This is a genomic window from Butyricimonas sp. (assembly GCF_019423355.1).
Lineage (GTDB): Bacteria > Bacteroidota > Bacteroidia > Bacteroidales > Marinifilaceae > Butyricimonas > Butyricimonas faecihominis.
Map to the genome: position 1 here is coordinate 173015 of NZ_JAHZBP010000003.1, position 57671 is coordinate 230685.

The 57671-nt window shown below is 43.0% G+C and carries 45 protein-coding genes and 1 tRNA gene (2 of these 46 running past the window's edge); 30 read left to right on the forward strand and 16 right to left on the reverse strand.

Features of this window, described 5'->3' with window-relative positions; all coding sequences use genetic code 11:
- Both QVC79_RS05735 and QVC79_RS05740 read right to left on the reverse strand, forming a co-directional pair.
- Nucleotides 1–445: the 5' portion of a GIN domain-containing protein gene (locus QVC79_RS05735; protein ID WP_270594332.1), read on the reverse strand. It extends 374 nt beyond the left edge of the window; only the first 445 of its 819 coding nucleotides appear in the window; it begins with the start codon at nucleotides 443–445; its stop codon lies beyond the left edge, outside the window.
- 75 nt (nucleotides 446–520) lie between these two features.
- Nucleotides 521–1114 (reverse strand): MarC family protein, encoded by a 594-nt coding sequence (locus QVC79_RS05740; protein WP_270594331.1) that lies wholly within the window; start codon nucleotides 1112–1114, stop codon nucleotides 521–523.
- Nucleotides 1115–1230: 116 nt separating this feature from the next.
- Between QVC79_RS05740 and QVC79_RS05745 the strand changes: the two genes are divergently transcribed.
- The 14 genes from QVC79_RS05745 to QVC79_RS05810 all read left to right on the forward strand — a co-directional run bounded on the left by QVC79_RS05745 (nucleotide 1231) and on the right by QVC79_RS05810 (nucleotide 21498).
- Nucleotides 1231–1788 carry an RNA polymerase sigma-70 factor gene (locus QVC79_RS05745; protein WP_270594330.1) on the forward strand — a complete coding sequence of 186 codons (558 nt, stop codon included), beginning with the start codon at nucleotides 1231–1233 and terminating at the stop codon, nucleotides 1786–1788.
- 58 nt (nucleotides 1789–1846) lie between these two features.
- A complete protein-coding gene (locus tag QVC79_RS05750) occupies nucleotides 1847–3007 on the forward strand; it encodes a FecR family protein (RefSeq protein WP_270594329.1) in 1161 nt (386 codons plus the stop codon).
- A 142-nt stretch (nucleotides 3008–3149) separates the two neighbouring features.
- Nucleotides 3150–6776, forward strand: a complete 3627-nt coding sequence (locus QVC79_RS05755) for a SusC/RagA family TonB-linked outer membrane protein (RefSeq protein ID WP_270594327.1) — start codon at nucleotides 3150–3152, stop codon at nucleotides 6774–6776.
- Nucleotides 6777–6787: 11 nt separating this feature from the next.
- Nucleotides 6788–8515: a RagB/SusD family nutrient uptake outer membrane protein gene (locus tag QVC79_RS05760; protein WP_270594326.1), complete on the forward strand. Its 1728-nt coding sequence runs from the start codon at nucleotides 6788–6790 to the stop codon at nucleotides 8513–8515.
- Nucleotides 8512–9678 carry a hypothetical protein gene (locus QVC79_RS05765; RefSeq protein ID WP_270594325.1) on the forward strand — a complete coding sequence of 389 codons (1167 nt, stop codon included), beginning with the start codon at nucleotides 8512–8514 and terminating at the stop codon, nucleotides 9676–9678. Before QVC79_RS05760 ends, QVC79_RS05765 begins: the two co-directional genes overlap by 4 nt.
- A gap of 20 nt (nucleotides 9679–9698) precedes the next feature.
- Nucleotides 9699–11060, forward strand: coding sequence for a TlpA family protein disulfide reductase (locus QVC79_RS05770; protein WP_270594323.1), 1362 nt, complete (start codon nucleotides 9699–9701; stop codon nucleotides 11058–11060).
- A 37-nt stretch (nucleotides 11061–11097) separates the two neighbouring features.
- A complete protein-coding gene (locus QVC79_RS05775) occupies nucleotides 11098–12534 on the forward strand; it encodes a TlpA family protein disulfide reductase (RefSeq protein WP_270594321.1) in 1437 nt (478 codons plus the stop codon).
- A gap of 16 nt (nucleotides 12535–12550) precedes the next feature.
- A complete protein-coding gene (locus QVC79_RS05780) occupies nucleotides 12551–13636 on the forward strand; it encodes a thioredoxin family protein (RefSeq protein WP_270594319.1) in 1086 nt (361 codons plus the stop codon).
- A 7-nt stretch (nucleotides 13637–13643) separates the two neighbouring features.
- Nucleotides 13644–15002 carry a TlpA family protein disulfide reductase gene (locus QVC79_RS05785; protein WP_270594318.1) on the forward strand — a complete coding sequence of 453 codons (1359 nt, stop codon included), beginning with the start codon at nucleotides 13644–13646 and terminating at the stop codon, nucleotides 15000–15002.
- 128 nt (nucleotides 15003–15130) lie between these two features.
- On the forward strand, nucleotides 15131–16966 hold the full coding sequence (locus QVC79_RS05790; RefSeq protein WP_270594317.1) for a hypothetical protein: 1836 nt from the start codon (nucleotides 15131–15133) through the stop codon (nucleotides 16964–16966).
- A gap of 1 nt (nucleotide 16967) precedes the next feature.
- Nucleotides 16968–18680 (forward strand): O-antigen ligase family protein, encoded by a 1713-nt coding sequence (locus QVC79_RS05795; RefSeq protein ID WP_270594315.1) that lies wholly within the window; start codon nucleotides 16968–16970, stop codon nucleotides 18678–18680.
- Nucleotides 18681–18694: 14 nt separating this feature from the next.
- Nucleotides 18695–20470: a hypothetical protein gene (locus QVC79_RS05800; RefSeq protein WP_270594313.1), complete on the forward strand. Its 1776-nt coding sequence runs from the start codon at nucleotides 18695–18697 to the stop codon at nucleotides 20468–20470.
- Between the two features lie 10 nt (nucleotides 20471–20480).
- Nucleotides 20481–20960 (forward strand): hypothetical protein, encoded by a 480-nt coding sequence (locus tag QVC79_RS05805; RefSeq protein WP_287642447.1) that lies wholly within the window; start codon nucleotides 20481–20483, stop codon nucleotides 20958–20960.
- Between the two features lie 58 nt (nucleotides 20961–21018).
- Nucleotides 21019–21498 carry a hypothetical protein gene (locus tag QVC79_RS05810; protein WP_287642448.1) on the forward strand — a complete coding sequence of 160 codons (480 nt, stop codon included), beginning with the start codon at nucleotides 21019–21021 and terminating at the stop codon, nucleotides 21496–21498.
- Between the two features lie 413 nt (nucleotides 21499–21911).
- On the opposite strand, the gene QVC79_RS05815 is transcribed toward QVC79_RS05810, so the two are convergent.
- The gene (locus QVC79_RS05815; protein WP_270594309.1) at nucleotides 21912–23105 is read right to left on the reverse strand and encodes a phosphoglycerate kinase; all 1194 of its coding nucleotides are present in this window, start codon (nucleotides 23103–23105) and stop codon (nucleotides 21912–21914) included.
- A 228-nt stretch (nucleotides 23106–23333) separates the two neighbouring features.
- Here QVC79_RS05815 and QVC79_RS05820 point away from each other — a divergent pair, with 228 nt between their 5' ends.
- From QVC79_RS05820 to rpiB, 6 genes are all read left to right on the forward strand, one after another.
- On the forward strand, nucleotides 23334–24785 hold the full coding sequence (locus tag QVC79_RS05820; protein WP_124315723.1) for a tetratricopeptide repeat protein: 1452 nt from the start codon (nucleotides 23334–23336) through the stop codon (nucleotides 24783–24785).
- Nucleotides 24786–24790: 5 nt separating this feature from the next.
- Entirely contained in the window at nucleotides 24791–25225 is a 435-nt protein-coding gene (locus tag QVC79_RS05825) for a nucleoside deaminase (RefSeq protein ID WP_270594307.1), read from the forward strand.
- A gap of 89 nt (nucleotides 25226–25314) precedes the next feature.
- Nucleotides 25315–26340: a Holliday junction branch migration DNA helicase RuvB gene (gene ruvB, locus QVC79_RS05830; protein ID WP_124315721.1), complete on the forward strand. Its 1026-nt coding sequence runs from the start codon at nucleotides 25315–25317 to the stop codon at nucleotides 26338–26340.
- Nucleotides 26341–26548: 208 nt separating this feature from the next.
- On the forward strand, nucleotides 26549–28093 hold the full coding sequence (locus QVC79_RS05835) for a sensor histidine kinase (protein ID WP_151412074.1): 1545 nt from the start codon (nucleotides 26549–26551) through the stop codon (nucleotides 28091–28093).
- Between the two features lie 56 nt (nucleotides 28094–28149).
- Nucleotides 28150–28839 (forward strand): response regulator transcription factor RprY, encoded by a 690-nt coding sequence (gene rprY / locus QVC79_RS05840; RefSeq protein WP_124316462.1) that lies wholly within the window; start codon nucleotides 28150–28152, stop codon nucleotides 28837–28839.
- Between the two features lie 143 nt (nucleotides 28840–28982).
- Nucleotides 28983–29414 carry a ribose 5-phosphate isomerase B gene (gene rpiB / locus QVC79_RS05845; protein ID WP_087419608.1) on the forward strand — a complete coding sequence of 144 codons (432 nt, stop codon included), beginning with the start codon at nucleotides 28983–28985 and terminating at the stop codon, nucleotides 29412–29414.
- Between the two features lie 74 nt (nucleotides 29415–29488).
- Here the strand turns inward: rpiB and QVC79_RS05850 are convergent, their stop codons facing one another.
- Nucleotides 29489–31771: an NADP-dependent malic enzyme gene (locus QVC79_RS05850; RefSeq protein WP_124316464.1), complete on the reverse strand. Its 2283-nt coding sequence runs from the start codon at nucleotides 31769–31771 to the stop codon at nucleotides 29489–29491.
- A 153-nt stretch (nucleotides 31772–31924) separates the two neighbouring features.
- Between QVC79_RS05850 and QVC79_RS05855 the strand changes: the two genes are divergently transcribed.
- Nucleotides 31925–33271, forward strand: coding sequence for a TlpA family protein disulfide reductase (locus QVC79_RS05855; RefSeq protein WP_124316465.1), 1347 nt, complete (start codon nucleotides 31925–31927; stop codon nucleotides 33269–33271).
- Nucleotides 33272–33275: 4 nt separating this feature from the next.
- Here QVC79_RS05855 and mutL read toward each other — a convergent pair whose 3' ends face one another.
- From mutL to QVC79_RS05880, 5 genes are all read right to left on the reverse strand, one after another.
- The gene (mutL, locus tag QVC79_RS05860) at nucleotides 33276–35141 is read right to left on the reverse strand and encodes a DNA mismatch repair endonuclease MutL (RefSeq protein ID WP_270594304.1); all 1866 of its coding nucleotides are present in this window, start codon (nucleotides 35139–35141) and stop codon (nucleotides 33276–33278) included.
- Between the two features lie 10 nt (nucleotides 35142–35151).
- Complete coding sequence (locus QVC79_RS05865) at nucleotides 35152–35460, reverse strand: hypothetical protein (protein WP_124316467.1); 309 nt, start codon at nucleotides 35458–35460, stop codon at nucleotides 35152–35154.
- Nucleotides 35461–35488: 28 nt separating this feature from the next.
- Nucleotides 35489–36583, reverse strand: coding sequence for a lysylphosphatidylglycerol synthase transmembrane domain-containing protein (locus tag QVC79_RS05870; RefSeq protein WP_270594302.1), 1095 nt, complete (start codon nucleotides 36581–36583; stop codon nucleotides 35489–35491).
- Nucleotides 36584–36671: 88 nt separating this feature from the next.
- Nucleotides 36672–37382 carry a hypothetical protein gene (locus QVC79_RS05875; RefSeq protein WP_270594301.1) on the reverse strand — a complete coding sequence of 237 codons (711 nt, stop codon included), beginning with the start codon at nucleotides 37380–37382 and terminating at the stop codon, nucleotides 36672–36674.
- A 428-nt stretch (nucleotides 37383–37810) separates the two neighbouring features.
- Nucleotides 37811–37884 (reverse strand) — tRNA-Ala (locus tag QVC79_RS05880).
- Nucleotides 37885–37983: 99 nt separating this feature from the next.
- Between QVC79_RS05880 and QVC79_RS05885 the strand changes: the two genes are divergently transcribed.
- The 7 genes from QVC79_RS05885 to QVC79_RS05915 all read left to right on the forward strand — a co-directional run bounded on the left by QVC79_RS05885 (nucleotide 37984) and on the right by QVC79_RS05915 (nucleotide 47873).
- On the forward strand, nucleotides 37984–38565 hold the full coding sequence (locus QVC79_RS05885; protein WP_124316470.1) for an RNA polymerase sigma factor: 582 nt from the start codon (nucleotides 37984–37986) through the stop codon (nucleotides 38563–38565).
- Between the two features lie 109 nt (nucleotides 38566–38674).
- Nucleotides 38675–39835 carry a FecR family protein gene (locus QVC79_RS05890; RefSeq protein WP_270594299.1) on the forward strand — a complete coding sequence of 387 codons (1161 nt, stop codon included), beginning with the start codon at nucleotides 38675–38677 and terminating at the stop codon, nucleotides 39833–39835.
- A gap of 96 nt (nucleotides 39836–39931) precedes the next feature.
- Complete coding sequence (locus QVC79_RS05895; protein ID WP_270594298.1) at nucleotides 39932–43498, forward strand: SusC/RagA family TonB-linked outer membrane protein; 3567 nt, start codon at nucleotides 39932–39934, stop codon at nucleotides 43496–43498.
- A gap of 12 nt (nucleotides 43499–43510) precedes the next feature.
- Nucleotides 43511–45097: a RagB/SusD family nutrient uptake outer membrane protein gene (locus tag QVC79_RS05900; RefSeq protein ID WP_270594297.1), complete on the forward strand. Its 1587-nt coding sequence runs from the start codon at nucleotides 43511–43513 to the stop codon at nucleotides 45095–45097.
- Nucleotides 45082–45732 (forward strand): hypothetical protein, encoded by a 651-nt coding sequence (locus QVC79_RS05905; protein WP_270594296.1) that lies wholly within the window; start codon nucleotides 45082–45084, stop codon nucleotides 45730–45732. Before QVC79_RS05900 ends, QVC79_RS05905 begins: the two co-directional genes overlap by 16 nt.
- A 12-nt stretch (nucleotides 45733–45744) precedes the next feature.
- Entirely contained in the window at nucleotides 45745–46515 is a 771-nt protein-coding gene (locus QVC79_RS05910) for a hypothetical protein (RefSeq protein WP_270594295.1), read from the forward strand.
- Nucleotides 46516–46601: 86 nt separating this feature from the next.
- On the forward strand, nucleotides 46602–47873 hold the full coding sequence (locus QVC79_RS05915; RefSeq protein WP_124317903.1) for a thioredoxin family protein: 1272 nt from the start codon (nucleotides 46602–46604) through the stop codon (nucleotides 47871–47873).
- Between the two features lie 7 nt (nucleotides 47874–47880).
- Here the strand turns inward: QVC79_RS05915 and QVC79_RS05920 are convergent, their stop codons facing one another.
- From QVC79_RS05920 to aspS, 7 genes are all read right to left on the reverse strand, one after another.
- On the reverse strand, nucleotides 47881–48903 hold the full coding sequence (locus QVC79_RS05920; protein WP_270594292.1) for an endonuclease/exonuclease/phosphatase family protein: 1023 nt from the start codon (nucleotides 48901–48903) through the stop codon (nucleotides 47881–47883).
- On the reverse strand, nucleotides 48887–49087 hold the full coding sequence (locus QVC79_RS05925; protein WP_270594291.1) for a hypothetical protein: 201 nt from the start codon (nucleotides 49085–49087) through the stop codon (nucleotides 48887–48889). The genes QVC79_RS05920 and QVC79_RS05925 overlap by 17 nt, the downstream gene beginning before the upstream one ends.
- 2 nt (nucleotides 49088–49089) lie before the next feature.
- The gene (locus QVC79_RS05930; protein ID WP_270594290.1) at nucleotides 49090–50016 is read right to left on the reverse strand and encodes a rhomboid family protein; all 927 of its coding nucleotides are present in this window, start codon (nucleotides 50014–50016) and stop codon (nucleotides 49090–49092) included.
- A 13-nt stretch (nucleotides 50017–50029) separates the two neighbouring features.
- Entirely contained in the window at nucleotides 50030–50854 is an 825-nt protein-coding gene (locus tag QVC79_RS05935; protein ID WP_087419625.1) for a rhomboid family intramembrane serine protease, read from the reverse strand.
- The gene (locus QVC79_RS05940) at nucleotides 50851–52284 is read right to left on the reverse strand and encodes a PSP1 domain-containing protein (protein WP_087419626.1); all 1434 of its coding nucleotides are present in this window, start codon (nucleotides 52282–52284) and stop codon (nucleotides 50851–50853) included. The genes QVC79_RS05935 and QVC79_RS05940 overlap by 4 nt, the downstream gene beginning before the upstream one ends.
- Before the next feature lie 108 nt (nucleotides 52285–52392).
- Complete coding sequence (locus QVC79_RS05945) at nucleotides 52393–53520, reverse strand: DNA polymerase III subunit (protein ID WP_270594289.1); 1128 nt, start codon at nucleotides 53518–53520, stop codon at nucleotides 52393–52395.
- 100 nt (nucleotides 53521–53620) lie between these two features.
- Nucleotides 53621–55372 (reverse strand): aspartate--tRNA ligase, encoded by a 1752-nt coding sequence (gene aspS / locus QVC79_RS05950; RefSeq protein ID WP_124316904.1) that lies wholly within the window; start codon nucleotides 55370–55372, stop codon nucleotides 53621–53623.
- Between the two features lie 432 nt (nucleotides 55373–55804).
- Between aspS and QVC79_RS05955 the strand changes: the two genes are divergently transcribed.
- Nucleotides 55805–56302, forward strand: coding sequence for a CvpA family protein (locus QVC79_RS05955; RefSeq protein ID WP_124316905.1), 498 nt, complete (start codon nucleotides 55805–55807; stop codon nucleotides 56300–56302).
- Between the two features lie 99 nt (nucleotides 56303–56401).
- Nucleotides 56402–57671, forward strand: partial view of a tyrosine--tRNA ligase gene (gene tyrS, locus QVC79_RS05960; RefSeq protein ID WP_270594288.1) — the 5' portion only. It continues 23 nt past the right edge of the window; 1270 of the gene's 1293 nt are visible here — the first part of the coding sequence; the start codon lies at nucleotides 56402–56404; the stop codon falls past the right edge of the window.

Consider the following 57671-nt stretch of genomic DNA (forward strand, 5'->3'; position numbering starts at 1 on the left):
CTTTTACTAGGAAGTCTCCATTCATAAGCATTTTACTGGCTCCGGAGAGGTCCACTTTTAGCTTGGTTGTCGTGAAATCCCCGATGGTTTCCATTTTACAGACTCCGGTTAACTCCACGTTGTCAAGGCTGGTAAAGGTAATCTCTGCCGTGAAACGATCGTCGTCGTTGTTTCTTTTGTTTTTGGTGGTGATTTTCCCATCAATGTAAATATGTAATTTTCCTGCGGGATCCAGTTTCAGGACGAGTTGTTTTTCAAGTCGAGCCGGAATGTTTACCGTGACTCCGGTTGCATTACCTTGTTTAGCCGTTATACTGAAGATTCCGTGTGCCTCGATTCCGGTAATCTTTTGTCCTTGAAAGCGGGAGATGCTGATTTGTTCCTGTGCGAATGCTCCGGTTATTGTGAGGCAGAGCATGAAAATGACAAACGATATTTTTTTCATAATGATCTGTTTTATGATGGGACGCTTAAAGGTAACGAAAAGTTACAGGACTCGGTAGGAAAGGTGGGAATTTTATTATATCAATGATTCCAGCAAGGCATTTAGGTTGGAAGTGAAGATTTTTACCGACATGGCAAGCAGGATGATCCCGAAGAATTTCCGTAAAATGTAGACACCGCCTTTTCCTAGTACTCGTTCCACGAGATAGACGTTACGTAAGACGACGTACACGACAATCATGTTGAGGAGGATGGCGATGATGATGCTGAACACGCTGCATTCCGCTTTGAGGGTTAAGGTCGTGGCCAAGGCTCCGGCTCCGGCAATCAGCGGGAAGATAACCGGGACGATTGTCGCCGATCCTTCCGGACCGTCGTTTCGAAAGATTTCGATATTGAATGTCATCTCGACGGCCAGTACGAAAAGAACGAGCGCACCCGCGAGGGCAAAGGAGGAGATGTCGATGTTGAATAGTTTCAAGAGTCCATCTCCGGCAAACAGAAACGTGATGAATATAACAAGAGATATTCCCGCGGCTTTTCCTGCATTAACTTTTTTACCTGCACTGTTGAGCCCGATAATAATGGGGGTTGATCCCGTGATGTCGATCACGGCAAAAAGAACCATAAAGGCGGTGAATATTTCTTTTATATTAATGCTAAAGTCCATGTTTCTATTTTCTGCTTGCAAAGATAAAGATAAAAACTGAAATTAGGAGAAAGGAAGGGATTTTGAAAAAAGTCGTATATTTGTGATGCTCGGGTGTAAAATTTTATTTGGTGTCAATGGATGATTTGAATAGTATATTTATCCGTCAAATAAACGAAAAACAGGAAAAAGCTTTTCATGAGTTGTTTCTACGTTTTTTTAATTATCTCGTTGTGTATGCCATGAGGCGAGTACAGCGACGGGATGTGGCGGAGGATATTGTGCAGGAGGTTTTCGTGAATGTGTGGGAGGGAGATAAGGAGTTTAACTCGTATGTCGGTTTCAGGGCTTTTCTTTATAATGCCGTGGCGAATAGGTGTATGGATTATTTAAAACATCAAGTTGTAGAAGATCGATATGCTACGGCGGTCATGAAAGAGGAACATGAATGGGATGAGTTGGATATGGCAGAAGAGGAGATGTACCGGGAGTTGCATCTCGTGGTGCAGGAATTGCCGGAGCGAAGTCGTGCGGTGTTTGAGTTACACTTGGAAGGGAAGAAGAACGAGGAGATTGCTCAACTGCTTGCTTTATCAGTACTTACCGTGAAGTCCTATAAGAAAAATGCCATGCAATATTTAAGAAAGCGCTTGGGTGATGCACATTTTTTATTATTAGTCGGTAAATTTTTTTAAATCGGATACCCTCTTTTTGTTTTCGTGGTCGTATTAGGAGTAAAATATGATCATAGATATGGATTATAAAAATGAAATAGGTCATTTGCTTCAAAAGTATTTCTCTGGAACGATCATGCCGGACGAACAGCGTTTGTTGGATAGTTGGATGAAGGAGAAGGAAGAGCATAAACAGTTGTTCGAGAGATTGCGGAAAGATACTCGTTTCGCGGAGGAATACGGGATATTTCGAGAGGTGGATACGACTCGGGCTTGGGAGGCTTTCCGTGTGAAAAACGGGCTTGGGCGACAACGACGGATGACTACATGGATCAAGTATGCGGCTGTAATTGCATTACCTTTGCTTGTTGCTGGGGTATGGCTGTTGTTTCCTCGTGGAGGTGAGCAATCAATACCGGTGGCTCAAAATACGAAAATCGTGAAACGGGAGGTGAGTCCTGTTTTGGAGGTTGTTGGTGGAGGTAAAGTGATACTGGAGAAGGAAAAGGATAAAATGATCGAGGCCGGTAGGGGTGTTGAAGTTCAACAAAGTTCCGGAATGCTGGTGTATTCGGATTCGGTTGTGTCAGAGTATGTGGATACGAATGTGTTGAGGATTCCCAAGGGTGGTGAGTTTAAGTTACAATTAGCAGATGGGACACAGGTGTATTTGAATTCAGCGACGGATTTAAGGTATCCGGTGGCTTTTACCGGGTCGGAACGACGGGTGTACTTGAAAGGAGAGGCTTATTTCGAGGTGGCAAAAGATGCGGAACATCCGTTTATCGTGGTTACGGATGACGTACAGGTACGGGTGTACGGGACTTCATTTAACGTGAATACGCTTGGTGCTGATGGGGTTCGTACCGTGCTGGTGGAAGGAAAAGTAGGGATTCGAGGTCAGGATTCGGACCGGGAGTTCGTGTTGAAACCGAACGAGCTTGCGTTTTATGACCGGAATTCCCGTGATATGAAAATTGAAACGGTCGATCCCGATTTATATACTCTTTGGCGAAAAGGAATTTTCGTGTTCGAGCGGGAGACACTGGAAAATATCATGAATACTCTTTCTTTATGGTATGACATGGAGGTGTTTTTCCAGTCGGAGAGTGCCAAGAAGTTGCATTTTTCGGGACACATGAAACGTTATGAACAGATTGAAGATATTTTACACGCAATAACGGATGCTACGGGGGTCGTGTTTACGATAAACGATAGAACCGTATGTGTATCAAGATAAAACGGAAGGTCGGCAAACCCTCCGTCTTTATTTCAAGAAGACAATAAACCTCGCATTGGAACCGTGAGGGTTTATTGAATGTTGAATTTATTACCACAAATGTATGAAAAAAAAACGATTATGTTTTCGATTGCCACGGGGCATGAGAGAAAAAATTGAAAAAGTGATGAAACTTTTCTGGATTTTAATGTGTGTGTTCACCTTTTCTGTTTCGGCGGAATCGCTTGCTCAACAGGAAAGAGTCAGTCTGAATCTGAAAGACGTGGCGGTACGGGCCTTGTTTGACGAGATTCAGAAGCAAACGAATCTGTATTTTGTTTTTAACACGGAGTTGACGGATCGTTTGGGGCAGTTGTCCGTGAACGTGAAAAACGAGACGGTGGAAAACGTGTTGCAACAGATTCTGAAAGGAACGGGATTGACGTACAAGTTCCGGGGAGACTTGATCGTGATTCAACAGGAGGATAAGAAAGAGGATGTAAAAAAAGGCAAGAGAATAGTCGGAATAGTTATTGATGAGAACTCGGGTGATGTTTTACCGGGTGTAACCGTAAAATTATGCTCGGAATCTTCCGTGGCTTTAGGGACGGCGACGGATTATCAGGGGCGTTTTGTATTGACATTGCCCGTGGTTAAGGGGGCATTGGAGTTCTCTTTCGTGGGTTATGAGACTCAGAAAATGAATTTTACGGAGAGGACGGATAGCTTGAGAGTGGTGTTGAGAGAGAAAATGAACGAGTTGGAGGATGTCGTGGTGACCGGTTATCAGCAAATTGATCGGCGACATTTGACTGCAGCTGTTACAACTGTTAAAATGAGTGATATTGATGTCCCGGGCGTGAATCGTATTGATCAGATGCTGGAAGGACGTATTCCCGGTATGACTTTTATGCAGAATAGCGGTCAGGTGGGAGCTACTCCGAAATTGAGAATACGGGGAACTTCTTCTATTTTGGGTAATCAGGAACCGTTGTGGGTAGTGGATGGAATTATTCAGCAAGATCCGGTGAATATCGATCCTCAACAGTTGAATGATTTGGATTTCGTGAATTTGTTGGGGAACGCTATTGCCGGGTTGAATCCGGATGACGTGGAGCAGATTGACGTGTTGAAGGATGCGGCCGCCACGGCGTTGTATGGGGTGCGGGCTGCCAATGGAGTTATCGTCATCACCACGAAAAAAGGGAAGGTGGGTCCCCCGAAGTTATCATATTCGTTGACAGGTACGTTTTCCACTCGTCCCCGGTATTCGGATAGAGGGGTGAATTTGATGAATTCCAAAGAAAGAGTGGATGTTTCTCGGGAATTGATGGAACGGGGAGTCCGTTATACTGGTATGTACAATAGTTTTACGGATTGGACCGGGTACGAGAAGGCATATCTGGATTATTTTAAATATGGTTCTATCAGTTTCAATGATTTTAAAGAGCGTTCCGCTTATTACGAGACGTTGAATACGGACTGGCTTGATCTTTTATGTCGGGATGTGTTCTCGCATAATCATTCGTTGAGTATCAGCGGGGGAAATGAGAGTGCTAAATATTATGCTTCTTTTGGATATGCAAATGAAGAGGGGAATATTAAAGGGGAGAAGAATGAGCGTTACACGGCGAGTGTACGAGTAACAGTGCAACATAAGAGATTGCAAATGCAATTCGGTGTTTCCGGTAATGTTCAGGATAAAACCTATAACCCCAGTGAACTTGGTATTATGAATTATGCTTATAATATGACCCGGGCGATTCCACTCTACGGTGAGGACGGGGAGTTGTACACGTATAAAAAGGGGAATTATCCATTTAATATCATTCGGGAAATGGAGGAGTCTGATTATACAATTAATCAGAGGAATGCGAGTGCGAATGCACAAGTCCAGTATCGTTTTACAGATGCATTCAAGTTAATAGGTACGGCTTCTTATTCCATGGGAACTTCCGATGATGAAACGTGGTATGGCGAGAACTCGAATTATATCCTTAAATTGAAAGATGCGAATTCGTCCATGACTAGGAGTGAATGTCCTTTTGGTGGGGAGTTGAAAACAAATTCTAATCGTAGTAGTTCTTATACATTCCGGGTACAAGCGGATTACAGCAAGTTTTGGGATAAAAATAAGGACCATTTTACGAATGCTTCTATCGGTTGGGAATTGTCATCTTCTAAATATAATACTACGGCAAACACGGAGCGGGGGTATCTGAAAGATCGGGGAATGACTTTCGCCGCGTTAAAAGGGGAGGATTATTCCAAGTATCCGAAATATTTTGATTGGGTGATTCGGAATTATCCGAAATATAGTAAATCATTGACGAATACAACGTCGTTTTATCTTACGCTAACGTATAGTTACAAGGATCGGTATATTTTTAACGTGAATTCCCGAGCCGATTGGTCTAACGCATTCGGGAGTCGTAGTAACGAGAAACTTTTCCCTGTATGGTCTTTTTCCGGGCGTTGGAATATGACGAATGATGTCGTGAAGAATGTGAGTTGGATTAATAATCTGGCTTTACGCGTGTCTTATGGTATTCAGGGAAATATGCAAAATAATCAACCGACTCAATTGATTATCAATAAAGGTGGGTATAATTCTTCAAAAGGAGGATATACTTCGACTGTGGAGAAGTTCCCTAATCCTGATTTAAAATGGGAAAAGACGTATTCTTTTAATGCCGGGATAGATTTCAGTTTCCTTAAAGATAAAATTCAGGGGTCTATTTCCGGTTATTATAAAAAGACCGTGGATGCCTTTTTGTCCAAGACCGTGTGTGATGTGAATGGGGTGACAACTTATGTCGTGAATTCCGGTAATGTTGAAAACAAAGGTATAGAGTTGTCTTTGAACTTTAATCCGATTAACCGAGCTGTCTCGGCTAATGGGAAAAGAGGTTTTGTCTGGCGTTTTGATCCACAGATCGGGCAGACATTGAATAAGTTGTTAAACGATCGTATCAAACGGAAAGATAAAACGTTACAGGATGAATTGACTCTGTCGCAGTTTTTGAATGGTTCTGTTCAATTATCCGGAACCCCGCTGAACACTTTCTTTTCATTCAAGTATGCCGGGTTGGATAATCAAGGGAAACCGACATTTAAGGATTTGGAGGCAGATCGGGCGGAGGAATTACATGAAAAGTACAAGAATTTGTCTAAAAAGGATGTGTGGTTGGCCGTGCTGGATGAGTCCGGAACTCGGGTGCCTGTTCTTCAAGGTGGTTTTAATAATTATTTTGGTTACCGAAGTTTTAGTTTAACGGTTAATTTTTCTTATAGCATCGGTAATAAAATTAGATTGTTACGAATTGCTTCCGGAGAATATAGTGCGGTGTCTCCCAAACCGATGCAAAATTTGCGCCGGGAGTTTGTGAATCGTTGGAGAAATCCGGGAGATGAAAAAATAACCGATATTCCGGCTCTGGATATAGAAGGTGGTCAGGATAAAGGATGGTGGAATGCTAATAAATATAAAGTTGAATGGGAGCCAAGTGGTAGTGCTACGATATATTCCATGTATGATGATTCAGACTTGAGGGTCGCGAGCGGGAATTATTTGCGTTTGCAATCTTTGTCCTTACGTTATTTGTTCCCAAGGGCGTTGGCTAAGAAGTTAGGTTTTTCTTCCGGTTATTTATCCTTGTCCGGTTCGAATTTGTTTACTTGGTGTAGTAAGGACCTGAAGGGGCAATCTCCGGAACAATCTGGAACTTCCAGCGTGGTTAATATATCTGTCCGTCCGAAGTATTCGCTTAATTTGAATGTTGTTTTTTAAAACGGTATACGATGAAAAAATATAGTATATTATGGTTTGTAGTTTTATTTTGTGGATTATCTACCTCATGTAAAGATTTTTTGAACGAGTATTCACAAAATTTGGCTTATATTGAAACCGCTTCGGATTTGGAGGAGTTGTTGTTGGGAAGTGGTTACCAAGACCCCGCCATGACGATTTGTCCGGGAGCGGCAATAGCTACATTTGGAAATAAGACACAGAATCGAGATTTTATGACGTGTATCCATTTGATGGATGATGATATAAAAGAAGCTCCAGCTCCGGTTGCAAAGGAATATAAAACAAGATCGTGGCAAATCGTGGCAGGATATTACCGATGGGCGGATGATCCCGCTATCGGTTTGACGGGGATAGCGGTGCAAGATTATATATGGGCGGACTTTTATAGACGTATCGCTGTTTTGAACTCGATCATTTCAGCCATACCGGAACAACGGTCAAAGCATAAGTCCGGCGAGGAGGAGACGTTGAATCAAGTGGGGGGAGAGACTTATTTTTTGAGAGCTTGGTATTATTTTATGTTGACAAATATATACGGGGCTCCATACGATAAGAGTAATCCGAATGCTACTTGGGGTGTTCCTTTAAAATTGTCGGAAGAAGTGATCGATATTTATTATTCACGAAATACGGTAGGTGAGGTTTACGCGTCTATCGAGTCAGATTTGAAAAAAGCAATCGAATTCTTTAAGTTGTTGTCTTCGCCTAGGAAAAATGCCCAACATGGAAGTATCGATGCTTGTTACGCTTTGTTGAGTCGGGTTTATCTATACATGGAAAGATATGAAGATTGTATCGAGGTTGCGAATAAGATAGAGGGATACGGGGTGAAGAGTTTGAGTTCTTTGCCTGTCACCGAATCTTTTGCAACTTTGGAATCCGTGGAGACGATATTTTCCCATGGGCCACACGAGGCGTATTGGATTTTTGGGGACGATGCAGAGTTAGAGGTATCTAGTCGAATAGATATAGATCATTTATTAGCCACTGGTGAAATCATTATGATAACGACTCGTACGGTGAAACAGAACGGCTGGTCGTATGCTTGTTCACCCGAATTCGAGGGATTGTTTGATGAGAATGACTATCGTTTAAACCGTTTCTTCAGTCGGACGCGTTATGCGAAGAATTTGGTTCCCCGAAAGTATAAGTCAGAAATATCTATTTCCGAGTATGATCCGGTAAGTATGGATACGGTTGTTTATGCAAATACCGGAACCCCCGCATCAACTGGAGGGTGGTTACGATATCCCGAGATCCTTTTGAATAAGGCCGAGGCACAGGCTTGTTTGGGACAATCGGAAGCTGTAAATACGTTAAGGAGTTTGATGCAATATCGTTATAAAAAGATGCCAACGATTCCTTCTGGAGGAAAGGAACTTGTTGATTTTGTACGATTAGAACGGCGGAAAGAGTTATGTTATGAGGGACATCGCTGGTTTGATCTTCGTCGTTATGCTGTGAATAATACTTATCCATGTAAACGAGCCATAGAACATGTATGTTATCAAATTGCAACGGATGCAGGTGGGAGCGTAATAGCCGAGAAGGTGGGAGAGACAACGTTGGAAGAATATAATGATAATAGTTTTGGTTCATGGATGATCCCTATCCCGCAAAGTGTCATCGAATTTTGCGATGGTAATATGAAAAACCCTGTGAGAGGCGGAGTTACGGCAAATTTTGTAATTGAAAAAGAAGAGGAGGAAACGCTATGAGAAAATTAATTTATATTTTGTTAATAGGAGTATTTATAGCATGTTCCGAGGAGGAAACGTTGACTCCGATGGAAGTGAAAAACTGGTATGTTATTACTCCTACGGAAAATATGGACGAAGTGGATGATATGATTTATCGCCTATATGAGAAATATGATCTTGCAGTTTTTTACAAGGATACGATCGGGATGGAGGATCGGGGATGGAAAGATGAAAACGGAGATCCGAAGTTTTATTATGAAGTGCTTCGTTTGGATTACGATATGACAGAAATTGCCAATATCCAGACTAAGATCACGTTTAATAAGGTTGATGTTACTAATCCGGAAAGTAAGGCTGCAATGATGCCGCTATTGAAGTTGCTGAACGAGAAGTTACTGGCTTGGCTTGATGGGGTTGACGTATTTATCCCGGCAATCTTGATCGTGCAGGATATGGAAAAGGGAACGAAGCCCATGTATGTTTATCGCGGGTTTGGGGTTTTAGGTTTCGCTTTGAATGGATACGAGCAATCAAATCCGGATTCTCTCTTCCAACGGGCATTTTTACATGAAATTTGTTATGGTGCTTTGCAAGATTCTTTGTCCAGTTTTCAATCTGTTGTAACTAAGGCATTCGAAAATACATCGGCTTCACCGGCTATAATAAAAGAATGTTGGGGGGTAAATTATGAAACGTTCGTGCCTTCTTATGCGGATCGGTTGTTGAAAGTAAATAATATGCAATCCTATTATGATATGAAAGTTCTTTACATGGGAAAAAAGGAAGAGGCCTTAGCTCAACTGGAAAGAGATGATTTAACGGAAACAGAACGAAAAAAATGGGAGAGCGAGGTAAACCTTGCTAATAATGTGATTGCGGCTATGGATAAACAGTTGGACAGTTATGACGAGTATAAAGCTTACGTGGAGCAAAATTGTCCGGAGAATTTTGGATTATTGGCATTGGCTACATATAAATCCGATGGAAAAACTTATTATAATGTCCCGACAGCAGAAAATGATTTTGCTGCTTATCTGGATGCCGTTCTGGATTACGATAAGGAGGAGTTTATGAAGAAATATGAAGCTTATCCTTACGTGCAAGCGCGTTATACATTGATGGAGTATGTGCTTAAAGGGGCAGGTTTTGATTTGGAACGAATTAGAGCGGATATAAAATAAAAAGATAAATCATTTATTGTATGAAAAAGGTATTATTATTGATCACGGCAGTTTGCTGTGTTGTAGCAGTGTGTGCTCAGGATTTCACGGCAATCAAAGGAAAAGTGAAGGATCAATGGTTGTCACAGGTTAAATTATTTAAGACCGTGGATGGGACTCCGGTGGTGTGTGCGGTAAGTCGGGTGGAGGCGGATGGTAGTTTCGGTTTTCTAGTTAAGCCCGAGAAACCCGGGTTTTACGTGATAGGGGAGGATGAGCGGATGAATTTCCCCGTGTACGTGAAAGGGGGGGAAGAAATAAATATCGAGTTACAGGAAAACAAGGCTAACTTGATAGGCAAGAACACGAGGGAGAACGTGCAATTGTATAAATGGGTGGAATATGCTTATCATGTATGGCTGAAGAGTGTGTTTTTTGATAGAGTATTCAGCACGTATGAGGATTTCTTTCCTGATTTTGAAAAGTTTGTTGCCGGGTTGTCGGAGTTGAAGGCTGGTTTGAAGAGTGGTAACAAGGAGTTCGATGCATTGCTGAGAGAGTGGATTGATTATGCCACGGATTATTATGCTGTTGTTTTTTTACAAACCCCTCGATCGAAACATCCGAAGGTGTCTGATCGACCTGAGTATTACAAGCAGATTATTAATTCGAAGAAATTTGCGGATGAACGAGTGTTGGATTTTCCGAATGGAATTACGATGCTGAGATTGTACTCTATTTTTGCCGTGAACGAGAAGGATGTAAATCCGGCGGATAAGGCCCTGTACGAGCAGACTTGTTTGGAGGCGATCCCAAGTGATCGGCTGAGAGGAGAGTTTGTTGTAAGTCGTTTTTTCTCTGAGTATCGCACGTACGAGGAGTATTTGGATGGGATGAAGAAGTTCGAGAAATATTGGTTATCTCCCTCTTTAAAAGCCCGAGCGGAAGCGGTGGGAACTAAGTTGTACAAGACCCGTGCAGGTGGTGTCGCTGCTGATTTTACTTATCCGGATGTGAACGGTAAACAAGTGTCACTTTCTGATTTTAAGGGTAAGGTGGTGTTGATTGATGTCTGGGCAACTTGGTGCGCTCCTTGCCGGGGAGAGATCCCGCATTTGAAAAAGTTGGAGGAGGAGATGAAGGGTATGGATGTCGTTTTCTTGGGAGTGTCCGTGGATGAGGCTAGAAATAAACAAAAATGGTTAGATTTTATAGAGCAGGAGAAGTTAGGGGGTATTCAAGTTTTTGCTAGTGGTTGGAGTAAAATTACAAAGGATTACAAGATTAACGGGATCCCGCGTTTTATCGTGATCGACCGGAAGGGGAACGTGGTTTCTTTTGATGCTCCTCGTCCTTCGAATCCAGCTTTGAAAAAGATGTTGGAGGGAGCGTTAGGCAAGTAATGCTTTTAATGAACATGGATGAGAAAAATGTAACAATATGAAATTGAATGTTTTTATTGTAATCAAGGAGATCTTTGTTCTTTGTATTGCGTTGCTTTTTGCCGCTTGTGGTAGTGGGAATAAGTTACATGAACATGATAATGAGTTGGCTAAACTGTCATTGGACGCCTTTGCCGAAGTGAAGGGACAGGTGCATCGGGAAAAAATGGACGAGGTTGGGTTGTATGAAGTGGTGGATGGGGCCGAGACGTTGATTAGTAAAACCCGGGTGGGGAAGAACGGGTGGTACGGGTTTGCGATAGAGCCTGCTCGTCCCGGATTCTACACGGTTGGGGGTGAAAAAACGAGTGAACGAATCCGAGTTTATTTGGAGGCAGGAGACTGGGCAGAGGTGAATATATTGGAAGATACGTTGGTTATAACGAATCGTAATACTCCCGAGAATTTATTGCTAGCCCGGTGGGAGAGCATATTTGAACCAGTGCGTCGGAGAGTGGATCATAAGGATTTTATCTTTTTCACGTATAAAGAGTTATTCCCGTATTACATGGATTTTTTGCCGAAAGCAGGGGTGTTTAAAAGGGAGATTCGTTCTGAGAATCCGTTTTTTGAAGAGTTGCTGAGGCAAACCGTGGAGTATGACGTGGAGTATTTTGCATTGAGGATATTGTCGGCTGTCAAGGTGGATCGGGCTGTGATGAGAGGATGTCGTCCTGAGCCGGGGGATTATCCTGATTATTATTCTACGTTAGTGTCGAAAGATAAATTGAACGACAGCAGCTTGTTGCGGCAGCCTTACGGGGTAGATTATTTGATGAGCTACACGAATCTCGCATTGCAAAAGCTTAACCGGAAGCAAACCATTGTTGATCAATTGGAATGGGTTCCGTGTGATCTACTGAAGGCGGAGATCGTGTTAAAGCATGCCGGGTGGGCGAAAACGTACGAGAAATATGATGAGATCGTAACTTATTTTTCTAAGTATTTGACAACAGGAAGTCATCATCGGAGGATGGATGAACTGAGTGCTAAATTATACGTGGGGAATAAGGGAGCAAAAGCAGCGGATTTTACTTATCCAGATCGGAACGGGAAATTAGTTTCTCTTTCGGATTTCAAGGGGAAAGTGGTCGTGGTGGATATTTGGGCAACTTGGTGTGGTCCTTGTCGGAAAGAGATACCGTATTTAATTAAGCTAGAAGAAGAGATGCGGGGTAAAGATGTTGTTTTTATAGGAGTGTCCGTGGATGAAAAGAAAGATCATCAGGCTTGGTTGGATGTGTTGGATAAAGAGGGACTGGAAGGCATACAATTGTTTGCCAGTGGCTGGAGCCAGATCGTCAAAGATTATAAAATTAAGGGGATTCCTCGTTTTATGGTGTTTGATCGCCAAGGAAAGGTGGTTACGATTGATTCTCCTCGTCCTTCTGATCCGAGGTTAAAGGCATTACTGGATGCGGAATTAGAAAAATAATTTAAGAAATAGGGTTATGATGAAAAAAATTCTGATATTTTGTTTGATAGTATGTAGCCTCTCACGGCTTGAAGCTCAAGAACAGGGAGTCCAATTTCAAGAGTTAACTTTTCAGGAAGCACTAAATAAAGCAAAGGCTGAAAACAAACTTGTTTTTGTAGATTGCTACACCAGTTGGTGCGGTCCCTGTAAATATATGCTGAATAATGTCTTTGTTCTTCCGGAGGTGGGTGAGTTTTTCAACGAGCATTTCGTGAATGTGAAATATGATATGGAGAAAGGAGAGGGGAGATATTTAAACGGGCGTTTTCATGTTAGATCTTACCCGACATTCCTGATGATTCGTCCCGATGGAACCGTGCAACACCGGATCGTGGGTTCCCGGAAAACAGAAAACTTCATGGCATGTGTTAAACGGGGAGCTGAAGAAAAGACTTCCCGTTATTATCTGGAAAAGCTCTATAAAGAGGGAAAATTAGATGTGGAACAACGTACTTTGTATCGTAAAAGTTTGGAGGACGCTGGAGACCGGGATGAGGTGAAGGCATTAACAGGGGAAGAGTTCAAACAGCTTTCCGATCAAGAAAAATGTTTACCGGAGAATTGGTATCTGTATGATCAAGATGAAGTTGGTCCTCAAGACGAGCGATTTGCTTATATACTAGCTCATAAAGCAGATTTCGATAAGCAAATCGGTAAGAAGGTGGTGGATAAAAGATTGTATGATAATTATTATGGTTTACTTACGGGATTGAAATCCAGTGCTCTGATGGATGATCTGTTTGCTTTTTTGAGTAAGCAGTTAGAGACGGTTGATTTTATCGGTAAGGAAGGCATCCTTTTATCTCTTCACTTTGTGAAAGCTCAGAATAGCCAGAATATAGACGATATGCTTTGTCTGTTAGAAAAAGATGTGCAGAATTTGCCGCATGCTTTTTTGTGGAAAGCTCCTTTCCTTGATTTTATCATAGAAAAAGGAAGTGAAGAACAGATCGCACGTTATGTCGCTTTGGAAGAAAGAATGATAAATGCATTGGATAATGATAAGATGAAGAATATTACGAAAGAGTTTTTTGCGAAATATCGTTCTAAATTAAATTGAGGGAGACATGAAAAAGGTATTTTTAATATTACTTGTTTTGGTTTTGTCCTTTTGTGCGATAGCTCAAAAACAGGATACGGTTGTGACGATAACAGGACGAGTAGCGTCTGGAAAACCGATGCACCTTTTGGTTGAACGGCAAGTTGGGATGACACAACGGTTGGTGGAGGCTGATGTCAGCGGAGAATATAGTATTACTTTTCCAGTCAAAGAACCTATGTTTTTATCGATAAGTATCGGTCGGCAAGTTTTTTCGGGTAATTTGTTTGTGGCTCCGGGAGCGAAGATTAATCTTGATTTGACTCAAGATGAGAAATTTCAAGGCTCTTATGCTGGGGTAAATAATTTATTACGACGTGTGTTAGCGGAAGAGTTTAAGCCGAAAACAGACGGGATAAAAACGTTTACAAAACCTTATGCCGAGGCGTTGTATCGTGGGTATCAAGAGCGGGAAAAAGTGATTGAAACTTCTGGTTTATCAATGAAAGATCAACAGATAGTCAAGGGATATATGCAATTCCGGTTACTGGAAAATCTGTATATGATGATACTGCGTTCGAAGGCTTTCGGGAAAGTTTTTAATCCTCCCGATGTGGCTCCTGATTACAGTGATCCCGTGTTGAACGTGAAATGGGTCAGAGAATTGACGTTTACCGGAGATTGGTTTGCTTTGTTTCAAGAGTGGTTGTACGCCCAGGTACGAAATGAAAAAATTAAGATAGGTTCTCGTGTAACTTACTTAAATGATATGGCGAGTGTGATTGAGGATCCTGTGTTAAAGGAGGCTTATTTGTTACGAGCGATAAAGTTAGAATTGTTACAAGGAAACGTGAAGGGTTTGGAGGGACGACTTCAAAAAGCAAAGTGTATCGTGAAATCCAAAGCGGGAAAAAACGAATTGGCTGTATGCGCTCAAGAATTGAAAAAAAGTGTGTATCGGGATATGTCAGGACTTGATTTTAGTAAATATAGTTTCCCGAATATTCATGGAGATACTATTTGTTTATCTGAATTCAAAGGGAAATACGTGTTTGTTGATCTTTGGTCCACGGGGTGTAATCCGTGTGTTGCTGAGATTAATTATGCCAAGAGGTTGGAAGATCGGTTGAAAGATTTACCGTTAGTATGGGTTTCGATCTCGTTGGATACACATGTTGATACTTGGAAAAAGTTTGTAAAGCAAAAGGATATGGATGGAGAACAGTTGTTATGTTCCCGGGCATATAAACATCCTTTGATGCAACAAATGGCTGTTCATGGGATTCCGCGTTTTATTATCTTGGACCCGACAGGAAAAGTATGGGATGCCTCTTCTCGTAGACCTTCCGATCCGGTGTTGGGGGAGCTGTTGCAGAAGGAGTTATAGAATAGCCTAACTTACAACCACGCAAGAGATGTAAATGTGAAACAAGCATACTACATTTCTTCATAAAAACAAAAGTACTACCCCCCTTTGATTTCAAAGGGGGGGGGAGCCTTCATCTGTGTAAATTTATGAAATTATTATATTGTATTTATATATTTTGCGTGTTGTTTTCATGCAAACCGGAAAATAAAGCATTGGAAGTAGCCCTACGATTTGCAGGTGATAATCGTGGGGAGTTAGAAAAGGTGCTTCAACATTATTCCAAAAATTCTGCGGATTCGCTAAAATTACGAGCAGCCATATTTCTGATTGAAAATATGCCTGGGCATTACACATTGGAAGGAGATGTCATTAACCGATATCGAGAAAAAATATATGAAGATACAACCTCGTCTTACTTCAATAAAAAAATTCTAGAGATATCCCTGTGCAGCATGGAGTGGATACGGGATGTGTCTTGTAAAGTAGAAGATTTGAAAACGGTGAAAGCTGATTTTCTCATTCGTCATATTGATCGTTCATTTGAGTGTATGAGCGAATGTCCTTGGCTGCAAAATTTGCCGTTCTATATTTTTTTGGAACATCTACTTCCTTATCGTTTCGAAAGTGAACGATTGGATTTGTGGAGGGATTCATTGAAACTAGATTCGTTGGCTTTAAAGGGACTTGATGACATGGGGAATGTGAAGTATAATATATCTAGTTTAGGAAATAACTTTGCCCTTCCGAATGCTCAGAATCATTTGAGCCATCAATTATCGCGGAAAATATTGAAACAAAACCTATACTCCGAATGTTTATATAATGCGTTACAAGAGAATTTTAAATCAAGGGTTTCGTGTATACCTTCTTCAATGCATATCATGCCTTTTTATGCCAACCGGAATGGTTTCCATTGTTGGAATAAAGTGGTGAATGGCGAATTCAAATACATTGATCTCATTGGTAGAGAAGATCGTAAAGCTGCAAAAGTGTATCAAAAAACATTTTCTCGAAATCAAACACCTGTTCCCGTACGAGGTGAGTATATACCTGAATTCTTTCAAAATCCTTTTTACAAAGATGTAAGTAATGATTATATGCATACAGCTAATGTCTCTCTTTCTTTCCGACGGGAAAAAACTATTCCTGTGTTCCATGCTTATCTGTGCGTGTTTAATGATTTGATCTGGCAACCTGTCGTTTTGGGAGAGGTTCAATCTTCACGTGTAAAATTTGAAAACATGGGGAAGAAAATAGTCTATTTGCCTGTGTATTATCAGAAAGAAGAAATGGTGCCGTTCGATTACCCGTTTATTTTACATCTTGATGGAAGTATACAACATTTGGTTCCAGACACGAATATCCGGCGTGAATTACGTATTGAGAGAAAATATCCTTTTAATAACAATTTACTCCGCTATTCAAAACAGGCTCGGGGGATCATTATCGAGGCTTCTGATAGGAGTGATTTTTTTCTAGCGGATACGATTGCTTACAATGTGGTTGATAGTGTCGTTTATATTCAAAATGAATTAAAATTTACCCAAAATTATCGATATTGGAGAATCTCCCATCCCACACATGCCGATATTGCAGAATTTGCATTTGTGGATAGACAGGGGAACACCATTCAAGGTGAAGTTGATCTTTGTTATGCTGCTGGTTTTGATAAAGATCCCCTGACGAATATTTCCGTTAATCGTAAAAATAGAATCGAGATAGATTTTTTGAAATCGGTGAATTTAGCAACAATCACTTGCCTGCCTCGGGGAGATGGAAATGGTATCTATCAAGGAAATGAATATGAGCTATTTTATTATGGCTTTAATGGTTGGGTTTCCTTGGGTATGAAATCTCCATCGTCGTGCAATATAGAGTATGATAATGTCCCGGTAAATGCGTTACTATGGTTACATAATCATACAAGTGGTAAGGAAGAGCGAATCTTTACGATTGAAAATAATAAGATAAGATTTTGGTAAAGTGAAAAAATTGTTTGTATTATTTTTCTTATTTATTCTGGCTTACCTTTTCTCCCCTTGGGTAAGTACGGGAAATACGGCTTTTTTTCAAGGTATCAAATCTTTTGACTTAATTCTAGTACAAGGGATTTATTTGGTGATGATGTTCATTTATCGTTACCGGGTGGATGGGAATGTGCGGTTTATGTTGTCAAGGGTGGATGTGCTTGTTTTGCTTTATAGTTGTTATCAGACAGTACTGATCGCCCTGTCTTGGGAATGCCTTGATAGGGAGGTTTTGTTAATGCACGTGGCATGTGGATTATTATATGTGACAGTGAGAAATTCTAGCCGGGAACACATACGAGTAATATTGGGAATTTTTCCGTTTTTATTGCTGTGGCAGTTGTGTTATGGAATTGTGAAACAGACTAATTGTTTCTATCCGGGGATGGGAATGAGTCTGGTGAGTGGTAGTTTGGGGAATACGGGATTGTGGTGCTGTTTCGTGGCTTGTGTAGCAGTGCTGTCCTGCGGACAGATTGGAATGTATCGTTCTAAGTGGATAAAAGGGGTGCTTGTGATGGGAGTTATCCTGTCGCTAGGCCTCTTGTATGTTGGAAATTCTCGTTCTGCATGGTTGGGCTTTACCGTGGGAAACGGGTATTTGTTGTATCAATACACAAAGCAATCGTGCAGGTTATCCTGTTGGGTATGGAGTGTTGCTTTAATAGTCGTTTTGTTGCTAGCGGGATGGAGTACTCGCAATAAAGGAGAGTCAGCATCGGGGAGATTGCTGATTTGGAAAATTACTGGGCAGATGTTGGTAGAAAAACCTTTCGGGCGGGGAATTAATGGGTTCCAGAAGGATTATATGGATTACCAACGACGTTATTTCGAGCAAGGGGGAACCTCGGCAGAGAAAAGGCTGGCGGACGAGAATCGGTATGCTTTTAACGATTTCCTGCGAGTTTTCGTTGAACAAGGGGTGCAAGGTGGGGTCCTATTGCTTATATTGATGTATTTTTTATTTAAGAAGAAAAAGTTTGAAGCTCCGAGAGATGCCCTTACGCAAGCGTTAAAAGGAGTAGCACTTGCTTGGTTTGTCTTCTCTTTATTTTCTTATCCTGGCTCTCAATTGCAATTGAGAGGGATGATCGTGATAATTGTGGCATTGCTTTCTTCGTCTCGTGAACAAGTCTGGAGTTTTGACGGTAAGTGGTTGATTATTTTTGAAGTAGTACTTTATGGGTGGTTGTACGCATCAGAACTTTGCTCTTATCATCGAGCGACAAGAGTATGGCAGGAGTGTTGGAAACAACAGGAGATCCCCGTTGAATATCCTCATACGAAGTTATTGTCGTTGATGAATACCCCGAGAGTGTTACCTAATTGTGCTTTGTTGCTGAATAAGCAAGGGTGTTTGGAAATGGCGGAGGAGGTTGCCCGAAGAGGTATGCAGTTGTACAATTCATACGGTTGTTATATCGAGTGGGGAATTGTGCAGGAGAAACAAGGAAAATTGTGTTTGGCAGAGGAGGCATGGCAACGGGCGAGATATTTGATTCCTAATCGTTTTAAACCCATTTATTTGCAAATGATGATGTGGGAAAAAGCAGGTAATCGAGAGCGTGCCATGGTATTGGCTAACAAATTGTTAAACAAAGAGATAAAAGTGTTGTCCCCCGAGTTATATAGTTACTTGGGGAGTGCAAAACATATCATGTCAAATTAAAAAATTGAATGCCTATGAAAAAAAATCGATTAATTATGTTATTACTTGTGTTATTTGCGGGAGGGTTGATATTTTGGGCTTGTCAGCGGGAAGAAGTGGATATACCTCTTGATAATACGGGAAATAGCGAACTAAGTAGTATGTTGAAAGGGATATATCTCCCGAATGTGAGGAAAGCCATTCAATGGTATAGTGAACATTGGCAGTATACCCCGTTAGGTCGAGGAATGACGGGAGAACATCCGTTATTCAAGAACATGGTCCCTATGTGGCATTGCGCTTGTGCTTATCGAAAAGGTGATCGGGAGGTGGTTGAGGTGCCATTGCGAGCGGAATCTTATCGTGTTTTCACGTTGCCGGAGAATGCGATCGCTTACGATGAAACCAAAGATAATCGTTACATTAATTCTTTGACACGTTTAGTTATATTAACGGATAAGAAGACGGGTAAAACAAAAGGTTTCTTTATGACGCAGACCCCGACGAAAGAGTATATGGACGCTAAAAAATTTGACGTGTATCGTTCAGTGTATTTGTATCGTCAAGAAGATTTTGACGGTTATATTTATTTCCATTATCTTGACGGAACTTTTGCTAATGGTTGGCGTTATTCGGATGGGCGAATTACGCATATGGTCCGGTCTGCGACTCCAGAAGAAAAAGCAAGTGTATTATCTAGTCGTGCTGAAGGATATTATGATGTGAAGATTAATTGCTATCCTATTTACAATGTAGTCGTTTCCGGATACTATGAAACAAATGAACATGGGGAACAAGTTTTTGTCGAAGTATACCGTTATGAAGAGTACGTAGGGGAACATTGTGAAACGGAGGTAATCTGGATTCCGGGCGAACCAGGGGAATCTGATCCGGGAGATCCGGGTTCCGGTGGGATTGTTGATCCGGAAGATAAATGTCCTTATGGAACTCGCGGATGTCCGGGAGGAAATAATTGTACTTGTTGTCGGATTTGTGAAGGTCCTTGTATCGTGGTACCTTGCCCGATATGTGGAATGCGACATTGTACGGCCGTGCATATCGATTGTGATAAGGCAGACGACCAGTGTAAAGCGACAACAAACGAGTTGTTGGATGATATAAATTTTGCAACACCTTTTGGAGAGGGAACGATAACGTATAAAGATTTTTTGTCCAGATTTGCTGCGGAGCCGACGTTGGAACATAGTGTATCTTTGAATAAGGAGTGGGATGTTAATCAAAATAAGCAAGTGAGCACGCTTGCATTTTACCACCAAGGAACTCCCGAAAATGTGCCTATGGAATATTCTAATTTGACACATGCTGTAATTCATACACATCCAATCTCCACGAATCCTGGATATATAAATATCCTTCCCCCGTCCGCAAAAGATGTGTGTAATTTGCTGGAAGTGGTGGTAAAAGAAGAAGTGAAATCGGATGGTACAAGGGGGTATGCATTTCCTAATTTGAAAACCTCCTATGTTGTTGCAAAAGATTATACATTTGCCATAACCGTAACGGATCGTAAAAAAGCAGCTGTATTTTTGGAAAATAACCCTAATTTTGTGGGGAGTGATGCGGGTTTTGTGAGAGGTACGGATGTGGGAAAGAGATATTATGATGGTCAAGTGAAATTAGGAAAAATGTATAGTGGGGTAGAGGTGGATATCTACTCATTGGCTTACGCTCTGCAGAGAGCTGATGCAGGCGTACAGCTTTTATACAAAAAGAATGGAGAGCAAGTGTTTACTCTCGTAAAAACTATGGATGCGAGTTCGGAAATTATAGCGGTGTTTCATTGTAAATAAATAGAAAGTTATGAAAAAAATATTATTGTTTTTTGGAATATTATTGTTTGCTTTTGTTAGTCAGGGGCAAAATGAGAGTAACGGTCGTCACGTGAGTTTAGCGGATTGCGGGGGAGATACGTTACGGTATATAAAGATGAATCTTTTGCAAAATAAGGAGCGCTATATCGGCTTGAAAGTGGATTCCTTATTTAAAGATCTTGAAATTCCAATAAAGTTTTTTGGGCCAACAAGTACACGATTTCATAAGGTTGATGGGATGCTATGGACATATTTATCCGGAAGTGAACGGGAAGATTTCGAGAAAAAGGGGAAAACGTATTATTGTATATATATAATCTTTGAAGAACCTTACACGGTTGAACGTGATGATTTTTTTAAACTTGGAGGAGCCTATTGGCGTGAGAAACATCGTAATTTTTTCAAAGATTTCGTGATCAAGGATTTTCTAATTTGGGTAGAACCTGAAAGAAAGGAATTGGTAAAGTAACAAATTGTTGGAGAAAGGGGATTATATCTTTTCTCCAACTTACGAGTAATATTTGATTATGAGGAAATTATTATTGTTTTTTGGAATATTATTGTTTGCTTTTGTTAGTCAGGGGCAAAATGAGAGTAACGGTCGTCACGTGAGTTTAGCGGATTGCGGGGGAGATACGTTACGGTATATAAAGATGAATCTTTTGCAAAATAAGGAGCGCTATATCGGCTTGAAAGTGGATTCCTTATTTAAAGATCTTGAAATTCCAATAAAGTTTTTTGGGCCAACAAGTACACGATTTCATAAGGTTGATGGGATGCTATGGACATATTTATCCGGAAGTGAACGGGAAGATTTCGAGAAAAAGGGGAAAACGTATTATTGTATATATATAATCTTTGAAGAACCTTACACGGTTGAACGTGATGATTTTTTTAAACTTGGAGGAGCCTATTGGCGTGAGAAACATCGTAATTTTTTCAAAGATTTCGTGATCAAGGATTTTTTGATTTTTGTACGACCTAAAGGCTATAAATTAGAAAAGTAACAAGAGATATTCCTAAAAATCGAAAATATTATCCAGTCAATTTGTTGCAAATTAGTTGACCTTTTGAATTTTTTTAAGTTATTTTCCGCTATAATAGGTTTGACGGCCCAAACGGGGGTAACCAAATCCAAGGGAAAGGTATGCCCCAATTAGTAATTTCACCGAATATTTTGAAGATTAGCGATGAATTAAGTGTAATAAAATAGCTGTAGACTTAAAAAAATTTACTGCTATTTTAGTGCATTTACTGAATATCCCGAACAAATTGTTGGAGAAGGAGGTGTTATCTAGAACAGAATGTTCGGGAGGGGTTCTTTGGAAGAGTGCAACGTTTGAGTAGAGAAATACAAAATGAAGGCTGTTTAAAATGAATTAACAGCCCCATTTGGTTTTCTTTGATATTTTACTTGGGATTATTCCCTTCGAATAGCCGTGATCCCCGGCAACTCTTTCCCCTCGATGTATTCTAGCAGGGCACCACCTCCGGTGGATACGTAGCTAACCTTGTCGGCCAAGCCGAATTGGTTGATGGCGGCAACAGAGTCGCCACCCCCGATTAAGGAGAAGGCGCCGTTTGCAGTGGCTTTCACGATGGCATCAGCGATGGCTTTGGTTCCCACGGCAAATTTAGGCATTTCGAATACTCCCACGGGGCCATTCCAAAGGATTGTTTTGGATTGCTCGATGACCTTGGTGAAGGAAGCAATACTTTCCGGGCCTACATCCAATCCTTCCCATCCATCGGGAATTTCCATGGAAGGAACGATCCGGGTGTTGGCGTTATTGTCGAAAGCGTCGGCAGCGACAGTGTCGGTTGCCAATACAAGATTTACACCTTTTTCTTTGGCTAGTTTCATGATTTCAAGAGCAAGGTCGAGCTTATCTTCCTCGCAGATGGAATTGCCGACATGACCGCCCAGTGCTTTTTTGAACGTGTAAGTCATTCCACCGCCCAAGATGAGGTTATCCACCTTATCCATGAGGTTCATGATAATATCGATTTTGGATGAAACTTTGGAGCCTCCCATGATGGCCGTGAACGGGCGGGTGGGGTTGTGCATTACTTTATCCACGCTTTCCAATTCTCCTTGCATGACGTAGCCGAATAGTTTGTCATTCGGGAAAAATTTGGCGATAACAGCGGTGGATGCGTGAGCCCGGTGGGCTGTCCCGAAGGCATCGTTGATCCAAACGTCGGCTAAAGAAGCCAGTTTTTGAGCGAAATTCTCGTCTCCTTTTTCTTCTTCTTTGTAAAATCGAAGGTTTTCCAACAGGAGAACTTCTCCCGGTTTCAGGTCTGCTGCAGTTTTTACTGCGCTTTCCCCGATGCAGTCATCGGCGAACTTCACGGGTACACCTAGCAGTTCTTCCAAGTGTTTCTGGATATGTTTTAATGAAAATTTGTCTTCCGGTCCGTTTTTCGGGCGTCCGAGATGAGACATCAATATTACGGAACCTCCTCCCGCCAACACTTTCTTGATCGTGGGAACGGCTGCCCGCATACGGGTGTCGTCCGTGATCTCGAACTTTTCATTTAAAGGTACGTTGAAGTCTACGCGGATAAGCGCCTTCTTGTTTTTAAAGTTGTAATTATCAATTGTCTGCATAGCAATTGTTATTTTAATGAGTAAATTACTTAATCGAAAGATAAAGGTAAGGATAAAATTATTTAAACCAAAAAATATGCAGGAAGGAATTTAGTGGATGTACAGGATGAAAAAATGTGGGTGAAAATTTGTATCACTCACGGAAAATTTGGATTTTTACCTTCAATAAAAATGTGCATGGTAGTGAATAGACTATTAGCTTGGTGAGAGAAGACAAAATTAGCAAGAATGAGACAAGTTGGAATCATAATGTGCTTGGGGATAACAATTTTGTTTTTGTTGTCTTCTTGTCGGAAAAATGAGAAAGCGAAAACAGCAGAATTGTGCAGGGAGTTGGAGAACTCTGTGATGTTGTCGCCTGCGTTTGATTCTTTGGTAAAGGTGTCCGCAGAGTTACCTAATTTTTTTCGTTCGAAAGTATTGTTGGCAGCGGGAAGCTGTTATTCCACTAGGGTGGAGCAGATGCAACAGGCTCGGATTTACTTACGGGAGGCCTACCGGATTGCTCCGCGGGACGTGAAGAATCTGGTGGCGCTGGAATTAACCCGGCTTTACGGTTCTTTGATTTTGCGGGATAGCTGTGCGGAAGAGGCCATTCGTTTTATCAGCCGGGTACCTTCTAAGGTGGTGTTTACCCGGGAGGAGGAGGCTAAATTCTATTACTTGGGAGCTTGTTTTTTTAAATCGATCGATATAGACCGGGCTTTTAGAGCCGTGGATCAGGCATTGTCGTTGTATCGGGGACTTTCGGATACGGAGGGGGAGATCGAGGCTTATCGCTTGAAAGCAACTTTATACGGGGTTTTGCAGGAATATGAAGAACAATATGCTTGTTACGAGGAGGCCTATCGCCTTTTACGACGCTCAAGATTCCGGGGTAAGGTAAAGCCTTTTTACGAGCAGATGGCGGCAAGCCTAAAAAAGCTGGGAAGGCATGAGGAGGCATTACTCTGGTATGAAGAGGTTTTAAAGGAGTTGCCGGATTCAAGCGGGTTTGGACGTTATGGGATACAGGTGGCCGAGGCTTATTCCGGGTTGGGGTATCACGAAAAGGCTCGGGAGATATTGCGGGTTGGACTGGCGAATGAGAAACGAGGTGGGATGCGTAACGTGTTGCTTGCTCGTGTAGCCGAATCTTTTATCCATGAGGGACTTCGGGACTCGGCTTTGATGGCGTTAAAAAGTGCGATTGACTCCTACGAGATATATGCTCGTGAAAATCAATTGAAGGTTCCCGGTGTGATGTTCATGAATTATTTAAGGTATGGGCGTTGTTTGTGGGAGATGGGGGAAAAGGATAAGGCTGTTGCGTATCTGGAAAGTATTAGTTATAAAAAAGCAGAATCCCCGGAGAGTCAATTGGCTCAGGCTCGGGTGTTGGAATTGCTGAGCGAATATCACGAGGATATGGAGAACCGGCAGGCGTTTTGTGACGTCTTGCATCGACGGGATTCGGTTTTGGAGTTGTACGATTCCTTTTATGATAACGGGCGTTATCGTCAAGTGTTGAAAAAATACAAGAATCAAAAATTCTTGCGGGAGATCGAAGAGATGAACCGGAAACAGGAGTCTGCCAACTGGTGGTTGGTGCTGGCATTGCTTGTGACCGTGGGATTGATCGTTTCGGCCTTGATATATACATGGGTTTCGTGGAGAAAAGAAAGAGAATATAAAAAATAGTATTTATGGATAAGCACGAAATGTTCATGCGGAAAGCGTTGGAAGAAGCCCGCTTGGCTGAAGAAGAAGGGGAAATCCCGGTTGGGGCAGTAGTCGTTTGTAAAGGTCGGGTAATCGCCCGGGCCCATAATCAAACCGAGCGTTTGAATGATGTGACGGCACATGCGGAGATGCTTGCCATCACGTCCGCGACTTCTTTATTGGGAGGAAAATATTTAAATGATTGTACCCTGTATGTCACGTTAGAACCGTGCGTCATGTGTGGCGGTGCGCTTGCTTGGGCTCAATTGGGAGAACTGGTGTACGGAGCTGTCGATCCGCATCGGGGGTATGCCCGGCTTTCCCCGTCCGTGTTACACCCGAAGACAAACGTGGTTACCGGAGTTTTAGAGGATGAATGTGGAGAATTGGTAAAAAATTTCTTTGCCAGAAAAAGATAATTAATTTATTCTCCATTTTCCATTTTCCGTTTTCAATTGTTTTGTTGTACATTTACGAATTGAATAGATTGTTATTAATAAAATAGTACATGGGTAATTTTGATATAAGGACCGGGAATGTGCCAGATAGTGAGAAAGAACTGGAGAAGGCTTTGCGTCCGTTGAGTTTTAGTGATTTCCGGGGGCAAAAGAAGATCGTGGATAATCTGGAAGTCTTCGTGGAGGCGGCGAAGATGCGGGGTGAATCTCTGGATCACGTTTTGTTGCACGGCCCTCCCGGATTGGGAAAGACAACTTTGTCGGCTATTATTGCTAACGAGTTGGGAGTCGGGATTAAGATTACTTCGGGTCCGGTGTTGGATAAACCGGGTGATTTAGCGGGGTTGTTAACTAATCTGGAGCCGAATGATGTGTTGTTTATTGACGAGATTCACCGGTTAAGCCCGATCGTAGAAGAGTATCTTTACTCGGCGATGGAGGATTTCAAGATTGATATTATGATAGATAAAGGGCCGGCTGCCCGATCCGTGCAGATCCAATTGAGTCCTTTCACTCTGATCGGGGCAACCACGCGTAGCGGCTTACTGACAGCCCCGTTGAGGGCGCGTTTCGGTATCAATAGCCATTTGGAGTATTATGATCTCGACGTGCTGACGGGGATCGTGGAGCGCTCGGCAGCTATTTTAAGAACAAAGATTACGAGTCAGGCCTCGAAAGAGATCGCATCCAGAAGTCGCGGGACTCCTCGTATCGCTAATGCCTTGTTGCGTCGGGTACGGGATTTTGCCATGGTGAAGGGAAACGGGGTGGTTGATCTTGAGATCACGACCTTCGCGCTGGAGGCTTTGAATATTGATAAGTTCGGACTGGATGATATGGATAATAAAATTCTGTTGACGATTATTGATAAGTTCAAAGGGGGGCCTGTCGGTTTGACCACGATTGCAACCGCGGTCAGCGAGGACCCGGGAACCTTGGAAGAGGTTTACGAGCCGTTCTTGATTAAGGAAGGTTTTCTGAAAAGAACTCCCCGGGGACGTGAAGTGACGGATTTGGCCTACAAGCATCTGCGGAAGAATCGACGAACGGATGACTGGCAAGCCACGTTATTCTAGCTAATTCCGGAGGGTTGGGAAAGCGGGAAGTGTTGGATAAAATAATAAATTCAAAAGTTTTATTAACGTTAAAAGTGGGTGAAAGCGGAGTTTTGACTTGTTTAATTTGCGGATTGGATAAAATTTTGAAGAGGATCAACGAGTTATATTTTTGTTAAATAGTATTAAGCCTGTCAATTGTTAAAATGGATTTGTTAAATTTGCGTGTATGAGAAAGCAACAGATAATCATATTAGGAATTGTGTTTGGTATATCCTTGCTGGGATTGATTATTCTCCAGACCAGTTATTTCCAAACGGCTTACGAGGTGAAGAAGGAGCAATTCTTCTACTCGGCTAACCGGGCCATGGATGATATGGTCGATTATATCCGCAAGCAGGAAGAGGCGGGAAGGCTTTCTGAGAACAGGAATCTGTCTGAGGCCAGAAGTCGGGGAGTGGAGATTGATGCCCCGATTTATATTGACCCGAAACGTCCGATTGCCGTGAAAAATGACCCGTCAGCAGTTGCCAATTCTATGCTTAATTTGATTGATGATGATTCGGAGGTGAAGGATGTCAGTGAATTTGTGGGAAGTAAGTTCAAGGAGGATAATTTGGCCACTTCTATCTCCAAGTTGCAACAAGCCATGAAGGAACGGACCGGGGAAAACTACAGGTTTGTACCGGAAGGGAAAGAGGATAAACACGTGATCGAGGGGCGGGTGGATTTGAATAATCTATATGGTTTTATCGGTAACACGCTGACAGACGCTGGAATCCGTTCCCGTTTTGAATTCGGTATCAAGGAAAATGGTAAATTTATTTTGACCTCCAAGAATTTTTTAAGTCATGTCTCGGATGATGTGACGCTTAGCCGGAAGATATTCCCGGGTGAAAGCTCATCGGCTATCCTGTATCTGAAGTTCCCGGATGCATCGTCCGATACGGCAGGTTCCGTGTGGATGGTTCTGCCCGGGGTGCTGATCACGATTGCTATCGTGTTTTGTGCCGTGTTCTGTTTGATCGTTATCGTCCGGCAAAAAAAGTTGTCGGTGATCAAGAATGACTTTATTAATAATATGACGCACGAGTTCAAAACCCCGATTGCGACAATTTCTTTGGCATCGCAGATGTTGAAAGACGGGGCGGTGACGAATACCCCGGAAACCATTGACCGGGTGGCTACGATTATCCGGGATGAGAGTAAGCGTTTAACTTTCCAAGTGGAGCGGGTGTTGCAAACGGCTTTGTTCACGGAGACTCGGATGAAATTAAAGCTAAAGAATATAAATATTAATCAGTTGATTGAAGATTTATTACCTAAATTTAGCTTACGTGTGGAGGATAAAGGAGGTAAGTTCTCTGCTTATCTTGAGGCGGATCAAGATGAAGTGCTTGCGGATGAGGTGCATGTGACAAACGTGATTTCCAATCTCGTGGATAATGCGATAAAATATTGTGTAAAACCACCAGAAATTACCATTTATACTCGTAATAAAGATAAAGAAATTATAATAAGTGTCATTGATAATGGCATAGGAATTGCTAAGAAAGATCAGAAGTTGATCTTCGAAAGATTCTATCGTGTGTCCACGGGGAATTTGCATGACGTGAAGGGATTCGGCTTGGGACTATCATATGTGAAGAAAATCGTTGAGGCTCATGGTGGAAGGATTGACGTGGAAAGCTCCCTTGAAAAAGGTAGCTGTTTTGACATCATTTTACCTTTAACCGTAAAAAAGCAAAAAATAAAGAGAACCTTATTTTTCTAAATTCGTATATTTTTACAGAGAATTAAAAAATGAGAATTATTTAAAACAACATAGCTATGGATGAGAAAATTAAAATTTTATTGGCAGAGGATGATACCAACTTGGGTATGCTTCTTAAAGAATATTTGAGAGCTAAAGGTTTTGACACCGTTTTGTGTGAGGATGGAGAGATTGCATACGAAAGGTTTTTGAACGAACCGTTTGACATTTGCATTTTTGACGTGATGATGCCTAAAAAAGATGGTTTTACGCTTGCGAAAGAAGTTAGACAGATCAATAGCGAAATTCCAATTATTTTCTTGACAGCTAAGTCGATGAAAGAAGATGTGTTGGAAGGATTCAAGTTAGGAGCCGATGATTATATGAGCAAACCTTTCAGTATGGAAGAGTTGTTGCTGCGTATCGAGGCTGTCTTGAGAAGATCAACCGGGTTAAAGCCGGAAGATGAACAAGAGATCTTCAAAATTGGTAAGTTAACATTCAATTCTAAGAAACAGACCTTGTTTGACGGGGAAGAAGAACAAAAATTGACCACGAAAGAGTCTGAGTTACTTCGTCTGTTGTGCTTGAATGTAAACAAGGTATTGGAGAGAAACTACGCATTGAAGAATATCTGGGCTGACGACAATTACTTTAATGCCAGAAGTATGGATGTTTATATCACGAAGTTACGTAAACATTTGAAGAAAGATCCATCGGTGGAAATTATCAATGTCCACGGAAAAGGATATAAATTGATTCTTTGATGATAAAAAGGGGATTCGGAAGAGTCCCTTTTTTGTTAGAAGTTGACAGGTTTCAAGTTGCAAGTTAAAAAGTTTCTATGTAAACTTGCAGACAATAACAAGTCAACTTTTGTTTTGTAGTTAAGGACAATAATTTTAAAGAGATGAAAATAGCGATAGCATGTGACCATGCCGGTTACGAGTACAAGGAACGGTTGGTAAAATATCTTCGGGAGAAAGGTCATGAAGTAAAGGATTTCGGTGCTTATTCAGCCGAGAGTATGGATTATCCAGATACAGCTCATCCGATGGCTGCGGCCGTGGAGGCTGGTGAATATGAAAGAGGAATTGCCATTTGCGGAAGTGGTAACGGCATTTCCATGACTGCCAATAAGCATCAGGGTATTCGTTGTGCTTTGTGCTGGAACATGGAGCTTGCTGCTTTGGCGCGTCAGCATAATAATGCGAACGTGGTTGGATTGCCTGCTCGTTTCATTGCTTACGAGGAAGCTCAAAATGTGGTAGACGTTTTCTTGTCAACAGATTTTGAAGGTGGTCGCCACCAAAGAAGGGTGGAGAAGATTCCGGTAAAATAATTTACGACTTTAGATTTGCGATTTATGATTACAAAAGCTAGAATCATAAATCGTAAATCTAAAATTGTAAATCGTCAGATTCGGCACATATCCACCGGCATTTCTTTCTGTGCGTCCGTCACGGCCAAGGTGGTCATGTAAACAATGTCTCTCACGCTACATCCCATTTGTAAAATATGTACGGGTTTATTCAAACCGAGTAGAACGGGACCGATGATTTCGTTGTTTCCTAGTTCTTGTAACACGCCCAAGGCTATACTTCCGGAACTAAGGTTCGGGAAGATAATCGTGTTCACGTCCTTGTCTGCCAGTGGGGAGAACGGGAAACGTGCTTGTCGCAATTCGGTATTGAACGCAATGGATGCGGACATTTCGCCGTCAACTAGGATTTCGGGGTATTTACGATGGAGTGTGTCAACGGCCTCTTGTATCTGTGCCGGACTACCCAAGCGGTATTCCCCGAAATTGGAGTATGAGGTAAGGGCGACAACCGGTTCCACGTTGAATTGTTTTACAGCCTCGTAGGTCAGGACGGTCACGCATTCCAGCGTGTCGGCTGACGGATGACTGTTGACTGTCGTGTCGGCTAGGAAATAAGTACCTTTTTTATTGGTCACGATGTGCATACCCACGGCATATTTACAACAAGCTCTTAGGCCGATGATGTCTTTGGCAGCCCGGAGTACATCGTGGTAATTAGAGTGAATCCCGGAAATGAAACCGTCTGCCTCTCCGGATTCAACCATCATTAAACCGATGAAATTCGGGTTCTTCATCAATTCTTTGGCTTGTTCCAGAATAACCCCTTTTCTTTGTCTTTTCCCGTAATAAGACTGGGTGTATTGATCTATTTTGTCGATCTCTTTTGCCGGGTCGAAAATGGTTAGTTCGGGTAACTCTAATTTATATTGTTTTTGGAGAGCCTCGATCTCGGTTTTGTTGCCGATGAGTATGGGATGAGCGATCTTTTCGGAAAGAATCTCCTGTACGGCCATCAGAGTTTTGATGTCAGCTCCTTCCGCAAACACGATTCGTTTGGGGTTGGTTTTGGCTTTACGGGTCATTCGGCGCATGAGTCGTTCGTCTTGGCCCATGCGTTTTTCCAGTTGATCCCGGTAGGCATCCCAGTCCTCGATTCCCGTGCGGGCAACTCCCGATTCGATGGCGGCTTTTGCCACGGCGGGGGCGATACGACTGATTAAACGGGTGTCCAAGGGTTTGGGAATGATGTAATTCCTGCCGAAAGCGATAGATGGGTCATTGTATGCCATTTTCACGTTTTCGGGAACGGGTTCTTTCGTCAATTCAGCCAGCGCGTAAGTGGCGGCAAGCTTCATCTCCTCGTTTATGCTCCGGGCTTGCACATCCAAGGCTCCCCGGAAGATATACGGGAATCCGAGTACATTGTTGATCTGGTTTGGGTAGTCCGAACGTCCCGTGGCGAAAATGATGTCCGGTCGGCTGTGAATGGCTTTTTCATAGCTGATTTCCGGGTTCGGGTTGGCGAGGGCAAATACGATCGGGTCTTTTGCCATGCTTTGAATCATCTCTTCGCTCAATATATCAGCGACAGAGAGACCTAAAAACATATCGGCCCCAACGAGAGCTTCGGTTAGTGTACGGGCAGAGGTCTTAACGGCAAATTCTTCTTTCTCCGCGTTGAGGCCGGCTCTTCCCGTGTAGATAACTCCTTTGCTGTCGCACATGATCATGTTCTCTTTCTTCACTCCCAATGCTTTATAAAGGCGGGCGCAGGAAATGGCTGCGGCTCCGGCTCCGTTGACTACGACACGAATAGTATCAATTTTTTTCCCGTTGAGTTCGAGGGCATTTAGTAACCCGGCAGCCGAAATAATGGCTGTCCCGTGTTGGTCATCGTGCATCACGGGAATATCCAGTTCTTCTTTGAGCCGGTGTTCGATTTCGAAACATTCGGGTGCTTTAATATCTTCCAGATTTATTCCCCCGAAAGTCGGGGAGATCATTTTAACCGTTTCGATGAATTTATCCACGTCTTTCGTGTCGAGTTCGATGTCAAACACGTCGATGTCCGCGAATATTTTAAACAATAATCCTTTCCCTTCCATGACGGGTTTGCCGGACAAGGCACCAATATCTCCTAGTCCGAGCACGGCTGTCCCGTTTGAAATCACGGCTACCAAGTTGCTCTTGGCTGTATATTTGTAGGCATCAATTTGATTCTTCTGGATTTCCAAGCAGGGTTCCGCTACCCCTGGGGAATAGGCCAGTGAAAGATCATATTGTGTACTATGTGGTTTTGTCGGAACGACTTCAATCTTTCCGGGACGTCCCATTGCATGGTAATGCAGGGCCTGTTTTTTATCCATGTTGTTCATATTTTTAATCATTTTAAGCGTGTGTAAAGCTATTTGGACTTGATTTAAATAACAAGGTGTGATACGTTAATAAAAAGTTAAAGTCAGGACATTAACTCGGGTTAAAAGAATTTATAATTAATTTAGCAAATTGTAACATTGGTGCGTTAGATCATGGGAAAATTTGGAGGCATAATATTGATCTTGATATTATTGATGTGGTGTTGTAATACCCGGAAAACGGTTGTGGAGTTTAATCTTATCGGGTCTTCGGGGATACAGCCGGAGCTGGTGGTTAACGGGGAGGAACGGGAAATTGAAGTGGATGACTCCGGCTATGCCAAATTGATGCTGACGGAGGGCGAACATGGATATGCAACGTTAAAATATGGAAAGGATCGTCTTCCTTTGTTTATTGAAGACGGAACGACATTACGAATATATATTTACGGGGATCATGCTAAAGGGAATATCCGTTTTGAAGGAGACGGCTCTCCTAAGAATAGTTATTTGAATAGTCAGGTCATGAAGAATCTGTCTTTTGATTATGAACTGAATGCCCCGGAGTTTTTAGACCAGTTGAAGGATTTGATTCAAGAGCAGTTTCATTATCTGGATACCATGGGTTTCGATGCCGCTTTTGCCGAGATGGAACGGAACCGGATCAAGTTTTCCACTTATAAAGCGTTGGAAAATTATCCCTTGTATCATGCTTGGAGTACAGGAAACATGGATTATCAGCCGGATACCGCTTATCTTTCCTGTATCAAAAAATTGATCAAAGAAGATGAGAAGTTGTTGGTTCTGAAGGAGTACCAAGAAGGAATGGCCTCCTTGGTTTCGTTGATCAGTACGTACCACATGAAGGAGCTGGATGCCTACAAGCAAGTGATGGCGCAGTTTGATTATGTGATTCACCATTTGACTAACGAGACGCTGGTGGAGTTCCTGATCGATCATTACGCTTATGCTTATTTGCTTGGTGTGGGAATTGACGAGCATATTGATGATGTCTTGCGGGTGTATGATTTTTACGTGAAGGACCCGGCATTGCGGAAACGGTTTCAAGAGATTTATGATCGTTGTGCGAAAATTGTCCCCGGTAGTCCTGCTTTTGATTTTATGTTTACGGATATTGCCGGGCAAGCTGTTGAATTGGAAGATTTCAGGGGAAAATACCTGTTCATCAACGTGTGGACTACTTGGGGCGTTCCTTGTCGCTATGAAAATCTGGCTTGGGAGAAACTGGAGAAAGAGTTTGAAGATGAAAATATCGTGTTCGTGGCTGTTTCTTGTGATAATGACCGTGCTGTCTGGGAAAAGCGGGTGCGGGAGAATCCCAAGGGAGAAGTACAATTATATATGGGGAGTGATCGTTCTTTCATGGATTTTTACATGATTCGCGGGATTCCTCGTTTTATTTTGATCGCTCCGGATGGACGTATTATCAATTCGGATATGTCACGACCTTCTGATCCCGAAACAGCGAAAACGTTGCGGGCTTATCTGAAAGAAAAATAGTTTTTTATTTAAACCACTGGGTTACGTCCTCATTTTTCAGAATGTGGATGATTGTCTTGCCGTCAGCCGTGTAATTGGGATGCTGACAAGCGAATAAGTTGTCGAACAGATCGCTCATTTCCTGTTTGTCCAGTGGGGTATTGTAATCCAGCGATGCCGCCTTTGCGAGTGATAGGGCTATGCGTTCCCTCATTTTATCCCGGATTGAACCTTCCGTGTTCTTGTAATGTTCAATTAGGCTGATAAGCACTTCTTTTCCGCGAGAAGTCGACAAGTCGGACGGGGTGGCGTAGATGGCGTAGCAATTCTTTCCGAATTCTCCGAGTTCAAAACCTAATATGGCCAGATCGTCCATGATTTCTTTTACGAGTAGAAAATCTTCAGCCGAGAGTTCTAGAGTTTCGGGGAACAGGCTTTTTTGTCCGCAGATTTGTTGGTGTGACAAGGTTTCCAGATAACGTTCGTATAGCACCCGTTCGTGCGCCCGTTTCTGATCAATGAACATCAACCCGGAATGAACGGGCGTGACAATGAATCTGCCTTTCATTTGCACGAAAGAGATGATTCCTTCGTGGTCCTCCTGTTTCTCTGCCATTTCGGGGATTTCAGTTTGTACTTCTTCGGTTTTATCTTCCAATCCGGCGAAGAGTGCATCCCAGTTTGCGGGAACTTGTTCCTTGTGCCGGGGGTCGAAGTTCTGGCGTGAACTATTACCGCCTGACTGTTCGAAGTTTGAATCTTCTTTCGAGATCGAGGTGGAATAGTTGAACGGGTTGTAATGGGGGTTATAACTGACCTTGGGAACCTTCGGGAGAATCGGTGAGTCGGGAACCGTGAAGTCAACCTTGTCTTCCGTATCAAAGTCGATTGTCGGGGTTACATTGAATTTGCCCAAGGCCTCTTTTACGCTGGCCAGTATAATTTGGAATATAGCACTCTCGTCTTGAAATTTGATCTCCGTCTTTGTCGGGTGGATGTTCACATCTATGATGGAAGGGTCCACCGTGAAATAAAGGAAATACGAGGGGATCATGTCCCCGCTAATCAAGCCGGCATAGGCTTCCGTGATTGCTTTATGGAAAAAGTTATGTTTCATGAACCGGTTGTTCACGAAAAAATACTGTTCCCCGTAAGTTTTCCGGGCGTGCTGGGGGATGCATACGAAACCATTGATGGTAACGATTCCCGTTTCGCAATTAACCGGGAGTAGTTTTGTATTAATCGTTTTCCCGAAGGCATTAACGATACGCTGTCGCAAGCCGGATGCTGGCAGGTTGTATATTTCGTTCCCGTTGTTGACGAGCGTGAATGCGATATCCGGGGCGGTGAGGGCCACTCGTAAGAATTCCGTGGTAATGTTACGGAGTTCCGTGGTGTCCGATTTCAGAAATTTTCGTCGGGCGGGAATCGTGTAGAACAGGTTTTTAACCAGCATATTTGTTCCCCGGGAACAATTGATATTTTCCTGATTTTTTAATTCAGAATCGGCCACGAAGAGGTAGGTACCCAGTTCATCCTCTTCCCGTTTGGTGCGTAATTCCACCTCTGCTACGGATGCAATTGATGCAAGGGCCTCTCCGCGGAATCCCATCGTGCGGATATTGAACAAGTCCTGTGCGCAGGATATTTTGGATGTAGCATGACGTTCAAAAGCCATGCGGGAATCTCTCGGGGACATTCCTTTCCCGTCGTCAATGACTTGGATAAATCCTTTGCCCGCGTTCTTTAGGATAACTTGTACTTTTGTTGCCCCGGCATCAAGGGCATTTTCCATTAATTCCTTCACCACGGAGGCCGGACGTTGTACGACCTCTCCTGCCGCAATTTGGTTCGCTACCGAGTCGGGTAATAATTGAATTACGTCTGCCATACCGGAATCCTTAGAATAATTTCATGATGAGGTCGATCTTGTACGTTGCCAAATAGAAGATCCCGATCAGTATAATGATAAGAATCATGAAGATACGGGTTGAGTAACCAAGACCTCCTCCGAGACGCTCATTTTTACGTTTGGCGTATTCTTTTTGAAGACTGGCCTTGACATCGGGAATATATTCATCCCCATCTTCCGCTAATCCCAGTTCTGCACGAATACGTTTTTCCCGTTCTTTTCTGGCCTCTGCTTCCGGGTCCCAGTAGCGGGGTTTTAAGTTGAAACGACGGTGTTCCGGTTGTTTAAATAGTCCCATGATTTTTATTCCTTAGCACGTTAAATCTTTAATTGTTCGTTTTCGTTTTCTTCGATGTCTTGCCAAAACTACGGGCAATCCATTTCGGTACGATAAATGCCCCGATGAACAGGTAAGGGTAGTAGCTGATGAGCCTCCATAAAATGGCCATCGCTATGGCAACCCCGGCGCTCGGAAGGAATTCCCCGAGGTATTTGGAGAAGACGAATTCCGCAAAACCGCTACCACCTGGTGTCGGGCTTACCAGCATCATGATCCACATGACGAGTTGTCGTGCAAAGATAAGAAAATGTTGCGCCCAATCATAACGTCCGAACCAAAAAGCCACGAGGATGGCGTTCACCACCCAGTAACGTGCTGTCCACGAGAAAAAAGTGGCTCCAAATGTTTTTAGCCAAAAGGAGAATGGCATACGTCTTAATTCGTGGGAATTCCGGATAATATCGGTTCCGGCCTCGTTGGCATCATGACGCCATTTGCGGAGAATACGCCACCGGAATAATTTCATGATCAGCCATTTCAAGCCCCGAGGATTCTTGAATAACCCGTAGCTTAACACGAGAAGGTAGGCAAGTTTCACGCTATATCCGATAACGGCCACGAGAATTAACCCGTCGGCTACTGCTTTCGTGGTATCCGGCATTTCCCACAGTGCCTGATGGTTGACGAATAGCAGTATGAGTGGAAACATGATGATGAAGTACAATTCGTCAAGAAAGGAGGTTGCCATGACCATGGCGGAACTTTTCCCGACCCCGATACCTTCTTTATGCACGAAAAGGATTGCCAAGCTGGTTCCCCCGATGGCGGAAGGGGTTACTGCCGAGGTGAATTCCCAGAGAAATATGATTCGGATGGATTGTATCCAGTTTAGTTTCCCGCCGGATAGTATTTTGATCCGAATGATATACCCGAAATCCCGGATGGCCATGCACAGGACGGCAACGAATAACCAGAACACGGTGTTCCATGTAAAGGTGATCATGTCAAATGCTTTGGGATCGAATTCTTTATATAACATGTAAGAGACCACGGCCAACCCGATAATGATGGGATATATGATTTTATACGGGCTGATTTTTTTTGTCAGTTTCTGGTTCTCTTCTTGGCGCTCCTGTTCCATAAACTTCGGTTTTTATTTGTGGCTAATTTACGAAAAAAAGGACAACGAGTTTAATACGTTGTCCTTTTTTTCAGGAAAGAGTGGTTAATTAGGCTACGATGATTTTTTCACTACGGGAGAGATTTTCGTGGTATCGTTTACTTACAGCCCGGTGAATGAGGTACATGTAAGGTAGTCCCAAGTTGGTTTCGAGAAGAGAGTTAACCACGATGGTCATGAAACTCGGGTTACGGATTCCTGTGATCAGTAGTACGAATTCCCATGCGAATTGTACTAGAATCCCGATGGCAAGAATCCACGGGATGTTAATCTTTCGGGTTTCATCTGTCGTTCTGATATTGTGAATACAAAGAATGGCATATCCCACGAAGAGGATGAGGGCCATGATGCCATGGTAGGCTCCCGTACCCCTTGAAATGGTGATCGGGGCGAAATTACCCCCGAAACTTTGGCTTAGTAACGAGGTGGTAAACCAAGAGGTGATAATCAAGATTGACCATTCCAATGCCCGTTTGTCCCGGTCGAGCCAGAGCCATATCCATACGAAATTCGTGAAACCGTAACTCATGCTTAACCACAGGAGAAAACAGAACGGATCGGCTCCTTCCACACTTCTTGTCCCTAAATACAGGTAAAAATAACCATAGTCAACAATGAAATACAGGATTCCGGCCAGTAATCCGACAAGGATTGCCAAATATCTTTTCGTGTAAACTAAGGTTGCACCTAGGAAAAGTAGGAATGCGACATCAAGGTACATGTAAAGTGCGTTCATCGTACGTGCTGCAATAACTTCCATTATGTTGTATTTTTAGGTTTAGTGATAATTTGTGTAACATAATTTATGCCAAATTGGAATATTTTTGCTGAAATGCTAAAATTGTTCCTACCTGTTTCTAGGGGTTGTAATCTTCCGGGTGAAGTCTTGCCCTCGGTATGGCCTACTCTTGCGTCTTGTCGTTATCTCTTCGTTATCTTTTCGATGAAGTCGGCTTCTATAGGAACGAAGGGAGACGGAGAGTGATAACAACATAAAGAGATAGATGTAAGTGTTGGTCTTGGGATGGAAGGGTAGAGAAATAGTTTTGAAATAAAAAATTTGAGTATTTGTACACCACTTTTCCTTGTTTTTTTAAGCCGTTCCAAAACCTAAAAAGAAACCCGAAAAAATCGAAAACACTCTTTAAAATTAAAAGCATTGAAATTCAATGCTTTATGTAGTGTTTGTGGAGAATATCGGAATCGAACCGACGACCTTTTGAATGCCATTCAAACGCTCTAGCCAACTGAGCTAATTCCCCGTTTGCGATTGCAAATATAGATAAATATTTGAAAATAGGAAATGGTTGAGGTGTGATTTTGTCGATTATTCTTATATTTGCCGTGTAAATCGGCGTAAAATGACCAATGTTGATAATGAGTTGACAGTCTTCTTGCAGATGCAACAGGGAGATCGACGGGCGTTTGAATATTTCTTCAACACGTACGTGGATATGTTGCACGCTTATGCCTTAGGATATTGCCGGGATTCGGATGTAGCCGAAGACTTGGTGCAGGAGGCGTTCGTGCGGTTTTGGACGATGCGTGAAAAGATCACTTATTCGGAATCTATTTATGGCTATTTGCAGCGGACCGTGAGAAATACCTGTATCAATCAGAAAGTGCGGGAGCGGGTTGAGGAACGCTATCGGCAGGAAATGCTGAATGGGGAGACGGAGGAGTTCGATTGGGAAAATGACGACGCATTGGAAGAGCTGAGAAAACTATTATTGGATGCAATAGATCGTTTGCCGGAAAAATGTCGGGAGATATTCGTGTTGAGTTGTGTGGAAGGGTTGAAGTACCAAGAGGTGGCCGATAAATTGGGAGTTACGATTAACACGGTGAAGACGCAAGTGCGTTTTGGTTATAAAAAAGTAAGATCGGATCTGAATCTTCCGGGGACCACCTTGTTCATGCTGTTGAGTATGTTACTGAAATAGAGTTGTTTCCTTTCAACTTGAAAAATAAAGTAATTTCTTTTGAAAAAAATGTCTGTTTCTTTCACTCGTTTTGTTTCCGACCTTGTTAATAAGGTGTAAAGCGAGAAAAATGGAAACAGAGAACAAAGATCATATAGAGGAAATCCTGCGGCGTTTCTTGACAAAAGGAGAAACGATGAATTGGGATGAGTTGCGGACAGAGCTGAGGAAGGACGAGTATGCTCACGTGAAGAAGGAGTTGCTAAGGATGAGGGCGATGCGGATGAAAACGAACCGGGAGAAAATTTGGAATGGGGTGCAGGAAAATTTACAACGGGATGCAAGGAGGCGACGCTTGTTGCGGGTTACCCGGTATGCGGCTATTTTAATACTACCATTATCATTATTCTTGTTATTTTGGTTAAATCAAGAGAAAGAATTGGCTCCCGTGAACGTTGCGACTGTCGGGACAATGGATTCCACGGGTATACGCAAGGCTTATCTGGTTTTGGAAGGAGGGGCGAAAATAGAGTTGTCTGCCCCGCATTTGGATACAATCCGGCAGGAGGACGGGTTGCCTCTGGCCGTGGATACGTTGGGAAAATTGGTGTATAATACGGTAGAGGAAGAGGTAGAACAATTATTCTATCATAAAATTGTGGTTCCTCGGGGCGGGGAGTACACGGTGGAGCTGAACGACGGGACCCGGGTGCGGTTGAATGCGGATTCGGAATTGAGGTTCCCGGTGAAATTCGCTTCGAATGAACGGAAAGTGTTTTTAAAGGGAGAGGCCTATTTCGAAGTGGAGCATGACACGTTAAGGCCTTTCCGGGTGGATGTGCATGATGATGCGATAATCGAGGTGCTGGGAACAGAATTTAATATAAATGCTTACCCGGAGAATGATGAAATCTTCACAACGTTGGTACGGGGAAAGGTGCGGGTAGACGATTTGCAGACGGATTCGACAGTCGTGTTGTTGCCGAATCAACAAGCGGTTCTTGTTGGTACGAGGATCGACGTGAAAGAGGTAAACCCCGAAGATTATATTACTTGGATTAACGGTCGATTCTATTTCGAGAAGATGACCTTGGAAGAAATTCTGATCCAGCTGGAACGGTGGTATGACTTGCAGGTATTTTGGACGGACGAGGAATTGAAGTCTTACGAGTTCACGGGTGCCGTGTGGCGGGATAACACGATTCGCCAGACGTTGGATATGATTGAAAAAACTACGGATGTTCGCTTTACGGTCTCCGGCCGGACGGTAACGGTGAATGCCCTGTTATAAAAAAACGGTATCTGTTCGCGCAGATACCGTCTTGATAATTCGACTAGCCTGAAGTTGGATTCAGGGTTGGTCATGTTAAACTATTAATACAAAATTATGGAAAAAAATCGAACGATGCAACAAAATGCGTGTCGGACTCTACGTTCGTCCATTTTGGTAAGTGCAAGAGTGTTACTGATTTTATTGTTCTGTGGCTTATCCGTGGCTTGGAATCCATTGTTTGCACAGGATAAAAGTGTGACGCTTCACGTGAAAGAGCTACCTTTGGGTGAGGTCGTGAAGGAGCTGAAAAAACAGACGGGAAAGGATTTCCTTTTCAGTAACCGGGAGGTGAACGTGGATCGTAATGTCACGGTGAGCGTTTCGAACATGGCGTTAAAGGAAGTTTTGCCTTTGGTCTTTGGTAAAGATTACCGTTTCGAGATCGGGGAAAACGTGGTGATCGTGCGACCATTTGTTGCCGTGAGAACTGATGGGCAGAAAGGCGGTTTCATTGTGAGAGGTGTGGTGATGGATGTAAAGAAACAGCCGTTACCGGGAGTGACGGTGAAAGTGGCAAATACCACCGTGGGTACGGCGACGAATAATGCTGGGCAATTCGTGTTGCGTTTGCCGATCACGAAAGGAAGTCTGGAAATTTCGTTTGTCGGGTTTAAATCTCAGACCGTGAACTTCACGGAAAATACGAGGGACACGATACGGGTTATCTTAAAAGAGGATGTGACCGGGTTGGACGAGGTGCAGGTGATTGCTTACGGGCAACAGAAAAAACGGACGGTGATTAGTGCGGTATCTTCCGTGAAGGCGGATGATATAAAGGAATTACCGACCCATAGTTTGGAAAGTTTGCTGCAAGGACATATGGCGGGCGTGGAAGTAAATAATATTTCGGGAGCTCCCGGAGGAGGTGGTTCTATCGTGGCGATTCGCGGTTATAACTCTTTTTTTGTTGACGGTGGAGGTGAAGGGGAAGATCGTGCTTACGGGACACCTTTGTATGTGATTGACGGTGTGCCCATGCAGGCGTTTACTTCCCCTATCACGGGAACGAATACATTATCCGATTTAGATCCTTCTATGATTGAATCTATCGAGGTATTGAAAGATGCAGCTTCTGCCGCTATTTACGGATCTCGTGCCGGTAATGGCGTGATCTTGATTACCACGAAAAAAGGGCGTGCGGGATTGACTAAATTTACAGCGAATGTTTCTTATTCTGCTTCATGGTTACCGAAAACACCGGAGCAGAGTGGAGGGCAATTGGAACGTTGGTACAATATTCGGGGGTTAAGAAATACGGTAACTCCGTATCAGGATGTGGATGGACATTGGAAAATACCTACTTCTTTCGAAGAAGTGTATCGTTTTAGAGCTACTACCACGAATCAGCCGATGTACGACTGGTTTTTAGGTACATCGTCAAGTGCGAATAGTGCTTATCATTTACAGGATAGTTTGAATGTATTTTTTAATAACTCAACAGATTGGTGGAAATATGCCTATCGCACGGCAAGCGTGTATAACGCCAATATCCAGGCTAGCGGGGGAACAGAAGCTGTTCGCTATATGATAGGTGCCGGTTATTACAAGGAGGAAGGTATTATGCGGAATAGTGATTATCAACGGGCTAACGTGATGACGAATATATCGGTTCATCCCACGAAACGTCTTCAGATAGATAATCAGATTTCTCTTTCTTACACGGATCGTAGTCGGGGAGGAAATAGTGGGGGTGCGAAGATTGAGGGAATGACGGTGAATCCTACGGTAGTTTCCTCGTTATACCCGGGAGATTCTTATATTAAAACCGAATTGTTGGAGAAAATGAATAGCATCACCCAGAAAAATCATGGTTACGGGGCCCGCTATAATTTGGTATTGGATTACGAGATAATTCCTGATTTGCATTTACGTGTTTCGGGCGGAATCGATTATAATCAGCAGAATATGAATCAATTCTCGCCTAGTACTTTGGATAAATATTACCATTGGTCAACGTCGGAAGGTAATATTGGACGTAGCCTCTCCATTTTGAACGAGAATTTATTGAGTTACTCTTTTAGCCTGAAACAAAAACATAATTTTGATGTGTTGTTGGGACTTTCTTTCCAAAAAGACCAGAACTATTCCAATGCCGGAAGCGGAAGAAATGGTCCGAATGATTACGTGCAATATGTACAGGGAAAATGGGGAGATGGTGCCGGATTAGTTAATGTTGCTGATCCCAAGAGTGATGAAACGGTTTACGAATCTGCTTTTTCTTATGCTTCGGATTTCGAGGAAGAACGGATGAATAGTTATTTCGGGCGTTTAACCTATAATTTCAAGGAGAAATATATGTTTGAAACGACCATACGTAGAGATGGGTCTTCTGTTTTCGGAGAAAAAGTACGTTGGGCAACCTTTCCTTCGATTGCTGCCGGTTGGGCTTTTTCGGAAGAACCCTTCTTGAAACATTTGTATTGGTTGAGTTTTGGTAAAGTACGTGTAAGTTGGGGTAAATCTGGTCAGAAATTCGGTCAACGTTATCTGGCGCACGGTTTGATGACTTCTAGCGGGAGTTTCTTGGGTACGAGTGGAATTGTTCCGGATACGGATGGAGGGGTTATTAACCGGAAACTGACTTGGGAGGAAACGAGTCAATATGACGTGGGATTGGATCTCAGTTTATTTGACTATCGTTTGAAAGTAACGACTGATTATTATTATCGTTACACGAAAGGACAGTTGAATAAGGTTGATCTTCCCGGTGATATATATTTTCATAAATTTCAATGGCAAAATGCATTAGCTGTTTCGAATCAGGGTATTGAGGTCGAGTTGACCGCGGATATTTTGCGGGAAACAGCCGTGAAGTGGAGAATGAAATATAATGTTTCCCGGAACTGGAATCGTTTCGAGAAAAGTAGTGACGGATATGATTATGAACAAAATGTTTTGGGGGAACCTTTATACCGGATAAGGGTATTCAAAACAAATGGGTTTTATAATTCAATGGATGAAGTTCCCATGTACTACACGGAAGCAAATGGTTTACCGAAACCTTTGAATACAGGTAATACAGGTATCTTTTTTCCGGGAACACGTCGAATATTGGATCTGAATGGTGACGGTGTAATTTCGGAAGCTGACAAATATTATGCGGCAAGCCCTTTACCCGTCGCTCACGGTGGATGGATCAATGAGATAAGTTGGAAACAGTTTGATCTGAATGTTGTTTTTACTTATTCGTTAGGACGTCATATCATAAATAATTACAAGTACTCGTTTGCTCAACCCGGTAATGGACCTGCTCCGATCATGGGTGATACCCGGGATTTTGATGCATGGACTCAAGCGGATAATAAAGAACATGATTTCTCCAAGTTACAGATGTACACGGAGTTGAAGAATCAATTTTCGGGAGTTTATGACACTGCTATTGAGAAGGTTCATATGCTTCGTTTAAAACAACTTACGTTGGGTTATAATTTGGATCGCCAAATTGCCGATAAAATAGGGCTTTCTGGGGCTCGTCTATTCATGACTATGGAGAACTTGTTTCTGTTAACAAACTACTCCGGTTTAGATCCGGAGATTGTGAGTATCTTCAGTGGATTGGATGCATTGTCTTCTTATCCGCTTCCCCGGAAATTTACTGTTGGATTGACTATTAATTTTTAAGATGTGACGGGTATGAAAAAGATATTATTTATTTTAATGCTTTTACCGTTTTTCTCCTGCAATGATTGGTTGGACGTGGAGTCTGAAAAATCGGTGACTTACTTGAATTATTTCAAGAGTGAACAGGATTTGGAAAAGGTGTTAATCTCTATGTTTAATAACGAAAAAGGAATATTTGCTCCTTATCATGTAAATGCTTTTGGCTGGGCCGGACTGCCATGTGATAATGCCGGCGACTATGAAGGGTATAGAAAGTTAGATCCTGCTGAATTTTTCAATAAAATGGGTATGGAAGGCTGGAGTGGTCATTATAGTGCCATGTATCTGGCAGATATGTTGGAAGAGAATCAATTCCGTTTTGAGAATATCTCTGATGAGAGGGCGAAATATTGGCTGGCCCAAGCGAATTTTGTTAAAGCATTAATGTATTTTGATTTGGTACAGAATTGGGGAGAGGTTCCTCTTGCCCCCGGAACGGAGTCCACGGAAGCTGAAGGAAAAAGTACGGTCGATGTTATTCTGAAGGAGGCTATACGTTGTGCTGAGGTTGCTTTGATTCTTCCGACGCATGATAAATTAATGGATGCGAATGGTAACGTGATTACCTCGAAACAATATGCCAGTTTAGGCACGGTACACACGTTGCTAGCTAATATTTACGCTTGGATGGGAGGATTGTATGGCGATACGGAATATTGGAAAAAAACAGAAGAGCATGCGTCTTTGGTGATAGACGGGAAGGTCGGTTTTTATGATTTGGAAAAGACGATTTCTCTTCTGATCGCTAATACTTTGGGCGCAAATAGAACGAGTGACGAAACAATTTTCGCGATAGAAATAAATGAAACGGATGAAAATAGGTTTTGGAGGAAACAATTTGAGGAGCGTTACCCGGGATTGGTTCTGGTCGATTACCCGTATAGTGAAATGAATCCTCAGGAAATAGAATCGAATTATCGGAAACCTTGGATTTCGGTGAGATCTGTGCTGAATTTGTATCCGGATAGGAAGGACGAAAGACGGGACGAATATTGGTATCGATTGGGAGAAGTCAGCTATTGGGAGGATTCAGACTGGGATGATGATGGAAATGTGATTGATTCCGTAGAAATTATATCAGATTATGCTTTTTTAAATAAATGGCGTGATCCTATTCGTACCGTGAATCCGTCATTTATAGATAAAGACGGAGAGGCTCAACTATTGGCGATGGAGGGGAACCGGGTGGTATGGCGTTTGGCGGATCTGATTTTACTTCGGGCAGAATGTCGTGCACGTTTGGGTGAGGCTTCGGCTGTTAACGATTTGAATCGGATACGGAAGCGTGCCGGTTTGGATGATTATGATGGAAGAACTGATTCTGAATCTCTGCGGAGAGAAATTTTTCTAGAACGGGAGCGGGAATTATTTGGGGAAGGACAACGTTATTATGATGTCGTGAGAAACGGGTATTTCCGGGAAGAATTATCTTCGGTGTATGCAGCATTAACTGACAACGATATACGGGACGGAGCTCTTTATCTTCCCGTGTCTCGTAATTCATTTACAAAAAATCCATTAATGAAACAAAATATTTACTGGTCATGGCGGCAACAATAAAACATATAACTAAGGGGGCAATCGTGGTAATGGTGCTATGCTTTTGCTCTTGCACAAAATACAATTATATCAATGGGGGAACGGCAAACGGAATTCATGATTGTACGATGTGGGAATATTTTCACACGAATAGTTACGATTGGGATTCCACGGTTGTCATGATAGAACATGCAGGACTGAAATCTCTTTTCGATGGAACTGGTGAATATAAGCAAATCACTTTTTTCGGTTTGACAAGTAATAGTATCTTACGCTATATGTTAGAAAATAATTACGAGAGAGTGACAGATATCCCGGTTGGAAAATGTCAGGATATTATACAGAAATTGGTGGCTCCGAAACGCATCATGTTGAATGATGTTCCCCGGGGGAACCGGATACAATCGGGAGGGGGAATCGAGAGTGCGTTTGTGGAATATGATGGTTTGGTATTTGATTGTATTAGAGGTTCTCTTTTCTTGTGGACACAAAGGATGGCTTATAATGATATCGAGGATACCGGAGAGATCGCACTTTATATCGCTAGTCGAAATCAGGACGGGACTAGGAATGAGCGTGTTGCTTCCACGGATATACAAACTACGAATGGAGTTGTTCATTCGCTTAATTATGATTTCAGATTCCGTAACTTTTAAAAATAGGCGATGATGAGAAAGATATTATTATTCATGACGCTAGGATGTTCAATCCTGTTGGGTGCTTGTAGTGATGTGGAGGTGGGATACTTGGTTTCGGAACATGCGGCATATACTCAAGATTCTCTGCATTTGTATAATATAGAGAATCGACTGGAGGAGTTGATCAATATATTGAATGAATTCCACGGGAAAACAGGACCTCTTTTGGAAGAGAAAGCCGAATTAAGTGAACTCAGGCAAGAGAAACAATGGGATTTGTGGGATTTTGATGATTATGAGATTGCACCGGTACAAGAGCAATTAGCATCGTGTACGGATGCTGAAACATGTAAAAAATTGCAGGCTTTATTAGATGAGTTGAATGCACAACGGGAGGTGATGCGTAAAGAGATAAAAAACTTGGACGATCAGATATGGAATTTACAGCAACAGGTGAATCAGATTGCCGAGGAGCTGGGTTTTGGTTCTGAGAAGGAATTGACTAATCAAGTGGATAAGTTGAAGAATACTATCGAGTATGAGATTCCTTGGGTGACCTCTCCGATCGAGGGAGTGTTGGGGACTGAGCCTTTGGTGTATTCTATCGAGAACGTGAAGAATGAGAATGCTGCTAATGCGGAACTTTTCCGTAAGAGTTTGTCTATTATGGGAGGGGGACGTATGTACGTGGAGCAAAATCTGGAAGCTCCTGCCGGGCGGTATGGCGTTTCAATTCGCCTTGAGAATAAAGGACAACGTGCTATTCTGGAAGATGCGTTCACTTTTATCGTGGACGAATAGACCTATTTATAATTTGATATCCGCAGGCGGATGGCCGCTTGCGGATACTTTGAGTGAATGTCTTCAAACGATTTAATTTGTTATTTATGAAAAAGGTGTTTTATTTATTGGTGTTCCTCGTGGGAACGCTAGGGAATCTCTCGGCTCAAATGGTATTGTTTGAAGGGACGTTCGAGGAAGCCGAAGAGAAAGCGAAAGAAGAGAAGAAAGACTTGTTCGTGGATTTTTATGCCGATTGGTGCGGACCGTGTAAAGCGATGGCTTCGGAAGTGTTTACCCGCCCGGAAGTGGGGGAGTATTTTAACGCGCATTTTATCTGTTTACAGGTGAATGTAGAGGCAAAGGAGAATGCGAATCTGGCAAAAACGTATCGTGTTATCGCTCTGCCGACGATGGTATTTATCCGCAGTGGCAAAGAATTACGTCGGATTGAGGGAGTCAAAGCTCCGGAGGCGTTTATCAAGGAGGCTAAAATCGCTTTGGGGGAAGAATTGAGTTTTGACCAATTGTATGATAAATTCAAGAAGGACAAAAAGAATTTTGAACTTCAACAGCAATTGTTATTGGATGCTCCCGTGTTTATGTCTTCCTTACAGGGATATGATCGGGAAAAGTGGGCATCCCGGATAGAAAGTCTTTTTCCGGACTATTTGAAAAATAAGAAGTTGGAGAATATGGTCAATGAACAGGATTTTACGATTCTCTCGATGTATCATTCTCAGGTTTCCAAGCAGGACCCGATCTTTGATTTTGTTGTTGCTCATTTTAATGAATATGCGCAAATCGTTGGGAAAGAACAAGTCAGTGGTTATTTGATTGGGTTGAATAATAGTTATATCATCCAATTGTGCAAGAAAGGAGATTTGGCTTATAAAGATCGTTTGGGACGGGTGAACAGGGATTTGAAAGAGGTGTATTCCGGGATTACTTTCGGGTCCTTGTCCGTGTTGGATGCGATAACGTTATTATCGGATGCAACCTACTATTTATATAAACAGGATGAGAGGAAATTCTTCGAGAATATGGATAAGTATTTAGCGGGAATGGGAGATAAAGCAGAGTTAGAGGATTATACCCAATCGCTAGAGGATCTTTCCGTGGCGTACAACGGGAATCTGTCGAAAACGGCTTACACAAAGAGTATCGTGTGGATCACGAAGGCCTTGGAAAAAGAAATGTCCCCGCAATTGCGTACTCGTCTGTTAATGATGATGGGACAATGTTTTCAGAGTATAGACAACAAAGAGAAGGCAAAACAGGCTTATAACCAAGCTTTCTTGGTGAGTGCGGAAATCTCGGATAAGATGCAGATGAAACAAATTCAAGAAACAATACAACAGTGTTTGTTAGGATTGTAGAAAAAATCTAAAATCGAATATCACTTTGCACCGGATAATGATCGGAATACTTAACGGTATCACGGGTATAAGATACGGTGCCGAGCGTTGGTGTGTGCAGGATGTGGTCAATACGGAACGAGGGGAATTCTCCGATATACGTGTTCCCGAGGCCACGTCCTTTTTCTATGAAACAGTCTTTCATCCCTTCGGACAACGTGTGGTAGGCGAAGGAGATCGGGGTATCGTTAAAGTCCCCGCAAATGATAACCGGGTAGGGGGATTGTAGCATATGATCTTTTATTATTTGCGCCTGTTTTGCCCGGTTTCGGTTGGCGGTAACCAGACGGGAAGATATAGTCTTGACACCTTGCGTGGCATTTTGCGTGTTACCACTGGTGAGTTCCTTGTATATTTGTTGTTCATTTTTGCCTAACCGGTAGGATTCAAGATGTACAGAGTATACCCGGATCGTGTCTTTACCGATGGCTATGTCTCCATAAACACAGGCGGCCGAATGTCCTTTGTCGAATTTAATCACGCCTTTGTTAATAATCGGATAGCGGGAGACGAGTGCAACATCCCGATTGCGGTGATAATACGGGTAAGCAGGGAATTTTTTGAAAGAGGCTTCCCGTTGAGGAAATTCCTGCATACAAACAATGTCGTTACCGCTATTATTGATGTAATTTTCGATCTTTGCAGGTGCATCCTTTTCGCCTATTCCTAACATCTGGATATTGTAAGTCATGATGGAAAGGTTGTGGGGGGCATCGGGTACGGTTTGCGGGTTCAATCCATAGTAAGTGGTAATTAACGGGTACCCGGCCGCGATAATCAGTATGGATAGAATGGCTATCTTTTTCCAGCGTGCAATCCAGTAAAGCAGCAGGATAATGTTTACAATCAATAAATAATGATAGGTGTAGCCCAGCAGGGATGAAAAATAAAACACGTTAGGGTTAATATAGGGAGCGGTGTAGCTCCCAAGTAATCCGATCATGGCGATGATCGTGACGATCCTCATGATAATATCAAATAACCGGCCCAAGGAATTTTAGATTTAATAATTTTAAATAGAACTCCTCCGTCAGCTTTGCTGCCACCTCCTCTATAAACAGAGGAGGAGCTGGAATCGTCTTCGTCTTTGGGAAAAGGTACCAGCTCTCCCTCTGTTTATAGAGGGAGTACCCCGAAGGGGGGAGGGAGTTTATTTTCAATTTTCCATTTTTCATTTTCAATTGTTTTTCGATTTGAACAATATCTCCTTTTCTTCTTTTGTCAGGCTTTCATAACCATGTTTGGAGATTTTGTCCAAGATGCTGTTGATGCGGTCGTCTTTTCGTTTTTTGTACTCGTTATATTCCATGTCATTCATGTCCGAGACTTTCTTTTTGTACTTGACTCTCATGGTCTTCTTATGGAATAGGCGGCTGTTGCCTAACTTGGTGAAGAGGGATGAAAGTCCTTTGGTCAAGTCGAGATTGCGACGGAAAGACAAGGTGAAAAGATAACCGAACAAGGCTCCCCCGAGGTGGGCAATATGCCCTCCCGCGTTACCGCTAGGGATACTTAGAAGGTCTATGACTGCCGTGAAGATCGCTAGGTGAATAAGTTTCACCGGGCCGATCAGAAACACGTATATCTTGTAGTTCGGGTGATAAGTACACACGGCGAACACGATGGCCATGACGGATGCCGAGGCACCGATGGCCCACGACTGGTAACGTTCAAGCTCGAAAGCGGGAAACAAGGCGTAGGCTGCCATGTAAATAATAGCCCCGGTAATTCCCCCAAGGAGATACACTCCCGTGAGTTTCTGACTGGAGAACGTGTTTTGAAAGATCGAACCGAACCAGTACAGCCAGAGCATGTTGAACAACAAGTGTAAAAACCCGAACTGGGTGAACATGTAGGTAATTATCGTCCACGGCGTGTAAAGCAGACGTTCCGGCAGCGCGGGAACACCTACGTAAGGCAACAGGAGTTGTTCGAAGCCCCGTTGTCCGGCCAGTACGAAGAATACTTCCAGAATCTTGATGACGAGAAAAACACCGATATTGATATAGATCAGGCGGGAAAGTGCCGTTCCTTGTTTGAAGGAGTTCTTTATCCCATTCCAGATTCCACCTGAAAAATTCGATCCATACGCCCTGTTGTACATAACCTATCTTTTTCTAGTAAAACTTCTTGCTGTGTTTTCGCCAGTAAAGAATCAAGAAGAAACCGAAAAGCATACCACCCAAGTGTGCAAAGTGAGCCACGTTGTCACCTACCGAATTCTGTAAACCGAAAAACAATTCGGCGGCACCGTACAAAAGCACGAAGTACTTCGCCTTGATGGGAATGGGAATGAACATCAAGTATAACTCGGTGTTCGGGAACAACATACCGAATGCCAGCAATATGCCGAAGACAGCCCCGGATGCCCCGATAGTCGGAACGTTGGTATAGGCCTGAATAATACTTTGCATGTAATATTCTGCCTGTCCGGCAAACTGCGAACTGGCAGGTGCGGCATTCCAAGCATCGACAAATTGCATCAATTGCGAGAGTAATCTGGGGTTGCTCACGTGAGAGCGGACGAACTCGGCGAAGACTCCCGCGTCAGGAGTACTTTGGAATGCGTAGAATTGTTCCTGCATATTGTGTAGACCGTACCAGCTTACCAGCGAGTGGAGTGCGGCAGCGCCTAATCCGGTAACAAAATAGTAAATAATAAAACGTTTGGTACCCCATACCGATTCCAGTATCCGGCCGAACATGAACACGGCAAACATGTTGAAGAAAAGGTGAGTAAGCCCTTCTTGCGTGAACATGTGCGTGATATACTGGTAGATCTGGAAATACTGGGATTGCGGCAAGTGCATCCCAAGTATATTGACAAGATCAACGTCCGACCGCTGGCCGATCATGTTAACGGCCAAGAAAACGAGTACGTTGATAATGATGATGATCTTTACTGCCGGGGTGATCCCGGCGAAGGGTCTATAATTATTCATTGTTCAGCAGGTTTATTATTTTCCTTGTTTTCCGGTTTATTGTTTTTGTCTTGTTTACGTAACACTTTCGGTCCGTCCGGGCGATTTGCCGGTTTCTCGTTGGAACGATTACCCTGTTGGTTATTATTCCGGTTTTCTGGGCGGTGCTTGGGCCTGTTGCCTTGCCTGTTTTCGTTTCTATTCTCGTTCCTGTTTTCAGGCTTGTTCCCCGTGTTGTTGCCCGGATTTTCCTTGGGTTTATTCTCGTTATTCGTGTTGTTGTTCTCTTTCTGGTTGTTTTTCCGGTTATTACGGTTTCTGGAGTGATTTCGTTTGCCTTGATTTTGTTTTTTCTCGTCAAAACGATTCAAGCTTTCTTCTCCCACCCCGTCCGTGTAACCGATGTTCACTTGTTCTTCTTTTTCGACATCGACAGCTTTTGCCGGAATTTGTCCCCGTTTGTTCATGGCGATGATCTCTTTCACGCGGGCGACGGATAGTTTGATCAACGTACCGCGTCCTTCTTTATCGAAAGAGTAGGACATATTGCGACCGAAAATATCTGTTTTCTGGTGATAGAGCATACCTTCGCCCGTGTTCAGCCAGATATTGGTGGACGGGAAATCTTTTTGCTCGTCAATATAAGCATCGACCTCGTAATTCAGACAACATTTCAGCTTACCACATTGTCCTGCCAGTTTTTGCGGGTTTAAGGAAATGTCCTGATAACGGGCGGCAGAAGTGGAAACGGAAATAAAGTTCGTGATGAACGTGGAACAGCATAATTTACGTCCGCACGACCCGATTCCCCCGATACGTCCTGCCTCCTGACGGGCCCCGATCTGTTTCATCTCGATCCGGATGTGGAATGTTTCCGCCAAAATCTTGATCAGTTTCCGGAAATCCACGCGGTCATTGGCGATGTAGTAGAAAATGGCTTTTGTCTTGTCCCCTTGGTACTCCACGTCCCCGATCTTCATGTCAAGTCCGAGTTCGGCAGCGATAACACGTGAACGGATCATCGTGTCGTGTTCCAAGGCGATGGCCTGTTGCCATTTCTCGATGTCGTGGGGTTTTGCCTTTCGGTATATCTTTTTCAAGGGATTACGTTCCAAGTCGACTTTTTTCAGTCTCATCTGTTCCCGCACGAGTTCTCCCGTGAGGGATACGATCCCGATGTCATGTCCAAGAGCTGCCTCCACGGCCACGATGTCCCCGATATTTAGTTTCAGATTACTGTTGTTTAAATAAAAACCTTTCCTTGTATTTTTAAACCGGACTTCCACGATTTCAGAAGGAGTGCATCCTTCCGGGGTATCTTCCATCCAGTTATAGACCGTGAGTTTTCCTGCCAGCAGGCGGTGATCAATCACGGGAACAACCTGTGGTTGTTGCTTTATATTTTTGTTTTCGGAGTTATTCTGTACTTCTTCTTCGTTTATCTCACTCATACTGTATTAATTGAAAATTGAAAATTGAAAATTGAAAATGGTGTGATATTTATTTTCGGTTTTCAATGGTTCAATTTTTAGTTTATATCTTTTAGTTTTTCATGTTTTTCACGGTCTGATGTTTTGCATCACCTTGATGCAGAGATCCGTGAAAATTATTTTCCCATTCCCGTTTCGGATGATGTCACTATATGCACGTTCAAATTCATCGAAAAGGGGAATAATATTGCCTTCATGAACGTAGGGAGAGAATCTCGTGGAGAAAGTTTTCTCCCGTTCAGTCATGTATACTATTTTTTCAATACCAAAGTTTCTGACAAAGTTTTCCCGTAACATACGGATGCAATGCATCAGGAAACTTTTTTGCTTTTCTCTTCCGAGAGAAGCGAGTTCATTGACAAATTCGTTGACGGGGAGCATTTTCCGTTCCCAGCAGAGACGCATCATCTGCACGAATTTCTCTTGGTTGTAAACAGATTCGTCGGTTTCGTTCAGCATGCGGAGGGCTCTCAGCCAGCTACCGGATGCCACGTGAGCGACTTGATCGGCCGAGTCCCGGACCAAGTGTTTTTGAAGAACCAGTTGTTCCGCTATGTTTTCTTGGGTCAGAGGGGGTACCTTGATCCTCTGCGTCCGCGAGAGAATCGTGGTGATGATTTCCTCGGCGTGTTCGGTGACCAGCAGGAATAACGTGTTCGGGTAGGGTTCTTCCAGTATCTTTAAAAGTTTGTTGGAACATTCCGTTTTCATCTTTTCGGGCAACCAGATGATCATGACCTTGTAGTCCGATTCGAAGGATTTCAGGTTGAGTTTCCGGAGGATGTTCCCGCTTTCTTCCGTATATATCAAGGCTTGGGCGTTCTCGTCGGCACCCATGGCTCCTAGCCATTCTTCCATGTCTATGTATGGACTTTTGAGCAGAAGGCTACGCCATTCGTTGATATACTCGTCACTGATCGGTGTTTTTATCTTGGCTGATTTCACCACGGGAAAGACGAAGTGTAAATCCGGGTGAATCAGTTTCTGCATCTTTTTGCACTCCGGGCAGACCCCGCAAGCATCTTCATGTTTATCGCCCGTGCAGAAAAGATACTGCGTGAAAGCTAACGCCAAGGCCAGTGAACCCGCTCCCGTATCACCGGAAAAGAGTTGGGCATGACTGATTCTTCCCGTTTGCAGGGAAGTAATCAGTCTTTGCTTTATTTCTTCATGTCCTATGACGTCTTTAAAAAACACCTTGTTAATTTTAGATTTAATGATTTTAGATTTAAGATTCCAGCCGCACGAATCAACGCTTTTTTTTGACAGGAATCATAAATTCATTCATTTTCAATTGTCAATTTTCCATTTTCAATTGAATTCCCAGTTCCTTGAATTGCTCCGGAGAGATTTCAGAAGGGGAGTCAATCATCACGTCACGCCCGGAGTTGTTCTTCGGGAAGGCAATCACGTCGCGGATAGAATCCAACCCGGCGAACATAGAGGCTAACCGGTCGAAACCGAACGCGATACCACCGTGAGGAGGAGCCCCGAATTTGAATGCTCCCATCAGGAATCCGAACTGAGCCTGTGCGGCCTCGTGCGTGAAACCTAGACAATCGAACATTTTGGATTGCAATGCCGAATCGTGAATACGGATAGAACCACCACCGACTTCCACGCCGTTAATGACCATATCGTAAGCATTGGCACGTACTTTACCCGGGTCGGTATCCATTAATGGAATATCCTCTGGCTTGGGAGAAGTGAACGGGTGGTGCATTGCATAGAAACGTTGGGTTTCCTCGTCCCATTCCAGCAAGGGGAAGTCTACTACCCACAACGGTTTGAAGACATCCTTATCCCGTAATCCCAGACGATTACCCATTTCCAAGCGTAACTCGCACAATTGGGGGAGGGTTTTGAATTTCGGACCTACTAAAATCAAGATCAGGTCTCCCGGTTCTGCCTTGCAGGTTTCTGCCCATACTTTCAAGTCGGCTTCCGTGTAGAATTTATCAACAGAGGATTTGAATGTCCCATCCTCGTTGTATTTCACGTAAACCAATCCTTTGGCCCCGATTTGCGAGCGTTTCACGAATTCGGTCAACTCGTCCAGTTGTTTACGGGTATATCCGGCACATTTAGGTGCGCAGATGGCCCCGATATATTCAGCATCGTTGAACACGGCAAAATCTTTCCCTTTGGCAACGGCAGTCAAATCCACGATCTTCATCCCGAAACGAAGGTCCGGTTTATCGCATCCGTATTGCTCCATGGCATCCATCCAAGTCATTTTTTCCAGTTTGGGAATATCCACGCCACGAACTTCTTTGAACAAGTGACTGATCAAACCTTCGAAAACTTCCAACACGTCTTCTTGTTCCACGAATGACATTTCGCAGTCGATCTGAGTGAATTCGGGTTGACGGTCAGCCCGTAAATCCTCGTCCCGGAAACATTTCACGATCTGGAAATAGCGGTCGAAACCGGAAACCATCAGCAATTGCTTGAAGGTCTGCGGGCTTTGTGGCAGGGCGTAGAATTGGCCTTGGTTCATACGGGAAGGTACCACGAAATCGCGGGCTCCCTCGGGTGTACTCTTGATTAATACCGGGGTTTCTACCTCGATAAAGTTCAAGTTACTCAAGTAGTTCCGGGTCAATTGTGCCATGCGGTGGCGTAATTCCAGATTTTTGCGAACGCAGGAACGACGTAAATCCAAGTAACGGTATTTCATCCGGATCTCATCCCCCCCGTCGGTTTGATCCTCGATCGTGAAAGGCGGTACTTCCGATTCGCTCAGAACATTCAATTCATTCACGATAATCTCGATGTCGCCTGTCGGTATTTTATTGTTTTTGCTGGCTCTTTCGATCACCGTACCCTTTACTTGGATCACGAATTCACGTCCGAGCTTTGCCACGTTAGCTTTAATTTCTTCGGGAGCCGATTCCTCGACTACCAATTGGGTAATCCCGTAACGGTCACGAAGATCCACGAAAGTCATGGCTCCAAGTTTCCGTACTTTTTGTACCCATCCGCTAAGACAAACGCTTTCATTCACGTTCTCCATTCTTAGCTGCCCACAAGTATGTGTTCTATACATAAATTCTCAATTTTAATTCTGGCATAAACATTGTGCGAAAATAGTAAGAATTTGTCAGTTTAAGGCATAAATAATTGAAAATTGAAGTGCGGATACTGAAAATGAAGAGATCCGTGGGAGATCGACGGGAGTTGAGAGGGAGATCGATGCCTACGGGAAGTTGATAACGGTTTTTCCTAGGTATTAAAGACGATCTAATTAGTCGGGTTTAACTCGTGGGGGAATCGGCTTTGTCTCGTCTTTGGGGACCGAACTCCGTTTGAACTCGGATGTAATTCCTCTTGATTTGTTTACAAGGGGAAAGTAACAGATTTCAGTCATTGGGTGAAACGTGTTGAAACGTGGTAACCAATCGGAAAGTTTTTTTCAATATTATTATCCCGATTTTGTGATGAAACGTGGACAATTGCTTATCTTTGAAATCTGAATGAAATGATTAATAATTTAACGGTGAATTACATTGATGTGATTATATTGCTACCGTTGGTATACGGGGCTTATAAAGGGTTTAGCCAAGGATTGATTGTTGAGATGTCAACGTTGTTTGCGTTGGTGTTAGGGGTGTTTATCTCGTTGAGGTATGCCGTGAACGTGGAGGGCTTTTTGAAAGATTTCGTGGCTTTGCCGGAGTCGTATGCCTATTACATCGCTTTCGCCGTGACTTTCCTACTGGTTATTATCGTGATGCACCTGCTTGGGAAATTGTTGACCAAGTTGATTGATATGGTTTCATTGGGACTGTTTAACAAGTTGTTCGGGATCGTGATGGGCGTGTTGAAAGCTGCTATCGTGGTATGCGTGGTACTTTTCATCGTGAACGCGCTGGACGTTCGTTATGATTTTATTTCGGCAAAAACGAAGAGTGATAGCTTGTTGTACAAACCTTTTGTTAACTTTGCAAATGGCGTTTACGAAAGTGCGATAAAATAAGCTAAAAATTGAAAGCTAAAAATTAAAAGATAAGAGTTGAAAAAAACTCGTAACTTATTAACTTATAACTCGCAAAGGCGAATTAAAAATTAAGAATCGATGAATTTTGTTGAAGAACTAAGATGGAGAGGGATGATTCATAATATCATGCCGGGAACCGAAGAACAATTAGCAAAAGAACAAACGACGGCTTATGTCGGAATTGACCCGACGGCTGATTCGTTACATATAGGTCACCTCGTGTCGGTTATGATGATGAAACATTTACAGATGGCCGGGCATAAACCGATTTTCGTGATTGGTGGAGCAACGGGTATGATCGGAGATCCCAGCGGTAAATCCTTAGAACGGAATTTGTTGGACGAGGATACCATCCAAAAGAACATGGCAGGGATTAAGGCCCAGTTGTCCAAGTTTATTGATTTCAATTCGAGCGAGCCGAACGCGGCGATCATGGTGAATAATTATGACTGGATGAAAAATTTCTCTTTCCTTGATTTTATCAGGGAAGTGGGGAAACATATCACGGTGAATTACATGATGTCGAAGGATTCCGTGAAGAAGCGATTAAGCGCCGATTCGACAAACGGGATGTCATTCACGGAGTTTACTTATCAGCTGGTGCAAGGGTATGATTTTTTGTACTTGCGTCGTAATTATAACTGCCTGTTGCAAATGGGTGGTTCCGATCAATGGGGAAATATCACCACGGGCGGGGAACTGATTCGCCGGAAAGATGGTGGGGAAGCTTACGGTTTGACTTGGCCGTTAATGACCAAAAGTGACGGTAAAAAATTCGGGAAAACGGAATCGGGTAACGTGTGGCTGGACCCGCGGCGGACTTCTCCCTACAAGTTCTACCAGTTCTGGCTGAACAGCACGGACGAGGACGCTGCCCGGTATATCAAGATTTTCACGATATTGCCACCGGCAGAGATTGATGCCTTGATTGTAGAACATCAAGAGGCCCCGCATTTGAGAAAGTTGCAGAAGGTGTTGGCGAAGGAGGTGACTTGCCTGATTCACGGGGAGGAAGCTTATAATTCCGCTTTGGAGGCCTCCCAAATTCTTTTCGGTAATGCAACATCCGATGCGTTGAAACGTTTGGATGAAGACACGCTATTGTCTGTTTTCGAAGGGGTGCCTCAATTTGACGTTGCACGAACTGATTTAGAGGCCGGAATTCATATCGTGGACTTGATGGCAGAGAAAACTTCCATGATGTCTTCAAAAGGAGAGGCTCGGCGTGCATTGAAGGGAAATGCGATCAGTATAAATAAGGAGAAAGTGCAGGATCAAGAATTAGTAGTTACTCCCGAATATTTGATCGACGGTAAGTTTATCCTTTTGCAAAGCGGGAAAAAGAATT

What these genes read in the sequence shown, in the direction of transcription:
- QVC79_RS05780 (WP_270594319.1), top strand. Translation starts at nt 12,551, where the DNA reads ATGATGAAAAAAATTCTGATATTTTGTTTGATAGTATGTAGCCTCTCA.
- QVC79_RS05870 (WP_270594302.1), bottom strand. Translation starts at nt 36,583, where the DNA reads ATGGAACAGGAGCGCCAAGAAGAGAACCAGAAACTGACAAAAAAAATC.
- QVC79_RS05765 (WP_270594325.1), top strand. Translation starts at nt 8,512, where the DNA reads ATGAGAAAATTAATTTATATTTTGTTAATAGGAGTATTTATAGCATGT.
- QVC79_RS05760 (WP_270594326.1), top strand. Translation starts at nt 6,788, where the DNA reads ATGAAAAAATATAGTATATTATGGTTTGTAGTTTTATTTTGTGGATTA.
- QVC79_RS05885 (WP_124316470.1), top strand. Translation starts at nt 37,984, where the DNA reads ATGACCAATGTTGATAATGAGTTGACAGTCTTCTTGCAGATGCAACAG.
- QVC79_RS05925 (WP_270594291.1), bottom strand. Translation starts at nt 49,087, where the DNA reads ATGAAAAATGGAAAATTGAAAATAAACTCCCTCCCCCCTTCGGGGTAC.
- QVC79_RS05775 (WP_270594321.1), top strand. Translation starts at nt 11,098, where the DNA reads ATGAAATTGAATGTTTTTATTGTAATCAAGGAGATCTTTGTTCTTTGT.
- QVC79_RS05790 (WP_270594317.1), top strand. Translation starts at nt 15,131, where the DNA reads ATGAAATTATTATATTGTATTTATATATTTTGCGTGTTGTTTTCATGC.
- QVC79_RS05930 (WP_270594290.1), bottom strand. Translation starts at nt 50,016, where the DNA reads ATGTACAACAGGGCGTATGGATCGAATTTTTCAGGTGGAATCTGGAAT.
- QVC79_RS05815 (WP_270594309.1), bottom strand. Translation starts at nt 23,105, where the DNA reads ATGCAGACAATTGATAATTACAACTTTAAAAACAAGAAGGCGCTTATC.
- QVC79_RS05740 (WP_270594331.1), bottom strand. Translation starts at nt 1,114, where the DNA reads ATGGACTTTAGCATTAATATAAAAGAAATATTCACCGCCTTTATGGTT.
- QVC79_RS05900 (WP_270594297.1), top strand. Translation starts at nt 43,511, where the DNA reads ATGAAAAAGATATTATTTATTTTAATGCTTTTACCGTTTTTCTCCTGC.
- rprY (WP_124316462.1), top strand. Translation starts at nt 28,150, where the DNA reads ATGGATGAGAAAATTAAAATTTTATTGGCAGAGGATGATACCAACTTG.
- QVC79_RS05810 (WP_287642448.1), top strand. Translation starts at nt 21,019, where the DNA reads ATGAGGAAATTATTATTGTTTTTTGGAATATTATTGTTTGCTTTTGTT.
- mutL (WP_270594304.1), bottom strand. Translation starts at nt 35,141, where the DNA reads ATGGCAGACGTAATTCAATTATTACCCGACTCGGTAGCGAACCAAATT.
- ruvB (WP_124315721.1), top strand. Translation starts at nt 25,315, where the DNA reads ATGGGTAATTTTGATATAAGGACCGGGAATGTGCCAGATAGTGAGAAA.
- QVC79_RS05785 (WP_270594318.1), top strand. Translation starts at nt 13,644, where the DNA reads ATGAAAAAGGTATTTTTAATATTACTTGTTTTGGTTTTGTCCTTTTGT.
- QVC79_RS05850 (WP_124316464.1), bottom strand. Translation starts at nt 31,771, where the DNA reads ATGAACAACATGGATAAAAAACAGGCCCTGCATTACCATGCAATGGGA.
- QVC79_RS05865 (WP_124316467.1), bottom strand. Translation starts at nt 35,460, where the DNA reads ATGGGACTATTTAAACAACCGGAACACCGTCGTTTCAACTTAAAACCC.
- QVC79_RS05750 (WP_270594329.1), top strand. Translation starts at nt 1,847, where the DNA reads ATGGATTATAAAAATGAAATAGGTCATTTGCTTCAAAAGTATTTCTCT.
- aspS (WP_124316904.1), bottom strand. Translation starts at nt 55,372, where the DNA reads ATGTATAGAACACATACTTGTGGGCAGCTAAGAATGGAGAACGTGAAT.
- QVC79_RS05825 (WP_270594307.1), top strand. Translation starts at nt 24,791, where the DNA reads ATGGATAAGCACGAAATGTTCATGCGGAAAGCGTTGGAAGAAGCCCGC.
- QVC79_RS05890 (WP_270594299.1), top strand. Translation starts at nt 38,675, where the DNA reads ATGGAAACAGAGAACAAAGATCATATAGAGGAAATCCTGCGGCGTTTC.
- QVC79_RS05935 (WP_087419625.1), bottom strand. Translation starts at nt 50,854, where the DNA reads ATGAATAATTATAGACCCTTCGCCGGGATCACCCCGGCAGTAAAGATC.
- QVC79_RS05955 (WP_124316905.1), top strand. Translation starts at nt 55,805, where the DNA reads ATGATTAATAATTTAACGGTGAATTACATTGATGTGATTATATTGCTA.
- QVC79_RS05755 (WP_270594327.1), top strand. Translation starts at nt 3,150, where the DNA reads ATGAGAGAAAAAATTGAAAAAGTGATGAAACTTTTCTGGATTTTAATG.
- QVC79_RS05835 (WP_151412074.1), top strand. Translation starts at nt 26,549, where the DNA reads ATGAGAAAGCAACAGATAATCATATTAGGAATTGTGTTTGGTATATCC.
- QVC79_RS05915 (WP_124317903.1), top strand. Translation starts at nt 46,602, where the DNA reads ATGAAAAAGGTGTTTTATTTATTGGTGTTCCTCGTGGGAACGCTAGGG.
- QVC79_RS05770 (WP_270594323.1), top strand. Translation starts at nt 9,699, where the DNA reads ATGAAAAAGGTATTATTATTGATCACGGCAGTTTGCTGTGTTGTAGCA.
- QVC79_RS05910 (WP_270594295.1), top strand. Translation starts at nt 45,745, where the DNA reads ATGAGAAAGATATTATTATTCATGACGCTAGGATGTTCAATCCTGTTG.
- QVC79_RS05800 (WP_270594313.1), top strand. Translation starts at nt 18,695, where the DNA reads ATGAAAAAAAATCGATTAATTATGTTATTACTTGTGTTATTTGCGGGA.
- QVC79_RS05745 (WP_270594330.1), top strand. Translation starts at nt 1,231, where the DNA reads ATGGATGATTTGAATAGTATATTTATCCGTCAAATAAACGAAAAACAG.
- rpiB (WP_087419608.1), top strand. Translation starts at nt 28,983, where the DNA reads ATGAAAATAGCGATAGCATGTGACCATGCCGGTTACGAGTACAAGGAA.
- QVC79_RS05905 (WP_270594296.1), top strand. Translation starts at nt 45,082, where the DNA reads ATGGCGGCAACAATAAAACATATAACTAAGGGGGCAATCGTGGTAATG.
- QVC79_RS05820 (WP_124315723.1), top strand. Translation starts at nt 23,334, where the DNA reads ATGAGACAAGTTGGAATCATAATGTGCTTGGGGATAACAATTTTGTTT.
- QVC79_RS05875 (WP_270594301.1), bottom strand. Translation starts at nt 37,382, where the DNA reads ATGGAAGTTATTGCAGCACGTACGATGAACGCACTTTACATGTACCTT.
- QVC79_RS05855 (WP_124316465.1), top strand. Translation starts at nt 31,925, where the DNA reads ATGGGAAAATTTGGAGGCATAATATTGATCTTGATATTATTGATGTGG.
- QVC79_RS05895 (WP_270594298.1), top strand. Translation starts at nt 39,932, where the DNA reads ATGGAAAAAAATCGAACGATGCAACAAAATGCGTGTCGGACTCTACGT.
- QVC79_RS05940 (WP_087419626.1), bottom strand. Translation starts at nt 52,284, where the DNA reads ATGAGTGAGATAAACGAAGAAGAAGTACAGAATAACTCCGAAAACAAA.
- QVC79_RS05805 (WP_287642447.1), top strand. Translation starts at nt 20,481, where the DNA reads ATGAAAAAAATATTATTGTTTTTTGGAATATTATTGTTTGCTTTTGTT.